This window comes from Pseudoalteromonas sp. S1727, assembly GCF_005886375.1.
Lineage (GTDB): Bacteria > Pseudomonadota > Gammaproteobacteria > Enterobacterales > Alteromonadaceae > Pseudoalteromonas > Pseudoalteromonas haloplanktis.
The window spans coordinates 1-57,671 of sequence record NZ_PNDT01000031.1 but is presented as its reverse complement, the minus strand read 5'-3'; the positions used below and the strand labels follow the sequence as shown (position 1 = coordinate 57,671).

General features: G+C 41.5%; 56 protein-coding genes and 1 tRNA gene (1 of these 57 running past the window's edge). 36 read left to right on the top strand and 21 right to left on the bottom strand.

Translation table 11 applies throughout. From position 1 onward, the window contains the following. Together CWB85_RS09570 and CWB85_RS09565 are read left to right on the top strand one after the other, a co-directional pair. Positions 1-217, top strand: the end of a protein-coding gene (locus CWB85_RS09570) for a helix-turn-helix transcriptional regulator (protein WP_138554733.1). The gene continues 476 nt to the left of window position 1, outside the view; 217 of the gene's 693 nt are visible here — the last part of the coding sequence; its start codon lies beyond the left edge, outside the window; its stop codon occupies positions 215-217. Positions 218-345: 128 nt separating this feature from the next. Further along, positions 346-750 (top strand): CBS domain-containing protein, encoded by a 405-nt coding sequence (locus tag CWB85_RS09565; protein ID WP_016710005.1) that lies wholly within the window; start codon positions 346-348, stop codon positions 748-750. Between the two features lie 34 nt (positions 751-784). On the opposite strand, the gene add is transcribed toward CWB85_RS09565, so the two are convergent. The 8 genes from add to cyaY form a co-directional block, all read right to left on the bottom strand. Continuing rightward, entirely contained in the window at positions 785-1,786 is a 1,002-nt protein-coding gene (gene add / locus CWB85_RS09560) for an adenosine deaminase (protein ID WP_029216243.1), read from the bottom strand. A 133-nt stretch (positions 1,787-1,919) separates the two neighbouring features. Further along, the gene (locus CWB85_RS09555; protein WP_138554732.1) at positions 1,920-4,616 is read right to left on the bottom strand and encodes a CHASE domain-containing protein; all 2,697 of its coding nucleotides are present in this window, start codon (positions 4,614-4,616) and stop codon (positions 1,920-1,922) included. A gap of 38 nt (positions 4,617-4,654) precedes the next feature. Continuing rightward, positions 4,655-5,764, bottom strand: coding sequence for a heme biosynthesis HemY N-terminal domain-containing protein (locus tag CWB85_RS09550; protein ID WP_138554731.1), 1,110 nt, complete (start codon positions 5,762-5,764; stop codon positions 4,655-4,657). Continuing rightward, positions 5,761-7,617 carry a uroporphyrinogen-III C-methyltransferase gene (locus CWB85_RS09545; RefSeq protein WP_138554730.1) on the bottom strand — a complete coding sequence of 619 codons (1,857 nt, stop codon included), beginning with the start codon at positions 7,615-7,617 and terminating at the stop codon, positions 5,761-5,763. The genes CWB85_RS09550 and CWB85_RS09545 overlap by 4 nt, the downstream gene beginning before the upstream one ends. Beyond that, complete coding sequence (hemC, locus tag CWB85_RS09540) at positions 7,618-8,568, bottom strand: hydroxymethylbilane synthase (protein WP_016710000.1); 951 nt, start codon at positions 8,566-8,568, stop codon at positions 7,618-7,620. A 51-nt stretch (positions 8,569-8,619) separates the two neighbouring features. Continuing rightward, on the bottom strand, positions 8,620-9,489 hold the full coding sequence (locus tag CWB85_RS09535; protein ID WP_138554729.1) for a DUF2914 domain-containing protein: 870 nt from the start codon (positions 9,487-9,489) through the stop codon (positions 8,620-8,622). A 24-nt stretch (positions 9,490-9,513) separates the two neighbouring features. Next, positions 9,514-10,170: an alpha/beta hydrolase gene (locus tag CWB85_RS09530; RefSeq protein ID WP_029216242.1), complete on the bottom strand. Its 657-nt coding sequence runs from the start codon at positions 10,168-10,170 to the stop codon at positions 9,514-9,516. After that, entirely contained in the window at positions 10,167-10,490 is a 324-nt protein-coding gene (gene cyaY / locus CWB85_RS09525) for an iron donor protein CyaY (RefSeq protein WP_138554728.1), read from the bottom strand. Before cyaY ends, CWB85_RS09530 begins: the two co-directional genes overlap by 4 nt. Positions 10,491-10,638: 148 nt before the next feature. On the opposite strand from cyaY, the gene lptM reads away from it, so the two are divergent. The 8 genes from lptM to CWB85_RS09485 all read left to right on the top strand — a co-directional run bounded on the left by lptM (position 10,639) and on the right by CWB85_RS09485 (position 16,790). Next, entirely contained in the window at positions 10,639-10,833 is a 195-nt protein-coding gene (gene lptM / locus CWB85_RS09520; RefSeq protein ID WP_016709996.1) for an LPS translocon maturation chaperone LptM, read from the top strand. Beyond that, positions 10,833-12,086 carry a diaminopimelate decarboxylase gene (gene lysA, locus CWB85_RS09515; RefSeq protein WP_138554727.1) on the top strand — a complete coding sequence of 418 codons (1,254 nt, stop codon included), beginning with the start codon at positions 10,833-10,835 and terminating at the stop codon, positions 12,084-12,086. Before lptM ends, lysA begins: the two co-directional genes overlap by 1 nt. A gap of 62 nt (positions 12,087-12,148) precedes the next feature. Next, positions 12,149-12,979, top strand: coding sequence for a diaminopimelate epimerase (gene dapF / locus CWB85_RS09510; RefSeq protein WP_138554726.1), 831 nt, complete (start codon positions 12,149-12,151; stop codon positions 12,977-12,979). Continuing rightward, entirely contained in the window at positions 12,976-13,599 is a 624-nt protein-coding gene (locus CWB85_RS09505) for a DUF484 family protein (RefSeq protein WP_138554725.1), read from the top strand. The genes dapF and CWB85_RS09505 overlap by 4 nt, the downstream gene beginning before the upstream one ends. Further along, the gene (locus CWB85_RS09500; protein ID WP_016709992.1) at positions 13,596-14,561 is read left to right on the top strand and encodes a tyrosine recombinase XerC; all 966 of its coding nucleotides are present in this window, start codon (positions 13,596-13,598) and stop codon (positions 14,559-14,561) included. The genes CWB85_RS09505 and CWB85_RS09500 overlap by 4 nt, the downstream gene beginning before the upstream one ends. Positions 14,562-14,573: 12 nt before the next feature. Continuing rightward, complete coding sequence (locus CWB85_RS09495) at positions 14,574-15,281, top strand: HAD-IA family hydrolase (protein WP_138554724.1); 708 nt, start codon at positions 14,574-14,576, stop codon at positions 15,279-15,281. Between the two features lie 12 nt (positions 15,282-15,293). Then, entirely contained in the window at positions 15,294-16,412 is a 1,119-nt protein-coding gene (locus CWB85_RS09490; protein ID WP_016709990.1) for a TIGR02281 family clan AA aspartic protease, read from the top strand. A gap of 18 nt (positions 16,413-16,430) precedes the next feature. Next, entirely contained in the window at positions 16,431-16,790 is a 360-nt protein-coding gene (locus CWB85_RS09485; protein ID WP_016709989.1) for a HopJ type III effector protein, read from the top strand. On the opposite strand, the gene CWB85_RS09480 is transcribed toward CWB85_RS09485, so the two are convergent. Continuing rightward, on the bottom strand, positions 16,787-17,194 hold the full coding sequence (locus CWB85_RS09480) for a GNAT family N-acetyltransferase (RefSeq protein WP_138554723.1): 408 nt from the start codon (positions 17,192-17,194) through the stop codon (positions 16,787-16,789). The two genes, CWB85_RS09485 and CWB85_RS09480, sit on opposite strands and share 4 nt — an antisense overlap. Positions 17,195-17,278: 84 nt before the next feature. Between CWB85_RS09480 and CWB85_RS09475 the strand changes: the two genes are divergently transcribed. The 4 genes from CWB85_RS09475 to CWB85_RS09460 all read left to right on the top strand — a co-directional run bounded on the left by CWB85_RS09475 (position 17,279) and on the right by CWB85_RS09460 (position 20,888). After that, a complete protein-coding gene (locus CWB85_RS09475; protein ID WP_138554722.1) occupies positions 17,279-17,971 on the top strand; it encodes a pseudouridine synthase in 693 nt (230 codons plus the stop codon). Positions 17,972-18,051: 80 nt separating this feature from the next. Further along, a complete protein-coding gene (locus CWB85_RS09470; protein WP_016709986.1) occupies positions 18,052-18,426 on the top strand; it encodes a BlaI/MecI/CopY family transcriptional regulator in 375 nt (124 codons plus the stop codon). A gap of 9 nt (positions 18,427-18,435) precedes the next feature. Then, complete coding sequence (locus CWB85_RS09465) at positions 18,436-19,647, top strand: M56 family metallopeptidase (protein WP_138554721.1); 1,212 nt, start codon at positions 18,436-18,438, stop codon at positions 19,645-19,647. A 359-nt stretch (positions 19,648-20,006) separates the two neighbouring features. Beyond that, entirely contained in the window at positions 20,007-20,888 is an 882-nt protein-coding gene (locus CWB85_RS09460) for a DMT family transporter (protein WP_138554720.1), read from the top strand. Between the two features lie 43 nt (positions 20,889-20,931). Here CWB85_RS09460 and CWB85_RS09455 read toward each other — a convergent pair whose 3' ends face one another. Then, on the bottom strand, positions 20,932-21,249 hold the full coding sequence (locus CWB85_RS09455; RefSeq protein WP_016709982.1) for a DMT family transporter: 318 nt from the start codon (positions 21,247-21,249) through the stop codon (positions 20,932-20,934). Beyond that, a complete protein-coding gene (locus tag CWB85_RS09450) occupies positions 21,249-22,781 on the bottom strand; it encodes a bifunctional GNAT family N-acetyltransferase/carbon-nitrogen hydrolase family protein (protein WP_138554719.1) in 1,533 nt (510 codons plus the stop codon). The genes CWB85_RS09455 and CWB85_RS09450 overlap by 1 nt, the downstream gene beginning before the upstream one ends. A 294-nt stretch (positions 22,782-23,075) precedes the next feature. Here CWB85_RS09450 and CWB85_RS09445 point away from each other — a divergent pair, with 294 nt between their 5' ends. Continuing rightward, positions 23,076-24,167: a GGDEF domain-containing protein gene (locus CWB85_RS09445; protein ID WP_016709980.1), complete on the top strand. Its 1,092-nt coding sequence runs from the start codon at positions 23,076-23,078 to the stop codon at positions 24,165-24,167. On the opposite strand, the gene CWB85_RS09440 is transcribed toward CWB85_RS09445, so the two are convergent. Then, positions 24,153-26,447 (bottom strand): penicillin acylase family protein, encoded by a 2,295-nt coding sequence (locus CWB85_RS09440; protein WP_138554718.1) that lies wholly within the window; start codon positions 26,445-26,447, stop codon positions 24,153-24,155. The genes CWB85_RS09445 and CWB85_RS09440 overlap by 15 nt on opposite strands. A gap of 259 nt (positions 26,448-26,706) precedes the next feature. Between CWB85_RS09440 and CWB85_RS09435 the strand changes: the two genes are divergently transcribed. The 6 genes from CWB85_RS09435 to folX all read left to right on the top strand — a co-directional run bounded on the left by CWB85_RS09435 (position 26,707) and on the right by folX (position 33,484). Next, positions 26,707-30,069 (top strand): ATP-binding protein, encoded by a 3,363-nt coding sequence (locus CWB85_RS09435; protein ID WP_138554717.1) that lies wholly within the window; start codon positions 26,707-26,709, stop codon positions 30,067-30,069. 37 nt (positions 30,070-30,106) lie between these two features. Then, positions 30,107-30,730: a YceH family protein gene (locus CWB85_RS09430; RefSeq protein ID WP_138554716.1), complete on the top strand. Its 624-nt coding sequence runs from the start codon at positions 30,107-30,109 to the stop codon at positions 30,728-30,730. Positions 30,731-30,785: 55 nt separating this feature from the next. Then, positions 30,786-31,616, top strand: a complete 831-nt coding sequence (gene nadE, locus CWB85_RS09425; protein WP_138554715.1) for an NAD(+) synthase — start codon at positions 30,786-30,788, stop codon at positions 31,614-31,616. 207 nt (positions 31,617-31,823) lie between these two features. Next, positions 31,824-32,543: a dihydromonapterin reductase gene (folM, locus tag CWB85_RS09420; RefSeq protein ID WP_016709975.1), complete on the top strand. Its 720-nt coding sequence runs from the start codon at positions 31,824-31,826 to the stop codon at positions 32,541-32,543. A 22-nt stretch (positions 32,544-32,565) separates the two neighbouring features. Beyond that, positions 32,566-33,120 carry a GTP cyclohydrolase I FolE gene (folE, locus tag CWB85_RS09415; RefSeq protein ID WP_016709974.1) on the top strand — a complete coding sequence of 185 codons (555 nt, stop codon included), beginning with the start codon at positions 32,566-32,568 and terminating at the stop codon, positions 33,118-33,120. 4 nt (positions 33,121-33,124) lie between these two features. Next, positions 33,125-33,484 (top strand): dihydroneopterin triphosphate 2'-epimerase, encoded by a 360-nt coding sequence (gene folX, locus CWB85_RS09410; protein WP_016709973.1) that lies wholly within the window; start codon positions 33,125-33,127, stop codon positions 33,482-33,484. On the opposite strand, the gene CWB85_RS09405 is transcribed toward folX, so the two are convergent. Both CWB85_RS09405 and CWB85_RS09400 read right to left on the bottom strand, forming a co-directional pair. Next, a complete protein-coding gene (locus CWB85_RS09405) occupies positions 33,481-33,915 on the bottom strand; it encodes a YqaA family protein (RefSeq protein ID WP_016709972.1) in 435 nt (144 codons plus the stop codon). The two genes, folX and CWB85_RS09405, sit on opposite strands and share 4 nt — an antisense overlap. A gap of 65 nt (positions 33,916-33,980) precedes the next feature. Beyond that, the gene (locus tag CWB85_RS09400; RefSeq protein WP_016709971.1) at positions 33,981-34,352 is read right to left on the bottom strand and encodes a DUF4870 domain-containing protein; all 372 of its coding nucleotides are present in this window, start codon (positions 34,350-34,352) and stop codon (positions 33,981-33,983) included. Positions 34,353-34,570: 218 nt separating this feature from the next. On the opposite strand from CWB85_RS09400, the gene CWB85_RS09395 reads away from it, so the two are divergent. The 4 genes from CWB85_RS09395 to CWB85_RS09380 are packed head-to-tail and all read left to right on the top strand — an operon-like array spanning position 34,571 to position 38,263. Next, entirely contained in the window at positions 34,571-35,272 is a 702-nt protein-coding gene (locus CWB85_RS09395) for a spondin domain-containing protein (RefSeq protein ID WP_138554714.1), read from the top strand. A gap of 10 nt (positions 35,273-35,282) precedes the next feature. Further along, entirely contained in the window at positions 35,283-35,993 is a 711-nt protein-coding gene (locus CWB85_RS09390; RefSeq protein WP_016709969.1) for a spondin domain-containing protein, read from the top strand. A gap of 50 nt (positions 35,994-36,043) precedes the next feature. After that, on the top strand, positions 36,044-36,772 hold the full coding sequence (locus tag CWB85_RS09385) for a response regulator transcription factor (protein ID WP_138554713.1): 729 nt from the start codon (positions 36,044-36,046) through the stop codon (positions 36,770-36,772). A 9-nt stretch (positions 36,773-36,781) separates the two neighbouring features. Beyond that, a complete protein-coding gene (locus tag CWB85_RS09380) occupies positions 36,782-38,263 on the top strand; it encodes a sensor histidine kinase (protein WP_138554712.1) in 1,482 nt (493 codons plus the stop codon). Positions 38,264-38,302: 39 nt separating this feature from the next. Here the strand turns inward: CWB85_RS09380 and CWB85_RS09375 are convergent, their stop codons facing one another. Further along, positions 38,303-40,486 (bottom strand): S9 family peptidase, encoded by a 2,184-nt coding sequence (locus CWB85_RS09375; RefSeq protein ID WP_138554711.1) that lies wholly within the window; start codon positions 40,484-40,486, stop codon positions 38,303-38,305. Between the two features lie 143 nt (positions 40,487-40,629). Then, positions 40,630-45,024: a S8 family serine peptidase gene (locus CWB85_RS09370; protein ID WP_138554710.1), complete on the bottom strand. Its 4,395-nt coding sequence runs from the start codon at positions 45,022-45,024 to the stop codon at positions 40,630-40,632. Between the two features lie 247 nt (positions 45,025-45,271). Between CWB85_RS09370 and CWB85_RS09365 the strand changes: the two genes are divergently transcribed. Together CWB85_RS09365 and CWB85_RS09360 are read left to right on the top strand one after the other, a co-directional pair. Continuing rightward, positions 45,272-45,742 (top strand): DUF2721 domain-containing protein, encoded by a 471-nt coding sequence (locus tag CWB85_RS09365; protein ID WP_016709964.1) that lies wholly within the window; start codon positions 45,272-45,274, stop codon positions 45,740-45,742. 121 nt (positions 45,743-45,863) lie between these two features. Next, a complete protein-coding gene (locus tag CWB85_RS09360; RefSeq protein WP_016709963.1) occupies positions 45,864-46,316 on the top strand; it encodes a c-type cytochrome in 453 nt (150 codons plus the stop codon). A 69-nt stretch (positions 46,317-46,385) separates the two neighbouring features. Here CWB85_RS09360 and CWB85_RS09355 read toward each other — a convergent pair whose 3' ends face one another. Continuing rightward, positions 46,386-47,042 carry a cytochrome b/b6 domain-containing protein gene (locus tag CWB85_RS09355; RefSeq protein ID WP_138554737.1) on the bottom strand — a complete coding sequence of 219 codons (657 nt, stop codon included), beginning with the start codon at positions 47,040-47,042 and terminating at the stop codon, positions 46,386-46,388. Between the two features lie 197 nt (positions 47,043-47,239). On the opposite strand from CWB85_RS09355, the gene CWB85_RS09350 reads away from it, so the two are divergent. The 3 genes from CWB85_RS09350 (at position 47,240) to CWB85_RS09340 (ending at position 49,164) form a co-directional block, all read left to right on the top strand. Next, entirely contained in the window at positions 47,240-48,091 is an 852-nt protein-coding gene (locus CWB85_RS09350) for an AraC family transcriptional regulator (RefSeq protein WP_138554709.1), read from the top strand. 114 nt (positions 48,092-48,205) lie between these two features. Continuing rightward, on the top strand, positions 48,206-48,868 hold the full coding sequence (locus tag CWB85_RS09345) for an AzlC family ABC transporter permease (protein WP_050901604.1): 663 nt from the start codon (positions 48,206-48,208) through the stop codon (positions 48,866-48,868). After that, positions 48,865-49,164, top strand: coding sequence for an AzlD domain-containing protein (locus CWB85_RS09340; protein WP_016709959.1), 300 nt, complete (start codon positions 48,865-48,867; stop codon positions 49,162-49,164). The genes CWB85_RS09345 and CWB85_RS09340 overlap by 4 nt, the downstream gene beginning before the upstream one ends. A 35-nt stretch (positions 49,165-49,199) precedes the next feature. On the opposite strand, the gene CWB85_RS09335 is transcribed toward CWB85_RS09340, so the two are convergent. Continuing rightward, positions 49,200-50,354, bottom strand: a complete 1,155-nt coding sequence (locus CWB85_RS09335; protein ID WP_138554708.1) for an iron-containing alcohol dehydrogenase — start codon at positions 50,352-50,354, stop codon at positions 49,200-49,202. Between the two features lie 167 nt (positions 50,355-50,521). On the opposite strand from CWB85_RS09335, the gene CWB85_RS09330 reads away from it, so the two are divergent. Together CWB85_RS09330 and CWB85_RS09325 are read left to right on the top strand one after the other, a co-directional pair. Beyond that, on the top strand, positions 50,522-51,391 hold the full coding sequence (locus tag CWB85_RS09330; protein ID WP_138554707.1) for a LysR family transcriptional regulator: 870 nt from the start codon (positions 50,522-50,524) through the stop codon (positions 51,389-51,391). Between the two features lie 67 nt (positions 51,392-51,458). Further along, the gene (locus CWB85_RS09325) at positions 51,459-51,950 is read left to right on the top strand and encodes a glutathione peroxidase (protein WP_138554706.1); all 492 of its coding nucleotides are present in this window, start codon (positions 51,459-51,461) and stop codon (positions 51,948-51,950) included. Between the two features lie 49 nt (positions 51,951-51,999). Here the strand turns inward: CWB85_RS09325 and CWB85_RS09320 are convergent, their stop codons facing one another. Further along, positions 52,000-52,188 (bottom strand): PA3496 family putative envelope integrity protein, encoded by a 189-nt coding sequence (locus CWB85_RS09320; RefSeq protein WP_029216238.1) that lies wholly within the window; start codon positions 52,186-52,188, stop codon positions 52,000-52,002. A gap of 408 nt (positions 52,189-52,596) precedes the next feature. Here CWB85_RS09320 and CWB85_RS09315 point away from each other — a divergent pair, with 408 nt between their 5' ends. Further along, positions 52,597-53,394: a YggN family protein gene (locus CWB85_RS09315; RefSeq protein ID WP_138554705.1), complete on the top strand. Its 798-nt coding sequence runs from the start codon at positions 52,597-52,599 to the stop codon at positions 53,392-53,394. Positions 53,395-53,463: 69 nt separating this feature from the next. Here the strand turns inward: CWB85_RS09315 and CWB85_RS09310 are convergent, their stop codons facing one another. Further along, a complete protein-coding gene (locus CWB85_RS09310) occupies positions 53,464-54,906 on the bottom strand; it encodes an aminotransferase-like domain-containing protein (protein ID WP_016709953.1) in 1,443 nt (480 codons plus the stop codon). A 128-nt stretch (positions 54,907-55,034) separates the two neighbouring features. Between CWB85_RS09310 and CWB85_RS09305 the strand changes: the two genes are divergently transcribed. Continuing rightward, a complete protein-coding gene (locus tag CWB85_RS09305; protein WP_016709952.1) occupies positions 55,035-55,964 on the top strand; it encodes a DMT family transporter in 930 nt (309 codons plus the stop codon). 59 nt (positions 55,965-56,023) lie between these two features. Here CWB85_RS09305 and CWB85_RS09300 read toward each other — a convergent pair whose 3' ends face one another. Next, positions 56,024-56,893, bottom strand: a complete 870-nt coding sequence (locus CWB85_RS09300) for a diacylglycerol/lipid kinase family protein (protein WP_244390041.1) — start codon at positions 56,891-56,893, stop codon at positions 56,024-56,026. Between the two features lie 323 nt (positions 56,894-57,216). Here CWB85_RS09300 and CWB85_RS22485 point away from each other — a divergent pair, with 323 nt between their 5' ends. Together CWB85_RS22485 and CWB85_RS09295 are read left to right on the top strand one after the other, a co-directional pair. Then, positions 57,217-57,357 carry a hypothetical protein gene (locus CWB85_RS22485; RefSeq protein ID WP_016709951.1) on the top strand — a complete coding sequence of 47 codons (141 nt, stop codon included), beginning with the start codon at positions 57,217-57,219 and terminating at the stop codon, positions 57,355-57,357. A 211-nt stretch (positions 57,358-57,568) separates the two neighbouring features. After that, positions 57,569-57,659: transfer RNA gene (locus CWB85_RS09295), tRNA-Ser, on the top strand. The last annotated feature ends 12 nt before the right edge of the window (positions 57,660-57,671 follow it).

Genomic DNA, 57,671 nt, shown 5'->3' with positions numbered 1-57,671 from the left:
GCAGTCCACTCACCGTATTGCAGAGCCTTTAGGGCTTGTGTACTGGGGAGCAAAATGGACGCTGATTGCTTATTGCCAATTACGTACTGACTATCGTGAATTTCGTTTAGATCGTATCCAAGCTATAACGCCTGTTTGCAAAGTATTTGTTACCCACCCACAAAAAAATTTAGCTCATTACATTGAGTTAGTAAAAGCTAAATATCAAACAAGTTAGTATGAATAGAATGCAATTAAATTGAGTAATGATTGTTTCTACCTATCAATATAATCAACATAAACAATTTCCCAAAAAGCGGATCCTTAACCATACTTTGTACAAGTCATTAATTGGGAGAGACCCAAATGTTAAATACAAAAGTAAAAGATTTCATGCAACGTAAGTTGCCACACATCACACCAGAGACTGAAATGACCACCGCCATTGCGGAACTGCAAAAATTTAAATTACTCGGTGCACCGGTGTTTGATGACAATAAATGTTTAGTAGGATTTATCTCTGAGCAAGAACTACTTAGGCCATTAATGCAAAGTAGTTATTTTTGTGACGGCGTGGTTAAGGTTGCGCAACTAATGCAGACAGAGGTTGTCACCGTCAACGCCGACACCAACATCATAGAGCTTGCGGAGCAAATGAAAACAGGGAAGCCAAAAAACTACCCTGTTGTTGAAGGCACTAAAGTAATTGGGATGATTGGTCGTAGTGATATTCTCAAAGCAATGTTTGATAACTATCTGAGCTGCCAATAAAAATATTAGGCGTATAAAAAACGCCTACCCCTTATTAGCGTGCGGCAGCAGCGTGTATTAGTTGCTGTTTTTCTGTATCACTTAAATAAGCTATTGCCAGCGCATTTGCTTGAGCTTTTTCTATATCGGCTTGAGTTAACCCCGCAGCGGGTGCTGCAATCGCGTATTCATGCTCAATTTCGATGCCTTCAACTGCGGGATCATCGGTATTAATACAAGCCAAAATACCATGATCTAAAAAGCGCTTCAGAGGATGTACGTCTAAGCTTGCTACCGTACTGGTTTGTACATTACTGGTTAAGCACGACTCAATACCAATACGCTGATCTCGCAGGTAATCCATCAACTTGGCATCTTCAATCGCTTTTACACCATGACCAATACGCTCAGCACCAAGCTGATTAATCGCTTGCCAAATACTGGCAGCGCCTAATGCTTCTCCAGCATGAATTGTTGCAGCCAAGTAGGCATCGCGTACCTGTTTAAAATGATCAACAAACAGCTCGCCCGGAAAACCAATTTCATCACCCGCTAAATCAACCGCGACTAAGTCATTTTTAAACGCTAGCAAGGCATCAAGCTCTTGTTGGCAAATTTTAGTTCCGTAAGTGCGCGACATAATACCAATTAAATTCGCTTTCACGCTGTTGTTTTGAGTGGCACTTTTAATACCATCAACAACGGCTTCAACCACACCTTGTGGATGCAAACCACAGCTCTGCGCCATGTAATACGGGCTAAAACGTAGCTCAACATAATCTAAGCCTTGCGCTTGAGCATCTTCGATATTTTCTATGGCGATACGCCGACATGCATCATAGTCACCAAGTACTGCAACACCCCAATCAAGCTTTTGTAAGAAAGCCATTAGGTTCGGTTCAGGATCAATAACTTGTACATGTGGAATAAGTGCTTCAACATTGTCAGCTGGCAGTTTGATATTGAACTGGCGACCTAAATCAAGAATTGTTTGTGCACGGACATTACCATCTAAATGGCGATGTATATCTAGCAAGGGGAGTTTTTTATTGATCATAATGAGCACTCAGTTCAGTTAATTTGCGCGGATGATACGCACTTAAATCGGTAATTCAAGTTTAGATGATTTTATTCATATTATTGAGGTCATTTGTCAGCCCATTACAATAAAAGGTTAAATCACAGTGACTTTATTGCTGTGAAACATCTTTATGCAAATAGTGCCACACTGTTTTAAAGAGTTTCTCAGCATCGATTGGTTTTGTTAAGTAACCATCCATACCGACCGCGAGTGCTTTTTTAACATCGTCGTCATGAGCATTGGCAGACAAAGCAATAATCGGCAGCTCATGCATAAATAACTCATAGCGGATCACTTTAGTGGCTTGCAAACCATCCATATTCGGCATTTGAATATCCATCAGTACTAAATCATAACGTGCTGCAGACACTTTTTCGATGGCTTCAAATCCATCATTGGCAACATCTGCAACACAGCCTTTGGTTTTTAAAATAGCGGTAGCAACATGTTGATTCAGCGGGTTATCTTCAACTAATAAAATTTTAAAATTAGCAAGCGATAAAGTGCTGGTATCAATATCATTAAACTGCGGCTCTAATTGCTCTGCCCTAGCCAGCGGTGAGATGCGTGGCAGGGTGAAGGTAAACGTTGAACCCACTCCTTCCTTACTGACGAGGCTAATTGCTCCCCCCATTAACTCAACTAACTTTTTACAAATGCTTAATCCTAATCCAGTACCACCAAACTGCCGAGAGGTAGAACTATCCGCTTGGGCAAAAGGTTGAAATAGTTGTTGTTGAGCTGTTTCGCTAATACCAATACCCGTGTCACTGACGCTAAAGTATACGCTGTCTTGCTGTTGCCACACCTTTAACGTGATAGCGCCAGTAGCAGTAAATTTAATCGCATTATTTAATAAGTTAAGCAACACTTGTTTTAAGCGAATTGGGTCACTATCAAGCTGAAGCTCTACATTATTTTCTAAATCGACAATAAGTTGCAGTGACTTCATATCAACTTCAAACTGCACTAAGTTAACGAGCTCATCAATCAGCTTATTCAGCGCAATGGGCTCTTGCATTAAGTCGAGTTTACCTGCTTCCATTTTAGAAAAATCGAGTACGTCATTTAATACTCGCAACAAGACGCTAAGCGCACCATCTGCTTGCTCAATAAAACCTCGTGCTTGCTGCCAATCTTGCTGTTGTAATGCCAGATAATGCAGCCCCTTAATACCATTTATTGGGGTGCGGACTTCGTGACTCATATTAGCCAAAAACTGACTTTTGGTCTGACTTGCTTTATCGGCTTTTTGTTTTTCTTGACGCAAAATTCGTGTTTGTTGAGCAACCTGCTCACGGATCTGAATATTAGTCCCCGTTACCGAGATCAAAAATGTAATCAACAACCACACAAATAACATCCCTAATATTTGCGCAAGCCAATACAATAACCACGACATTTGTGCCTTTGGCTCAAAGATCTGTACTTGCCAAACTCGCTTGCCTATCGTTAGTTGGTATTCACTCAACAGCTCTATATCAGTGCGCGAAGTGCGATAAATTAATTGTCGTGCATCAGCCTCAGTTACATCATAGAAATGACTGCTAATTTGACTATGATGGTTAAATTGTAATGCCTCAGCCAAACGTGCCAAGCTAACAACAGCTACCACAAATCCCCTAAAATCACCTTGGGTTTGTAAATCGCCAAACACCGGAAAGAAAAACAACACTCCGCTATCATCGTTCTTTGTTTGTATTAGCTTAACGGGTTCACTAATGACTAATTCATTCAATTCCTTGGACATCATTAATGCGCTACGGCGCTGACTATTTGACGCTAAATCAAAACCTATCACCTCTTCATTCCCCGCTATAGGGTTTACGTACAGTATAGGGTAATAGCCTTCACGTTTGGTAACACCCTGCCAATACTGCTGTGGCTTTTCTTTTATATAATAGTTATGCATGCCTTGCTGGCGCACTTTGTCTTGATGGTGCTCAACATCCGCTAACAAGATATTTGGCACCCAATCAAACGCGAGTACTTCAGGGCTATAATTCAGTTGTTTTGAAGTAAAACGCTCAAACTCACCGTAACTAACCTCATCACTACTGGCAAAAAAGGTCGACAGTAGTGTTAAATGGCTGGTTATTTCATCTAATTTATGGCTTATCTCCAATTTTATTTCGGCAATTTTCGCTTCTTGCTTTTGAATCTCTTTATCTCTTTTCACACTTGCCGCGGCATAAAAACTGATACTGATCACAATATAGATCAATAACGAAGGCAAAATGACTTGTAAACGGTGACGCATTTGCGCGTAATTGAAAGCAGCTAATATAAGTGGCGTAAAAATCAAGACACCAATACTGTCGCCGATCCACCATGCTATAAAATTATCAAATGCATCATGCATGGGAATAACATGATTAAAGACTAATAAGCTTGTGCCGATCGATGCTGAAATTACACAGCAAATAGGTCCTGCAACGATCAAGCTTTGTATACTGTGTTTTAAAGAGGAGAGATCGAGGGGGGCTTTTATGATTTTGACTATCAGATAACAACCAACCCAAGCCTGCAACACCGCCCCTAACGAGACAATTAAAGCTTGTAGAAAAACCTGCCAATGGAGAATATCAACAACTTGATCAAGATGGAGCAAGTTAGTCAATAAAGCGCCGAGTAAAATGCCGAAGGTGGCGCGTTTTCCGCACAATAAAAAACTAGCAAGCGCGATCCCTGATGGTGGCCACGAGGCCACTGCATAGCCATCTATTGCCAACAGTGAATTGCTAAAGAAGCCAGTTAAAAAATAAGCAAAAGCAATGCTAAACGTCAGAGTAAATATATTTTTCAATGCTCTGGCGCTCCTATGCCGGTATGGATCCGCGGTCTCTACGAATAAAGATCGAGTGCTTTTTGTGGCTGCGCACTTTTACTATAACTAAGCTGTGCTTGAGCGAAATATGCCTTGCTATTTTCTCGGGTTAAGGCCTTATCAAATACCCGCGCGGCGAGGTCATACTCCCCATGCGCATTCGCAAGACAAGCAAGCGCAAGTAGCAAGTCTTGATTATCAGAGTCTTTCTTTAACGTATCTTGCAAACTTGCTTGTAATTTTAGCGCGTCTCCCGGTGCGGAGACTTTCAAAATCTGTGCAAGCTCGGCATGTTGCTCTGGTTTTTTCAGCATTTTTATCAGGCTTAACTCTATTTCATTTAAGCATCCGGCACTGGCCATTGCCGCTAAATAACAGTTCTGCGCTTTTGCTTTTACCGGCTTGGGTAACTGCTGGTATTTATCGGTTAATTGCGACTGTGGCTGCGCCATAAAATAGCTGGTTAATAACACTGTCCATTGGCTCTGTGTTAATGCTTTTTTAGCTAATAAACGCGGCATAAATTGCTCAAGTGCCGTCCATTTTTGCTGCTGCACAAGTACCTCAGCATAGAGTTTCAGTTCCAAGGCAGTGGCTTTCTTAGCCTCAGCCAACACCTTTAGCTCTCCCGCTACGGTGCTGCAATCACCACTGGCAAGCCAAAGTTTCGCGGCCTTCAATTGATTTGCTGGTGATATTTGATCAAGTAAACCAATTGCTTTACTCGGGTCATTATGCTGTAAAGCCGCTTTGGCTAGTAACGCATAGCGCACATCTTGCCAATTATCAGCCACGCTGTTGTTAGCCAGTGCAAGTTCAAGCTGTTCGCTATCGCCATTAATTAAGCTCCATACACCTTGCTCAATCGCAGCTTGCTTACGCTCTTCACTACGGGCAAAAAAACGATGACGAGTGTTGCTATACATAGACCAAATATAACGGATCAACTTATAAGTTAAATACAGCCCGAGCGCGATAACCAAAATGGTCGCACAAAAAGCGACAATAGACCCTTCAATAGTTGTTTGATTAAACGAAATTAATACATAACCCACTTCACCTATTAGCATCGGCGATAAAGCAAGCAGTAGCGCAACGGCTAAAATAACCAATATTAAGCGGATCATTGTGCCCACTCCTTGACCTGCTCAGTACTTTTCAAAGTGATAGCTGGACTAAAGTTTAACTGCTCTTTGCTCAACTCCTGCAACGTTTTAAGCGTACTTTTAGTGAGAGCGTCATCATGTTTAAAGTAATCTTTTACTAATACTTCGGCTTGACTCAACGCGGTAAAATAAACACTGGCTTGTTTAGTCAACAGTGCATCTTGCGCTTGCGATAAATATAAGCTTAAGCGCTGTTGGATAAGATGGCGCTCTTGCTCGGTTAATAAAGGTTCAATAGCAATATCTTCACGTTGGCGAATTTTAATAAAGTTATCTTTAAATTGCTGCCATGAATTCGCTAAGTTTTGCTGCCAATCACTGATATTCTCACTTAACGCATGTTGATCTTCTTGTTCCACTTCTTGTGGTAATGCCACCGCGTTAAAAACAAGCTTATCAACTTGCCCAAGCACGCCGTGCAGCGTTAAATAAATGGCTTCTACTGCCACCGGTTCAACAGTACTTAGCGCTTGCAAGTCTTGATGTATTGCCTGGCGAATAGCGCCTGTGCCGGGGTGTTCAGCAAGTAGCGCATCTAAGCGAGATAATACAGCCGTTGCACCTTGATAATCTTTTTCAGCCCACAATTTAAACTCAGCCATACGTTGCAAGCTGGTAACTTCTTGGGGGTTGAGGCTATAAGCTTGTTGCTCTGCACGCTGTAACGCACTTTCTAGTTGCTGCTGTGTTTGTGTTTTGCTTGCAGCTAAAGCTGCCGTCACTTTTTGCTCACTGTTAAACAAGGCTTGCTGCAAGGTTTGCTGGGCGACTTTTACGGCTTGTAGCTCTTTACCAAGCAGTTGGTTGTCAGCAGATAGTTGATTGATCACTTGATTAGCTTGCTGCTGCGTATTTAATTTTTGATAAAACTGATACCCCACCCCAGCTGCCACTATTAACGAGATCAGCAGTGCTAAGCTGCCAGTTTTACTTACTTTTTGTTTGTTAGTTGGGGGCGTTTCTTGTTTCATAGCAAAGTCTTTTTTTGTTGCCGAAGGAGAGTCTGTAACCTTAGTATTCACTTTGGTTGTACTGCTTTGTGCTGCTTTAGTGTCAGCTATTGGCTTTGTATCTTCACTCATAAGGGTACCTTCGCTGATACAAGTAAACATAGCGCTATCACTTGCACCTGCGGCAATGTGTATATTTGCCGAGTCAATCTGCTGCGCCGCAAGGTGTTCGCTAATGCGAGCACTGGCAACATAAAACTGACAGTGTCTTAACCATTCTAGTTGTTGCACGCTCAGCTGGCGAAAAATCGCGTCAACGGCCGCATTACTTGTAATGACTATACCTTTAACATCAATGCTTTGCCAGTGGTCTAGCCAGTCAGCTGAATTTCCCTCAGTAGGGCTACGTTGATAAACAACTAAATTATTTAAAAATGCTCCACGCTGTTTGAGCGTTTTTGCAATAGTAGGTCGGCCATCTTTGCCTTTCACTAAAACAATATTTTGCCCATCAATCTGCTGTAATGACTTCAGCGCTAATAATCCTTCAGAATCATGCTGCTTAGGCACCGCGGCGCGCACGCCAAATGCCTGCCAAATGGCTTCAGCAGTTTGTTCGCCTACAGCATAAAACTGTGCTTTGGTATTAATATCGGGTTTTAGAGCCAGTAGTGCATTGACGGCATCTTGAGAGATAAAAATAACTTTATCTGCATTCAGTAGAGGCGTTAGCTGGGTGTTGTTTGGTGTGAAATAATCGATCTTCAAAACTGGAAACAAGGTCGCCTGATAACCCTTCTGCGACAGTTGCTGCGCAAGGTCGGTGCCTTTTCCATGTGGGCGAGTTATCAGGATCTGTGCCATTTATGCGTCTCTATATACGTCTGCTAAAATTTTATCTGCACCTAATGCAAGTAATTGCTCGGCCAGTTGTATACCTAGTTGTTCTGCATCGCTGGCATTACCACTGATCTCAGCACGCAAAATTTCGCTGCCATCAATCGCGCCCACTAAGCCACGTAAATGCACTTGCTCGCCATCAACTAATGCATACGCACCAATTGGCACTTGGCAACCGCCTTCTAAACGGCGATTCATGGCACGCTCTGCATTTACACGAATACGCGTTTCATTGTGCTCTAGCGGTGCAAGTAATGCTTTGGTTACTTCATCATCAATACGACACTCAATACCTACCGCACCTTGACCATTAGCTGGTAGCGATTGCTCCGGCTCAATAAAGGCTTTAATGCGATCATGCATTTCTAAACGAATTAAACCTGCAGCCGCTAAAATAATCGCATCATATTGGCCATCATCAAGCTTGGCTAAACGCGTGTTCACGTTACCACGTAAATCACGAATTTCTAAATCAGGGCGCAATGCACGTATTTGGCACTGACGACGTAGACTGGATGTACCAACAATAGCACCTTGCGGTAACTGTGCAATATTATCAAAGCTATTCGATACAAACGCATCCCGTGGATCTTCGCGCTCACAAATAGTATGCAGCGCTAACCCTTGTGGAAAATCCACCGGTACATCTTTCATTGAATGCACAGCGATATCAGCACGGCCATCTAACATAGCTTGCTCAAGCTCTTTAACAAATAAGCCTTTACCGCCAATTTTTGCAAGCGGAGTATCGAGAATGATATCCCCTTGGGTCGACATAGGCACTAACTCAACCGTAAGATCAGCATGAAAATGCTCAAGTTGTGCTTTTACAAATTCCGCCTGCCACAGTGCTAAGGCACTTTTACGAGTCGCAATACGGATTAGTTGAGATTTTTTTGTCGCTTTTCCAATCATAAATAGAGTCCAATTAATTTTCTTTGCTGAGTCTCAAAGTACGCTAAACGCTTACTCAGCCAAAATGCGAAATTCTTTTTGTGCCAACAAATGGCCATGTTCATCAACAACATCAACGCGCCAATTACCAACTTGTTCAGGTAAAATCGTTTTATTAGAGAAAGTACGATAACGAGGCGAAGTAACATCGAGCTCAATGCTGGCTAGCACTTCATCTTCGTAGCGCCAAACATGCTTAACTTTTTGCCCTTGCAGGTTTTTGAGTTCACTAAAAAATGCCATCGTCTCTGTAAATTCATTAAAACGCACATCTGCTTTAAATACGTTAACCGGCTCACGGTCTACGACTTCACGCGTCAATACAGCTCGACTTACTTTGTCGGTATCAATTCGCGCACCAAGCGCAACGCTGGCCACATGTGCCGAAGGTGCAAAGCTATCAGTTTGTTGAACGGTTACCTCTTGTCCAACCAATTCCTCATTCGTATCAGGAATAACAGTGGTGCTAGCAGGTAACTCCTCGCGGACTTCTTGTTCCTGAACAGTAATTTGCGCTTCAGGCTCACTGGCTGATGCTGCAAGGTCATCAATATCAGGGTTTTCAATAACGGCTGCAATAACTGGTATTGCTGAGGCTGAATCAAGTTCAGTATCACTTTCCTCAATACGTGGGTCAGCTAGCTGCGGGTCATCAGTTACACTGTCAGTTACCACCTCCGCCACTGAGCTATCAATAGGCTGTTGATCATTTTGCTCGGCGTTTACCGAGCCCAATAGGCTATATGCAACAATAACTAACGCAAATACCACCAATAACATGACAGCCACAATGCGCTGCCAATGCCATTGATAGGTGACTTCTGGGGCAGTAGGTGCTGCTGCACGACTCATATTTGCGGTGATCACTATTTTTTGTTTCATTTTAGCCTCGGCTACTCAACACTATTAACTTAAGCGGGCAATTAACCAGTGGCGGATAGCCAATAGCTCTTCCCCACAGACCTGATGGCCCATAGGATAGTCTTGCCAACTTACCTCCATGTTATGCGCTACCAATACATCAAACGCATGACGGCCAGCCTCATAAGGTACGACTGGATCTTGGCTACCATGAGCCATAAATACATTTAAACCTGTTTGTTTTGCTTCAGCTGTTAATTTCTCAGGCACGCACATGTATGTCGACAACGCCATCACACCAGCCAGCTTTTGCTTTAAGCGCGGTGCTAAATGTAATGAAATAACGCCACCTTGAGAAAAACCAGCTAATATTATTTTATTTGCTGGAATGCCTTTCTCGAGTTCTTGATTGATCAATAACTCAACTTTAGCCGCTGATTCACACACCCCAGCTTCATCCGCACGTTTATCTAAATCCATTGATTTAATATCATACCAAGATCGCATAGCCATACCACCATTTATGGTGACCGGCTGTACTGGTGCATGGGGAAATACAAACCGCAAACCAAGCTCATCAGGTAACGCAAGTTGTGATGCAACAGGCAAAAAACCATCGCCTGAGTCGCCCAAGCCATGCAACCAAATAATCGTTGCTTTATGCTCACCCTTTGCCGGGTACTCTACAAACGCTAAACTCATAAGGCTGATTGCCACTCAACTGTTTGACCGGCCTGACGCGTGGTCGCCTCATTCATAAACTGCCAAAACTCAGCGCCCGAACGGTTATCAATCCACTGATCACCACGTAATTCAAAGTGATGACCATTAAACTTAGTTGCAACCCACACTTGATGTAAAGGCGCTTGCTTATTAATGACAATTTTACTGCGATCGGCAAAAATAATTTCCAAAATACCTTCGCCAGATTCATAGTCTAAGTCGGCTTCACAGTCATCCACTTGCTCTTCAATGGTAAACATAAGTGCTTCGGCTAATTGATGGTATTCATGATCAGTCATAATTGTTTCCTTTTACGGGCATTTAGCCAGGTATTCGGTACGAATTGCGTGCAACTAGTGTAACAGGAATAAATTCATCCGCGAATAGCTGCATTTTTTAGATATTCTGTTAATCTGCGATTATAAAGCCAGCAACACGATTAATCTAATGAAAGAGATGCATCTTAAACAATTAACACGACTTTCCTCACTCAGTGTACTTCTTATCGCTTTAGCTGGTTGCGGACAAAGTGGTCCACTGTATTTACCTGAAGAAAATGCAGAGCCGAATCAACCAGAACAAGTAGCGCCTGCCGCTACTAAAACACCGTCATCAACTACTGAATCGAAACAGGACCAATAATGGACTTTTTTGACTATAAAAATAATCAGCTACATGCTGAAGACATCGCTGTCAATGAGCTTGCAGCGCAATACGGCACACCTTGCTATATTTATTCACGCAAAACATTTGAACGTCATTATCTTGCTTTTGCTGAAGCGGCCACCAATCATAAAAACTTAGTGTGCTATGCTGTAAAAGCGAATTCAAACATTGCCGTGTTAAACGTGCTTGCGCGTTTAGGTTCAGGGTTTGATATTGTTTCTAAAGGTGAACTTGCGCGTGTTATTGAAGCAGGTGGTGATGCCAGTAAAGTAGTTTTTTCAGGGGTCGCAAAAACAGCTGACGAAATTGCCTATGCGCTAAAACTAGGCATTAAATGCTTCAATGTAGAGTCAGTGTCTGAATTAGATCGCATATCACACGTTGCTAGCGAGCTTAATTTAGTGGCGCCGATTTCGATTCGTGTAAACCCTGATATTGACGCTAAAACCCACCCTTACATTTCAACAGGCTTAAAAGAAAATAAATTCGGTATAGATATTCTAACGGCTGTAAGCGTTTATCAATATGCAGCATCATTACCTGGTTTAAAAATTACCGGCGTTGACTGCCATATAGGCTCTCAACTTACTGAAATAAAACCATTCCTAGAAGCCCTCGATAAAGTGCTGGCACTGATTGATGAGTTAAAAGCAAATGGCATTGAACTGAGCCACTTAGATATTGGCGGTGGCTTAGGCGTACCTTATAACGGTGAAACCCCGCCACACCCGAGCGAATACGTGGCACATATCACCGAGCGTTTAAGTGACTACCAACACCTAGAGCTTATTTTTGAGCCTGGCCGTGCAATTGCTGCTAATGCCGGTATTTTAGTTACTAAAGTTGAGTTTATTAAACAAAACCAAGATAAGTTTTTTGCGATCGTTGATGCCGGTATGAACGATATGCTGCGCCCTGCATTATATCAAGCATGGCAAAACATTGTGCCAGTAACCCCACGCAATGACGACACCCCCACCCACAATTTTGATATTGTTGGCCCTGTGTGTGAAACCGGTGACTTTTTAGGTAAAGATCGCATGTTGGCATTGCAACAAGGTGATTTACTAGCACAGCGCAGTGCGGGTGCATACGGCTTTACTATGAGTTCAAATTATAATTCTCGCCCTCGTGTGGCTGAGATTATGGTTGATGGTGAGCAGAGTCATTTGATCCGCGCACGTGAAACAATTGAAAGCTTATGGCAAGGTGAGAAAATTTTACCATAAACTTTTTGTAACACGGCTGCTCTGTGGCATGATTAGCGCAGAGCAACCCGAATTAGAGCGCTATGTTAGTTAATTTTTCCAAAATGCACGGCCTAGGCAACGATTTTGTTGTAATTGATAACATTACACAAAACGTTTTCCTGTCACGAGATCAAATAAGAAAACTGGCAGATCGCCATTTCGGCATCGGCTTTGACCAATTACTTATGGTAGAAGCGCCTTATTCTCCTGATCTTGATTTCCATTATCGTATTTTCAATGCCGATGGTAACGAAGTCGAACAATGTGGCAATGGCGCTCGCTGCTTTGCTCGTTTTGTACGAATGAAAGGCCTTACCAACAAGCATAAGGTTACCGTATCGACCAAATCAGGTAACTTGACTTTATATATTGAAAAAGATGGTCAAGTAACAGTCAATATGGGTCATCCTAATTTCGAGCCAAGTAAAATACCGCTCAAAGCGACTAAGCGTGAACTCACTTATATTATCCGCGCTGAAGAACACACCGTATTTAGCGGTGCTGTATCAATGGGTAACCCACATTGCGTACTGGAGGTGGATGACATAGATACCGCCGACGTAAACACCCTAGGGCCATTACTTGAAAATCACGAACGTTTTCCGCAGCGAGTTAACGTTGGCTTTATGCAGGTGATCAACCCAGAGCACATTAAACTGCGAGTTTGGGAGCGCGGCGTTAGTGAAACTCTGGCTTGCGGTACCGGTGCTTGTGCCGCGATGGTGATTGGCCAAATTCAAAGTAAACTCTCTACCACAGTGCAGGTCGATTTACCTGGCGGTAGTTTGCAAATTCGCTGGCAAGGTGAAGGTCACCCGGTAAGAATGACAGGCCCTGCTGAACATGTATTTGATGGACAAGTTGCTTTATGAGTCAAATAACACCTGAACAAGTTGCTGATTTTTTACGTGAAAACCCATGCTTTTTACAGCAAAACAGTGACCTTTTAGCGCAATTAGAGCTTCAGCAACATGCGCAAGGTGCAACCTCATTGGTGCATATTCAACAACGCCAATTACGTGAGCATAATACGATGCTAAAAAGTAAAATAGCCTCCTTGATTGCGCATGCCAAAGAAAACGAGCTCATTTATAGCTTATTTAGTGAATGTCATCGTCAGCTTTGGACTAACTACGATTTTAAAACCTTAGCTATTAACTTACGTAATATTATTTGTACTAACCCTGCTATTAGTGAATGCCACTTACTAAAGTATGAAAGTAAGTTTGATGAGCTAATTGCCCATCGTTTACAACCAGGCGGCATTTATCTAGGTCGCGTAAATCAGCAAGAGCGAGACTTACTGTTTAAAATTGATATCCAATCAAGTGCACTGTATTTAATTGGCAACAGTCAGCACCCTATCGCTATTTTGGCATTTGGTAGCGCAGATCCGAATCATTTCGAGCCAGCAAAAGACAGCTTATTTGTGCTTGAGTTTGTGCGCTCATTGCAACTCAGATTGCTGGAGTTAGAACAGGAACTTGCATGAGCGAGCAGCTCCCACCTGATATAGCAGAGCTTTGCGAGCAACTAAGCGATGCATGGCGCACACCTATTCAACAATTTAGCGACTACCTTAAGTTTGAAAAACAATACTCACCACACACGATAACGCAATACACCAGCCAGCTTGGTTTTGCAGCCTTATACTTCAGTAAACTCTGCGATGATTGGTCAAATGTGCAAGGTGAACATATACGTCGTTACAGTATGCAGCTCAGAGGCAAACAATTAAGCGGACGCACAATTAGCTTAAAACTCAGCTGTATTCGCAGCTTATATAAGTTTTTAAAAACAAAGAATACCAATCAACAACACCATTACCATAATCCAGCACAGGCAATCAAAGGCCCTAAATTTGCCAAGCCACTGCCAAAAAATCTCGATGTTGATCAAATGACGCGGTTACTTGATATTCAAGACGATGACCCACTAGCAATACGTGACCAGGCGATGATGGAATTAATGTATTCTTCTGGCTTAAGGATAAGCGAGTTAGTCGGCGCCAACTTACAGGATATTAACCGCAGTTCAGCTGAAATTTTAGTCCGCGGTAAAGGCAATAAAGAACGCCTCTTACCGGTTGGTGGTAAGGCGTTAGAATCACTAAATAAGTGGTTAAAGCTTCGGCCGCAATTTGCTCACCCTGATGAAGTTGCGATATTTGTTAGTAGTAAAAAATGTCGTATATCCGCGCGTCACGTGCGGCTCAGAATGCAAGAGTGGGGTATAAAACAAGGCATTAGTAGCCAGGTACATCCGCATAAATTGCGCCATTCATTTGCTTCACATATATTAGAATCATCAGGCGACTTACGAGCTGTACAAGAGTTATTAGGTCATAGCAGTTTATCAGCAACCCAAGTGTACACTCATTTAGACTTTCAGCATTTAGCCAAAGTGTACGACAACACTCACCCTCGCGCTAAAAAGCGCTCAAATACCGACTAGCCAGGAGCTGATATGATCCGCTTTAATCGTGCCATAAGCCATTTTTCTGTACTCAGTTTTGATTTAGATGACACACTATACAACAATCACCCCATCATCAAAGCGGCTGTGCAAGCACAAATAGATTACCTCAATGCGCTTCCCAACTGGCAAGCGCAAGGCAAAAACTACTGGCAACAATGCCGAGAACAAGCGGTAATTGACAACCCTGAACTCATCGACAACGTAACTCAATGGCGTAAAAGCACATTACGAGTGGCACTTGCCAAGCTCGGCTACCAAGGAGTAGAGCTGGAACAGCACGCTAATAACGCATACCAAGCATTTGCCGATGCACGCAGCCAAATTACGGTTAGTGATGAAGTGCTTGAGCTCCTCGCTAAACTTACAAAGCACTATCGTTTAATTGCTATAACCAATGGCAATGTTGAAGTAGAGCGATTTAACTTAAACGGTGTATTTGAGCTGGTGCTGCAAGCGGGCATTCACGGTAAAGCAAAACCGCATGCCACTATGTTCGAACAAGCATGTAATCATTTAAACGTAGCACCACAACAAATTTTACATATCGGCGATAGTTTAGATACTGACGTACACGGCGCGCATAATGCAGGCTGCCAATCTATATGGCTCAATAACCAAGCCGCAAACTATGCATATAAAGGCTTAGCCGACATTGAAATTAAAGATATTCAAGCGCTAAAGTACTTTTTAAAGTAACGGGAGTTTAAAATGAAAAGGACGTTTTCCACATACTTACTCATCACGGCGTTAACCGCCTCCGTTGCGTTGAATGGCTATTTATTATGGCCAACAGAAGTCGTTAGGCCCAGTAAAGAGGCTGTTACACAATCTAAAACACAGCAACCGCCCTCAGAGTTATTTAGCCCTTATTACCAACAAGCTATACGGCAGTTTGACCAGCAACAGTTTAGCGCTGCCGTTGCCAGTTATCAGCAATTACACACAGCCCAACCATTACAAGCTGAGCAGCTATATTTTCAATGGCGTAATAGCGTAGAGGATTGGCTGAACGATGGGCAATTGACGACCGTTGAGCGTTTTTTACAGGCCTTTTTAACCAGCGAACCTTACAATGTCAGTATGTTACAACTTGATGCCGAGCGCTTAGTAAAAAGCCAACAACCCAATCAAGCCATTGTGGCATTGTTAGCTTTACAATCACTTGCCAATGAAAGTCAGTTAGCAGCCATAAATATGCGCTTAACCCAGCTTACTATTGCCCAACTACAGGCACTCAATGAACGTAGGGCATGGCAAACAATTACTGAACAAACACTGGCGTGGCTTGATTATGATAATGAAAACCCTCGTTATTTATTTGCCCTTGCGCATGCTTATTATCAGCTCAATGACTTACCCAGTGCACAGTCAAGTTTAGACCGCCTACCTCTGGAACACCCATTGCAAAGTCAAGCAGCTGCATTACAAGAGCAAATTAACCATGCCATTAACGGCCTAGATAAAGTCCCTTTAGAAAAACGAGGAGCGCATTACCTTATTGATATCATTATTAATAACGATGTAAATACGCAACTGATGATAGATACTGGAGCAAGCTTTACGGTACTACCAAAGCAACTGTTAGAGTCGCTCTACCCACAACCAAAATATATCAACGAGATGACCGTAAATACAGCTAATGGCCAAGTAAAGGCTGCTCACTATCAAGTTGAGTCGATTAAAATTGGCCAACAAATTTTACACAACTTTGACATTTTGGTGATCAACAATCATAGTGGCTATGGCCTATTAGGAATGAATTTTTTACAACATTTTAAATTTAATATTAATCAGCTAGATAATCAGCTTGAACTAGAAAAACAATAACTTAATTTAAGGATAAACATGACACTCAACGATTTTTTAAGCCGCTTAGCTGAACAACCGCAACAGCTTGAGTTTAGCGATTGCATGGCAGTGATTGATGCAAATTATCGCTTTACGCCAAGCGCATTTAATAACCACGGTTTAAAAAGTGCTGCTGGTGAAAACAACGGCTCGTGCAAAATTTTTGCTTTTGCTAAGCTCAACCAATTAAGCAAACAAAATACCTTAGATTGCTTTGGCGCATTTTACCGCGAGGATGTATTAGGAAATCCTGATGGTCACGATCATATGAACATTCGTACCTTTATGCTCGCACCCGAAGCCACGCCATTTTTAGGACTGACTTTTGAGCAACAACCGTTGTTAGAAATAGCCTAAAGCTCTTTTTCCATAAAGTAGCGCGTGCCTGAAAGCGGATAATTATTTAATTGGTATTTCACCACATAGCCGTTTTTTTCATAAAACGGCTTAGCCTGAAAATCTAACGTATCTAACTGAGCCCATTTAGCGCCAAGTTGTTGCCCATGCTCCTCAATTGTATGTAATAGCTGAGTCGCCAAACCATGACCACGCGCAGTCTCAGCACACCACAACCAGCTTATCATTAACCAATTACCAAATACCTGAGCAGTGATCCCTGCCACTAGCTGCTGATTTTCATCGACAAACTTAAACCCTAAAGGAATTCTCTGCGTATCAAAGTGCGCTTGATTATAAGCCTGCATGGCGGATCTTAATTCCTCTTGCAAACACTGTGAGTCATCTCGCTGTAGTGAGTACATTCATAACCCCTTCAAAAAATAATAACCCATCATTAGCTTGTGGCTTGTTATACTCGCAGCATTATTAACTGTCCAGCTTATGCTATGATTGAAAAAACTCGCCTTGCTAAATACCTTGCCCATGCGGGTATTTGCTCTCGTAAACAAGCATCTCGATTAATTGATCAAGGCATTGTAACTGTGAACGCCCACCCCGCGAATCATATTGATCATGTAGATGACAGCGACGATATACGTGTTAATGGCGAGCGCATTCAAGGTGCGGCCCCACTGGTTTACTTTGCCTACCACAAACCCGTTGGTATTGACTGTAAACTTAATCAAACCGACTCCAGCAGCTTGATTCATCACCTGCCACAAACAACCCGAGTGTATCCAATTGGCAGGCTAGATAAAGACTCTCGAGGTTTACTAATACTGACCAATGATGGCGAATTTTGTAATCAGCTGATCCATCCTGATTTTCACCAGCCAAAGCGTTATTTAGTGACTGTAGATAAGCCACTTGATGATAATTTTTGCCAAACAATGGCAAACGGTGTGCCCGTAGACAAGCACATTACTTTACCTTGCACAGTTGAAAAAATAACAGAGCACCAGTTTAGTATTATTTTAAAACAAGGGCTTAACCGTCAAATACGAAAAATGGCGCACTACTGTGGCTATAAGGTTACCGATCTTTACCGTGAACAAATTGCTCATCTCGAATTAACGCCACTCAACCTAGCAGAAAATAGCTACCAGCAAATAAACAAGTCTGACATTCTAAAAAATTAATTAATTTTTGCACAAACTAGTTGCAAAAAATGATTACAGGTGTAATCTCAGCTTAAAGATTACACTTGTAGGCGACATTCATGATTGAATTATCGAAAGCAGAATTTGAAGTGCTCGATGCACTTTGGCTAAATTACCCAGCAACAGCAAGCCAGATCATCGACCGTTTAAGCGATGAAAAACAGTGGCACGAAAAAACCATTAAAACCTTACTTGGACGACTGGTAAAAAAAGGCGCTCTCAGCTTTGAAAAAGAGGGCCGCCAATATATTTATACGCCCTGTATGGAACGCGCTGAATACACACTCAAGGAAAGCCAAAACTTTATAGAGCGATTTTTTAGCGGCCGTATTGCACCTTTGGTAAGTGGTTTTGCTAAATCAGAACAACTTTCGCAACAAGACATCAATGAACTTAAGAAAGTCATTGATGAGTGGGAAAAGCAGCAAAAGTAAGGATTCAACATGCTAGAAATAACCTTTAATTGGCTTATTGAGCAACAACTCTTATTCAGCATACTGATAGTTAGTCTACTCGTGTTAGAGCGCTACGCATTAAAATGGCTCAATGCAAATTTTGTCTATAAATTGTGGCTATTAATCCCCATTGCACTACTGCTGGCAAATTTGCCAGCACACTTAAAACCATTACAAAGTGCCGCTATTAGCACTATGTTGATCACCCCAAATAAAGCGTTGGGTGCTAATTTTAGTATTAGTTGGGCGCTACTCTACGGCGTGATATTCAGCCTATTAGCTGTGATCACCGCATTGACGCATCAGCGTTTTATCAAACAGTTGCAATTAACGCCTCTAAACGATAAATCGTTTGCTAGGGATAACCCAACTATTCAGTTACTACAAAGTGATGTAGTGAGTACGCCGATGGTGATTGGGTTATTACGTACACAGTTAGTGTTACCAACAGGCTATCTGCAAAAAACCGATAGCGTCTCATTAAAGCTCATCATTGAGCATGAAAAAGTACATATAAAACGTGCCGATAACTTATTAAATATGTTGTTACTAATAACAACATTGGTGTTTTGGTTTAACCCACTTGCTTGGCTTGGTTACCTGAGTTTCAGGCGCCTACAAGAGCTTTCATGTGACGAAACAGTACTCGCTAATAAAAACACCCAACAACGGATTTTATACAGCAAGGCCCTCATTAATTGTGCAGCAAGTAGTCGCGCAGGCTTGATGGCTTATTCACACTATGGAGATAAAAACACTATGTTACAACGACTCAATCAAATCAAAAATAACGGCAACAGCTCACTGGTTGCCAAGGCTGCTCTGCTCATTTTTGCTGCGGGAATGTTAAGCAGCTTTGCAATTGCTAAACAACCAGAGGCAAAAGCCCAGAAGCAGTCAATTTCACCGATCATGCGCATTGAACCTCTTTATCCAAAGCAAGCAGCTGAGCAAGGGATCAGTGGTTCTGTGGTATTAAAGTACGACATTGACCCTGCTGGAAACACCGCAAATATCTCAGTGGTAAACGCAAAACCAGAGGGCGTATTTAATAGGGAAGCAAAAAGAGCATTAAAGCAGTGGCAATATAAGCCTTCGAACTTTGGCTTTAAAGATGTACTGGTACAACTGGATTTTGCCATAGATAAGCATTACAAATCAGATGATCTCATCGAAAAGGTAACAGTTGCGGCTAAATAAGTCACAAACCGCAAAGACCCTAAAGCAAGCGCCTTGTTTAAGCCGCTTGCTTTAGCGTTTTCAGAACTAATCTATAAACACACAGCAAGTAGCGCACAAATTAATAATAGTCATTATTACTCCTCACCAACTTAGCACAGCGAAGCGCGTAGTGTAAAAACGAGTAATAAAAAAGCCGCCGTTGCTTACTAAACAATGGCGGCTAACAATAACATCACCTTTACTATAGCTCAGTGCAAACATTATGAAACTGTGACATATTGTCGCAGCTGAGTTATTTTCATTTTAGCTATTTTTAGTTCGCTTTAGAGCCCTGGCACTGATAACGTATTGGTTCCTCTTACTTGCCATTTTTTATTATGATCTGGATATTCTTAACTATTTTAGCTGCTTTTATGCAGTCGTGGCGCAACGCTTTGCAAAGTCAGCTAAGTGCACATGTTAGTGTTGCGGGAGTCACTTTAGCGCGTTTTATACTAGCAAGCCCGCTAGCGTTGGTTTACTTACTGGCATTATATAGCTACCAAGATGCTCCTTTACCCTCCTTTAACCTCCATTTTATTGGTTATATTATCGGCGCAGCTATTGTGCAAATTATTGCCACTGGGCTAATGGTGAAGTTATTTAAAATGAATAACTTTGCAGTGGGTGCAGGCCTTGCAAAAAGCGAAGCTCTGGTCGCCGCTATTTTAGGGGTACTGTTTTTTGGTGCGACCTTATCTTTACTTGGTTGGTTAGGCGTATTTCTTGGCTCCATTGCAGTATTACTATTGAGTGGCATTACTAATGTTAAGCACTTTAGCTTGAAAACAGCCTTGTTAGGTTTAGCCTGCGGCACTGCATTTGCTCTATCTTCATCGTGGATCAGAGAAGCAAGTTTGAGCTCTGGGCTTGCATTTCCTTATTCAGCAGCCTGGGTTTTACTGCTTATTATTAGCTTACAAACCATAATGCTGGGTGGTTACATTGCAGTGAAAGAACGTCCGACATTTCGCGCTATGTGGATACATAAAAAAACCACCAGTGCAGTTAGTTTTTTCAGTTGTATTGGCTCCATAGGCTGGTTTAGTGCGATGAGCTTACAACATGTCGCCTATGTTAAAACCTTAGGGCAAGTGGAAGTGTTTTTTACCATCTTGATTTCCGTATTATGGCTCAAACAGCCTTTAAAACGTCAAGACAGCGCAGGACTGCTATTAATTGCCATAGCTGCAGTTTTAGTGATGTTTCCCTCAGCATAAAAAGCGGCCCCCATAGGGCCGCACCGAATTTTTAAATGTACTGTTAATGACTAATTTTCAACGTGATCACGCCACTGATGATCATTAACACACCAGCAATACGGCCAAATGTGGCCGCGTCATTATAAAACAATATCCCTACTAAGAATGTCCCTGCGGCACCAATACCAGTCCAAACCGCATAGGAGGTCCCCATAGAAATATCCCGTTGAGCCAGCCATAACATAAAACCACTCGCGACCATAAATGCCACCGCAATAGCAATTCCTAGCCATCGGTTTTCTCCCTCTTGCGACATTTTTAATCCCACTGGCCAGCCGATTTCAAGCAAACCGGCGATAATTAAATAAATCCACGCCATTAATTAACACTCTTTTTCAATATTACGTCATATAAATCTTCGCGACGGTCTTTTAAGTTTCGTACAGTTCCTTCGCTATGTAGAATTTTTAATTTATCCATATCTAAATCACTAAATAACAACATTTCAGTATTCGGCGTTGCTTCGTTTAGTACGGCATCATGCGGGAACGAAAAATCTGATGGCGTTAGCACAGCTGATTGCGAATATTGCACATCCAGGCTTTCCACTTCAGGTAAGTTACCCACAGAACCGGCAATAACCACATAACACTCGTTTTCAATAGCACGTGCTTGTGCACAATGGCGTACGCGTAGGTAACTATTTTTAGTGTCAGTCCAAAATGGTACAAATAAAATATCGAGCCCTTGCTTGGCTAAAATTCGCGACAACTCAGGAAACTCAACGTCATAGCAAATTTGAATGCCGACTCGTCCTGCGTCAGTATCAAATACAGCGATTTTATCGCCGCCTTGAATCACCCAATCATTTTGCTCATGTGGCGTGATATGAATCTTGCGTTGTTCGTCAATTTTACCGCTGCGATGGCATAAATAGCTGACATTATAAATTTTATCTTCTTCAGCCAATGGCATAGAGCCAGTAATAATATTGGCATTGTATTCAACCGCCATACGCGACATTGCATCACGAAAAGTTTCTGTGTATTCCGCTAAATTGCGGATCGCTTCAGTCTGACTTTTCTGCTCTGTTAACCCCATTAAAGGCGCATTAAAGAACTCTGGAAACAAAATAAAGTCACTTTTATAGTCAGAAACAGTATCAACAAAATATTCCACTTGTTTTAGCAGCTCATCAACCGAATCTACGCAGCGCATTTGCCACTGCACAGCCCCGACCCGTACTATTGATTTAGTAGATTCAAGCACTGTATCCGTGGGTTCAAACATAATGTTATTCCACTCTAATAAAGTGGCATAACCTACCGACTCCTGATCTTCAGGCAAATATTTTTTTAGTAATCGCTTAACTTGGAAATCATTTGATAATTGAAAACTTAAAATCGGATCATATAACTCCTTATGATCAACTTTCTCAATATATTGTGTCGGTGTCATGTCATTGCTGTGATTGTAATAACGCGGGATCCGCCCACCAGCTAGAATAGCGCGTAAGTTGTATTGACGGCATAATTCTTTACGCGCATCGTACAGTCGTCGCCCTAAACGCATACCACGATGAGTTGGCGAAATAACCACATCTAAACCGTACAAAGCATCACCATCAGGATCGCTGAATACCCGATCATGACCATCAACTATATCTTCATAAGTATGTGGATTTGAAAATCGTGCATAATCCACTTGGACGCTCAAAGCGATCCCCACTAATACACCATCATCCACCATGCCCAACTGGCCTTCTGGAAACTGGTCAATTAATCTAAAAATGGTATGGCTAGGCCATGCACCGCCTAAACCTGGGTAGGCTTGATCCATCAAGGTTTTTATTTGTGGGTACTGCTCTTTGGTTAAATTACAAATCTCAAGATGGGTTTTTTCTGCCGACATACACAACTCCTTTAGGCGTAGGACATTAAATTCGATAAACAAACCAACATATACGTTATTAGCTCTGAACACATGCTTAGCAAGCATATTCAGCACTGATTATTTATTTTAAGATAGCACCAACAGCAGTGTTGAAGTAAGTAAAGTAAGCATTTATTTTTGTTTTAATTTAAGTTGTGCGTACGGCATTATTATTTCAGCCGCACAAACCTCAAAAGGAGCCGCACAGAAATTTTTTACTCTAAGTAAACTCACCTATACTCTGTATTTACGCATCTAAGATCAGGAGTTGTTTTGCCAGCACTAATGCAAATTAAACATCAAAATCTCGACGATGTTGAAACCATTAAATTTCAAATAATCCAAAGGGTGGCCTATTTTGCTCTTGCTATCCACGTGGCATTGATCTTTATTTTTTATCATCTCGGCGCATCTATGCTAGCACTGGCAAATATTTTTAGTGTTTTTGCTTGGGCAAGTGGTATCAACTTAATCAATAAAGGCCGACACTCCCTCGCATTGAAGGTTTTTTCAATAGAAGTGCTATTACACTCTATATTAGTCTGCGCAACGTTAGGATTAGAATTGGGCTTCCAATTCTACTTATGGACGATTTCATGCTTACTACTTGTCGATTATCAGCTCAAACTCAAACATGCTTTTATCTACAGCCTGATGCTTATATTCACTTTTGCAGCGCTATATTTGTTTTTCAGTGATGTAGTTTATAGCTATGCATACAAGGATTTTTTACTCTATATCAATATGCTCAATATAGTCATTGCTGGCCTACCAATGGTTTATGCTATTGGCTTGATCCGAGAGATCAGCATTTCACAACGCATCGCACTAACGGATATGGCCGCTAAAGACCACTTAACTAAACTATATAACCGCCGTTTTGCAAAAAAACTTATTTTAGCCGCGCAGCAAAAAAGTGTGTTTACTAACACTAACCTTTGTTTAGTTATGGCTGACATTGATTTTTTTAAACACTTTAACGATACCTATGGCCATGACAAAGGCGACGCGATCTTAGTCAGAGTTGCGAATGTAATAAACCAACATATCGCTGAACAAGACATTGCTGTTCGTTGGGGTGGAGAAGAGTTTTTAATCGTACTTACTAATACCAATGAGCAAAATGCTTTTACTCGAATAGAAAGAATGCGAGACAACATTGCAGCCCTTAACTGTGCCGAACAAGGGGGTAACTTGAATATAACGATGAGCTTTGGTTTGATCCAGTGGCAGTCTAACGCAAGTCTTGAGGAAATGCTGCAACAAGCCGATGCAGCACTTTATAAGAGTAAAGAAAATGGCCGAAATCAAACAACCATTGCCACTACTGAAACAGACTACACCGCTGAATTAAAAAGTATTTAAAGGCGCTATAATAATTTCATGTGTTAATGCCTGTGGTAATAACGGCGTTGCTTTGGCGGCGATATAGTCATCAAACCCGGTGCGATAAAACGGCGATAATGGATGCCCTGATTGGCCCCCGGGAATAGCCATTATGGCGTTTTCTAGATGCCCTGGCTGGGCAATAAACCGCTGTGATGCGCCAAAGCTACGTCCTTGTACTGCAGGCATATAACTATCACCAAACCCTGGCGCTGTTGGCATATTGAGTAATTTGCTCAATTGCGGTATTTGCTGTGCAAATGGATGCTCAATCACAAGTTCATTTACTTTACCCCACTGCCAACTTTGCATGTTCGCACCAAACTCTGTTGTTAATTTACTTACAACTTGGCTAAATGCTCCCCTTAATTGCGCATTCCAGTCAGCAAACTGTGGATTTAACCAACTGTCAGGTTGTTGTTCGATTAGTTGCCATATTGCAGGTTCTAGATCCCGCTTCACATACTTTAATGACCCGCCTTGTGTTTGCAAGGTTGCTTGCATCGCGGAAAATACACTATTAATAATCTCATCACGGTAGCGTCTTACCAAGGTATAACCTATTGAAGTCGCGCACGCGCACCCTTGCCAATTTTCGAGTTCTTTGATGTATTGCTGATTAACCACACTATTTTTATTAAGCTGTTTGAGTAGTAAGCTATGCCACGGCTGTAAAAAGCGCGCCTGATTATCATGTTGTAACTGGTTAAAGTCAGCTTCATTAAACTGCTGTTTTTCATATAATCGGTCACGAATTTGCGTAGCGCGTGCACCTAATGCATAACCCCCATTGCCAAAACGTAAATCATCCTGAGCCGACACAACCCGTGAATTACCCGTCCACAAACGGCCATCAGTCGGGTTTTTTAGCGCCGGCCTTTGTTGTTCATTATGTTGCCAGCGCGCTGAATAGTCGCTAGCAGAGACCGCCAGCGCAGTTGGATTAGTACGCCCAGGGAGTGCCCCCATATTTTTCCATGCTGCATTACCTTGACTATCTACTACCATTAAATTTTGTACTGGGATCCCCACGTCACTGGCAATAAGTAGCGCATCATCGACTGTCGTCGCGTGTTCTAACTGCAATAAATCCATATCCACAGCGTATGGCTGATGACCCACCCAACTCAATGCGTAAGGGTTACCATTGATTTCTCGTACCGGACCAAATTCACTGAGGGTGAGTGGGTATTGTTCACTCGTGCCATCTGGTAGAGCTATTTGCTCAACTTCTTGCCACGTTTTAGTGCTATCGGTTAAGGCTACCCAATCGGCAGTATCGAGATAGCCATTGGTAAATCCCCAAGCAATGTCATTATTGGTACCTACCACAATTGCTGGTGCTCCCGGTAAAGATACCCCTGTAACTTGGCGCGTTTTACCTTGCTTAGTTGTAAAATTAAGTTGCGCGCGATACCAAATAACAGGCACCGCCATAGATAAATGCATATCATCCGACAACATCCCCGCTCCAGTACTTGTTAACTGCCCTGTTACTGCCCAGTTATTACTGCCACGTTCTTGGTTTGCATCTATATTTAATACTGCCTGTAAGGCTTGTTTAGGAAACTCAGGGATCCCTAATGTGTAAGGGGGGAGCTTACTGCCATCTAATGCTGCTTGATATTGACTCGGTTGAGTTAAAAAGCTGACCATATCAGAGCCATAAATATCGGCAATTTGGATCAACGCTTGGTCACGCTCAAAAGTTGCGGTTTGTAAATCTAGATACATGCTGTAAATCACTAACAAACTATCTTCACTGCGCCAAGGCTGTTGCTCTGCACCTGTTAGTAAATACTCAAAGCTAGTAAAACCGATCTGCGCTAAGCCCTCATTAACACCTGCAGCGTAGCTTGTTAATAATGCCTGATCAGCCTCTGGTAATTGCTTAACAATTGCTGCACTGCGCTTTCGTAATTGATGAAAACGCATTTTTTTATCTAAATCTAATGCCGCTTTACCAAATAACTCACTCAATTCACCCGCAGCATTACGACGCAATAAATCCATTTGAAAGAATCGATCTTGGCCATGCGCAAAACCTAAGCCATAAGCAGCATCATTTCGGCTTTCAGCAAAAATAACAGCTTGTCCAAGTTGGTCTCGCGAAATTTTCACCTCATGATTAACATTATGGCTGCGGCCCTTGCCATCCAAGGCGGGTAAACTGATTGCCAACACCCCGTAAACAACAGCTGTTACTGCTAACCCTAAAATAACCACTGCCAACACCAACCATTTGACTATTTTAAACATGGATTAATCCTTTTCACTTTGAATTCTGTCTATCATAAACATAGTTTTATGAAAAATAATGTTCTTCATTGGTTTCTCAGCAAATTAATTACTGCAAACCGCAAAACCAGCCCAGTGATAATTGAATTAACAGTTAATCTGCCAGCTAACATATCGTAATTTAAATAAAAAATATGTCCCCCTATTTATCAGAAGCATTTCTATTTCTACGATAAATTGACTATAGTTGAACTGCCAATTCTTAAATGCATAAAGCGTAATGTCATTGCCAAAAACACAAGATGATAAAAAGGTATACAAATTCAAACTGACATTTTGGTGTTCGCTCGCGTTTATTTTCTTGATTAGCCTAGTGCTGGATCAAGTCAGCTATGAGCGCGCCAAACAATCTCACCGGCTGTTGATTCTATCTGAAGTCAGTAGCTATCGTACGCAACTTGAATCTACTTTAGTGTCAAATATTCAATTAGTACGAGGTTTAGCGGTCGCTGTTGCCGCAGAACCTAATTTAGAACAACAGCGTTTTGCACAAATCGCTGCACCATTATTCGACACTTCATCTGAATTACGTAATATCGGCGGTGCACCTGATATGGTGATCCGCATGACCTACCCGCTTGCGGGCAATGAAAAGGCAATTGGCCTAAACTTTTTAGAAAACCAAGAGCAACGTGCCGATGCTATTCGCGCACGTGATAATAATGAAATAGTGATGGCAGGTCCTCTCACATTGGTTCAAGGTGGCGAGGCCTTAATTGCTAGAGTTCCTGTTTACCTACCCCCAGATAAACACTTTTGGGGATTACTCTCTGTAGTACTCGATATTGAGAAAATGTACACCAAAGCAGGTATCTATGAATTAGAAGAACACTACGATGTGGCTATCCAAGGGCGCAATGGCTTAGGTAGCAAAGGAGAGTTTTTTCATGGCGACTCTGAAATTTTAACACACAACCCGCTTGCGTTTACGCTCACTTTCCAAGGTGGGGAATGGCTGTTATTTGTTTCTCCAAAAGCTGGCTGGGCACCTCCAGGCTCATCTGTCTGGCCGCTAAGGTTAGCAATTTTTACAATTTGCGGGTTGCTTTGCTTAGCGTTTTTAGTGTTCTTAAAAATGCTCAACCGGCAATTACAAAATGAAAAAATGTTAGTCACTATGAGTAGCCTTGCCAAAATTGGCGCATGGTCATTCAATCTCGAAACCCAACAAGTGTATTGGTCTGATATGACCAAAGAAATTTTCAAATACCCGCTAGACGAACAACCTGATTGGCCAACCAACCTTAATTACTTTAAAGCTGGTGAAAGCCGCGATACCGTGCAAAGACTTATTGAGCGTGCTATAAAATACGGTGAAAGCTACGAAGTCGAACTCGAAGTCATAAATTCTCTTAATCAATCTGTGTGGGTATTAGTGCATGGTGAAGCTGAAATTCGTAACGGCCGCTGCGTCAGAATTTTTGGTTCGCTGCAAGATATACATACCCGTAAATGTATTGAACTAGAAAGCAATAAAACAGCGCTGCACAATGAAGCTCTTGCCTCTCTTACCGTTAACAGCGCAGTGTTGACAGGGAATTTAAAGCAATCTAAAGATATCATCACACGATCAGTATGCGATGCCCTCAATGTTGAACGAGCCAGTATTTGGCTATTCAATGAAAGTAAAGATCAGTTACTCTTATTTGCCTATCACGGCAAGCACGCGTCTGAACACACAATACTGCAAACATGGCAACAAAGTGAGCTACCAAGTTTTTTTGCCGCCATAAATAATCAAGCAGTACTCAGCGCCGCCAATGCACTTAGCAACGAACTTACCACGCCACTAACTGAGCATTATTTAGCACCTTTAAATATCCAATCTATGCTAAGTGCTTCGATTCCAGCAGGAAGCGGGGCCATTGGTATTGTGTGTGCAGAGCAATGCCAACTCCCACGTGCATGGTCCCGTAACGAAGAAAGTTTTCTAATCGCTGTGGCTGCCTTAATTGGCAGCTTATACTCAAGTGAACAACGTATAGAAACAGAGCAACAATTAGTAACAGCGAAAGAAGCAGCTGAACAAGCAGTGACCGCTAAAGGGGAGTTTTTAGCGAGCATGAGTCATGAAATTCGCACACCCATGAACGGGGTACTCGGGATGCTGAATATTGTGCAGCAGACCCAGTTAGACGCACAACAAGCTCACCATATCGAGTTAGCACAATCATCAGCACAGTCTCTGCTTAACATTATTAACGATATTTTGGACTTTTCTAAAATTGAAGCTGGTAAATTAGATATTGAAGAAATTGCCTTTAACTTACCTAAATTACTAGGTGAAATCGTCGAATCCTTTGCTCTGAAAGTAGAGCAGCATAATACCAAACTGATTCTAGACGCCACTAAAATTGATGTAAATGAAGTTATTAGCGATCCAAATAGGCTACGACAAATTCTTAATAACTTGCTCGGCAACGCTGTTAAATTTACTCACGATGGAGAAATCATCGTTATTGCAGATTTAAATAACACCACAGATGGGACTTTCTTAAATTGTTCAATAATTGATACTGGTATTGGTATAAAAGCCGACAAGCAAGCTGCTTTGTTTGACTCATTTACTCAAGCAGACACCTCAACGACTCGCCAATATGGCGGCACAGGTTTGGGACTGGCGATAGTAAAGCAACTTTGTAATTTAATGAATGGTGAAGTGAACGTTACCAGTGTATACGGTGAAGGGAGCACTTTTACTTTCTCCATAAAAGTACAACCATTGCTCAGTAGAGAACAAGACTTACCAAGCCATTTAATCAAAAATAAGCGGATTTTAATTGTAGATAGCTGCCCTTTAAATGGCGCAATAGCTCATAAACAATTGCAAGTATGGGGTGCGTATGCAGATATCGTTAGCCACTACCCAAGCATTACAAAGCACCTAACATCAAGCGAAGTAACGATTGATGCTGTATTACTTGATTATAGCTTTATTAGACAAGCCGATGCTGAAGTAATAAAGCTGCTCCAAGGCTACCTAGACGAGCACCAAGTAAAACTAATACTCATGGCTCCAATGAGTTTCTCAAAAGAACATACCAACTTACCTGTTAATGTTAATTGCATGATATTTAAGCCACTAACTCCTTCTGACTTATTTGACTCACTGGCTAATGACAAGTTTATTGAGCAGCAGCAAAATAACCCCCTACCACATACCAACATTGCAGTTAACAGCGTAGACTCTGCAAATCAAGAGAAAATTCTGCTCGTCGAAGACAACAAGGTCAATCAGGTTGTTGCCAGTGCCTTGCTTAAACAGGCTGGCGTTAATTTCGATATCGCCGAAAATGGTTTAGAAGCGATAGAAAAGCTAAAAAATAATATGGCACAGCCTTACAAGTTATTGTTAATGGATTGCCAAATGCCTGAAATGGACGGTTACCAAGCAACTCGTGCGATCCGTAATGGCGATGCCGGAGAACATTATAAAAACGTAACTATCATTGCCTTAACTGCAAATGCAATGCAAGGCGATAGAGACAAATGCTTGAATGCTGGGATGAGTGATTATTTAACCAAACCGCTCGATTTTGAAGCGCTTCAGCCAAAGTTACAACAATGGCTTGATACACAATAAAAGTGTAAGCTTAGGCATAACAAAAGAAGGATTTATTATGCAACTCACAGCTATTGAACAACGTGTGATCGGCTGTTTACTTGAAAAACAAAGCACGACCCCTGAACATTACCCGTTGTCACTCAACGCACTAACGAATGCCTGTAATCAAAAGTCAAACCGTGAGCCAGTATTAACTCTCAGTGAAACACAAGTTCAACAAGCATTAGACACCTTGCTTGCTCAACGCTTAGTGACACAGGATGAAGGGTTTTCTGGCCGTGTAACCAAGTTTGCACATCGTTTTTGCAACACCGAGTTTGGTAATTTACAATTGACTGAGCAACAACGCGCGATTATTTGTTTGCTCCTCCTACGCGGGCCACAAACTCCAGGTGAGTTAAGAACCCGTAGTAATCGTCTTGCTGAGTTTAACAACGTCGCAGAGGTAGAAACTGCACTGAACGAGCTAATCAACGCAGAACATGTCGTTAAACATCCGCGAGAGCCCGGCAAACGTGAAAGTCGTTACAGTCATTTATTTGCAGATCCTGAAAGTACTGTCGTTGCGCAAGCAGTGGAGTTACCCGACATCAAAGCTGATGAGCTGAATGAATTACTTGCTGAAATTGATGACCTCAAAGCCGAGTTACAAAAAATAAAACAGCATTTAGGGCTTTAAATTAAACCCTTTGAATTAGACTATAACCACAATAATGAACTGTTAGGAGCCCAGCATGCGCGCTGAGATAATGGCTGAAATGAAAGTCCAGCCAACTATAGACGTTGACCAAGAAATTACACGCCGTGTTAACTTTATAAAAAACCGCCTTGTGGCAGCACATTCACGCTCTTTAGTGCTGGGGATCAGTGGTGGCGTGGATTCATCTACCTGCGGGCGTTTATGCCAACTTGCCGTGAACGAATTAAATACTGAACAACAAACTGAAAAATATCAATTTATAGCTGTTCGCTTACCTTACGGTATTCAAGCTGATGAAGCCGAAGCGCAATTAGCCGTTGATTTTATTCAACCAAGTAAACGGATGACGGTAAACATCAAGCCTGCAGCTGATGGCATGCATGAACAAGCTTTAGCAGCTGTCGTAGGTAGCGGTGAAAGCCTACCTGAGCAAGCGCAAATTGATTTTATTAAAGGTAATGTAAAAGCTCGCCAACGTATGGTGGCACAATATGAAATTGCTGGCTTGTGCCAAGGACTTGTCGTTGGTACTGATCACAGCGCCGAAAACATTACTGGTTTTTACACTAAATTTGGTGACGGAGCCTGTGACTTAGCCCCTTTATTTGGTTTGTCAAAACGCCAAGTACGCGCATTAGCAAAACAACTTGGTGCACCAGACTTACTAGTGAATAAGGCACCAACTGCCGATTTAGAATGCGACCGCCCAGGCCTTACTGACGAAGAAGCCCTAGGTTTAAGCTATGAACAAATTGATGACTTTTTAGAAGGTAAATCGGTGAGTGATGAAGTCAGCGAAAAACTAATTGCTATATATCTGCGCACTCAACATAAACGTCAAGCCATCCCAACAATTTACGATTAATTGCCTACTAACTAAACTGAGCGTGTGCCTGCAAATATAAAAAGCTGCGCTCGGTTTATTTGTATGATCGATCTCTTATCGTCAACCGTAATGTACAACTTAATAATGCAGTAATGAGTTTGCTACGCTAATGGGTGAAACATTACTGTAATTTAGTTTATAGTTAGCTTATTAATACTTAGCGTTAAATAGAGAACATCGCATTATATGACATCGCCCATTTTAATCACTGGCGCAGGCCAGCGTATTGGTCTAGCACTTGCTAAGCATTTTATTGCCGCTGGGCAAACGATCATAGTGACCTACCGCACTCGTCATAAAGCCATTGACGAATTAGCGCAACAAGGCGCTATTTGTATCGCTGCAGACTTTAGTGACGATAATGCTATTGTAGAGTTTATTGCGATATTAAAAAGCCATACTAGCAGTCTTAAAGCGATTATTCACAACGCCTCTAGCTGGGATTGTGAAGCGAATAATCCTGATAGCGCGGCGCTTTTTGATAATATGATGCGCATCCATGCCAAAACCCCTTACTTGATCAACCTTGCTAGCAGTGAGTTATTACAACGTTATTACGAACAACATGCTGCGCCAGCCGACATTATTCATTTAACCGATTATGTGGTCGATACTGGTAGCCCTAAACACTTAGCATACGCTGCAAGTAAAGCTGCTCTTGATAACTTAACCAAGTCGTTTGCAGCTAAGTATGCACCACAAATCAAAGTTAATGCAATTGCACCATCACTCATTATTTTTAATGAAGATGACGATGACGCATACCGTGCTAAAACGTTAAAAAAATCTTTAATGGGCATCGAACCCGGTTGCCGTGAAATCATTAATAGTGTCGATTTATTACTAAATAGCCATTACATAACGGGGCGTTCATTGCCCGTAGATGGCGGCAGACACTTAAAATAACGAATTTAAAATTGAGAAATTTATGCATAACGAATTAAAAAATAGTTACCAAGAGATCATCGCTGCCGTAGGTGAAGACCCTCAGCGCGAAGGTCTTCTAGACACGCCAAAGCGTGCCGCCAAAGCCATGGAGTATTTAACCAAAGGCTATCGTCAAACACTTGACGAAATTACCAACAACGCAGTATTTACTTCTGATGCAGACGACATGGTATTGGTGCAAGATATTGAGCTTTACTCGATGTGCGAACACCATTTACTGCCATTTGTTGGTCGTTGTCATATTGCTTATATCCCTAACGGCAAGGTACTTGGTTTATCTAAATTTGCTCGTATTGTTGATATGTACGCGCGCCGCTTTCAAATTCAAGAACAACTCACTCACCAAATAGCTAAAGCGGTAGAAGAAGTAACCGGTGCTAAAGGCGTGGGCGTTATTATTGAAGCAAAACATATGTGTATGATGATGCGTGGTGTTGAAAAGCAAAATTCCAGTATGCGTACATCCGTCATGTTAGGTAACTTTAGAGCAGACCCAAAAACCCGTAATGAATTTTTGCAGCTTGTAAAAGGTTAACCTTATGGGTAATGCAATTATAAATGTCACCAATTTACGGCTGCGTACTTTTATCGGTTTTAATCCAGAAGAGCGTGAGAAAAAACAGGATGTAGTGATTAATTTAGAAATTCACTACCCTGCAGATCAAGCCTGCGAGACTGATCAAGTAGAGCAAGCATTAAATTATAAAGTGATCACTAAAGAAGTTATTGCGCTGGTAGAACAAGGGCACTTTTTACTGCTTGAAAAGCTCGTCGCCGAAATACTCGAAGTGTGTCATCGTCATTCTAGCGTCAACTACGCTAAAGTACGAGTTGATAAGCCTCATGCCTTACGTTTTGCCGACTCAGTATCACTGACACTTGATTGGGCGAAAAGTTAAATCAGTTTATCCACACCTAAGGCAAAGGCGAGCACCACTAAATATCGTGCCCCTTTGCCAAGGGTAACAATCCATAAAAAAGTCCACCAGCGAACCTTAAAAATTCCACCAACGACGGTCAGCGGATCACCAATGATCGGCACCCATGCCAAAAATAAGCTATACACCCCATATTTTTCAAAACGTTGCTGAGCTTTATCAATATTCTGTTGCGAAACAGGAAACCATTTGCGATCTTTAAACCGTAGCACTTGAGTACCGAGCCAATAATTAACACAGCTCCCCAGCACATTGCCTACTGTAGCACTAAGCCACAACAGCCAAATTGTGTACTCACCTTTTGTAACCATCGCTGTCAGTACAATTTCAGATGAGCTAGGCAGCAAAGTAGCGGCAACAAACGCAGTAAGAAATAATGTTAAATAAGCCATTTAAGCCTTTTCAAGCATATAAAAAACCCAGCAAAAGCTGGGTTTTTGTTAAAATCTAGTATGGCTTATTTTATCAAATTTAAACTAAATGGGTAGCTAAACGGTTTGCCATCATTGGTTTTAATGGCACCGATAACCACCATAATAAACGAGAAAATAGCCACTATGGGTAATAAAATGACGCCAATAACTGCAAACATCAGAATAAAACACAGTATATAAGCAATTAACATCGTGATTTGAAAATTAAGCGACTTACGCCCATGCTCTGCCACTAGTGGCATTTCTTCTTTTTTAATTAACCACACGACCAGCGGACCGAGTATAGCGCCTAACGGGACAACAAACCCGGCTAACGCACTTAAATGACAAAGCATTGCCCACATACGTTCATCTTTACTCGCTACAACTGGTTCAACCTGTTGATTTTCTTCCATTATCATCTCCTTGTTTTTTGTTAATAGTGACTGCTTTAAGGCATAATGTCTAGGCTGATTTATGATCAATATGCTAAAAAATGCCCTCCTTAATTTTGCTTGATAAACATCAAGTAAGTTGATTGGTACTGTTGTGATAAAAAAGTGATAAGTTCGTGAGGTTTTCTTGATGTCGCTCTTTGATACTCATTGTGAATCATCAATAATAGGAACGAATCATGAAAATCTCTACTCTCACTATTGCTACTCTAACTGCGTTTGCAAGTTACGCAACGTCAGCCGCTGAACTAGAAATACAACTGACCAACCTCACCCAAGGAATTCACTTCACCCCCATTTTAGTAACGGCCCATAATGGTGAAGAGCATTTGTTTGAACTTGCAATGCCTGCCTCCACAGCGCTGCAAACAATGGCTGAAGGTGGCAATCTGGAGCCATTAATAGCACAAGCTACCGCGTCTAGTAGTGATATAGCAGCAAACCCAGCTAATGGTCTATTACTACCTACAGCATCAACCATGACCACACTGATGACCAGTGAAGGCAATGAATATCTCTCATTAACCGCCATGCTACTGCCAACGAATGATGGCTTTGTTGGCCTAGATAGCTGGAAAATCCCTACAGAGGCAGGTACTTACACTATCTACTTAAATGGTTATGATGCGGGCACAGAAGCAAATGACGAGCTTATTGTTGCCGATTCTGGCGCACCAGGTACACCAGGGATCCCTGCGGCGCCGGGTGGCGATGCAGGAACTGGTGGTGCCGGTGTAAGCAGCACTCAAACAAATACCAATGTGCATATTCACCCTGGAAATTTAGGCGACGATGACTTAACAGCAGGCACAAGTGATTTAAGCAATACAGTGCATAGATGGTTAAACCCTGTTGCGAAACTCACCGTCACGGTAAAATAGGAGCGTAGTTATGTCACGTTTTAGTAAAAGCCTTATCATTCTCGCGCTAGGTGCCAGCTTGGCTGCATGTAGCGATTCAGATGACAATACCCCCACAGTGGTAACTCCCCCTGCTCCTGAACCAATCAGTTTTCAGTTTACCGTGCAGGTTAGCAACTTAACGGCCGGACAACCTTTATCGCCTATCGCATTGATTGCACATCATGAGGGTAACTTATGGCAAATAGGTCAAAGCGCCTCTTTAGCCTTGGAGCTGATGGCCGAAGGCGGTGATAACTCTGAGTTACTCACTTTTACATCGGCGATTGCCAGCAGCTCCGGGGAGGCACCACTGGGGCCGGGTGCACAAACGACCCTAACTATCACCACCGATGCCATTGAAGTATTAAAATTATCGTTAGCAACTATGATGGTGAATACAAATGATGGTTTTACCGGTCTTAACTCTATTGATGTGTCCTCACTGGCTGTTGATGAAACATTAACACACTTTACTTTCGCGTATGACGCAGGCACTGAAGCTAATACTGAAGCTGCAGGCTCAATACCTGGTCCTGCTGATGGCGGTGAAGGGTTTAATGAAACGCGTGATGATATCAACTATGTTGCTATGCACCCAGGTGTTGTAAGCCAACAAGACGGGCTGTCTGGCTCCATCTTATATAGTGAACATAAGTTTGATAACCCACTCGCTAAAGTTGTTATCACACGGACACAGTAAATTTTATTGGCTTTAGGGCACATGGATGCGCCCTCCCATAAGGTGACCGTATGCAACACGAAAAAGTACTAATCGTCGAAGACGATAAAGCAATTGGGCAACTCATAATAACGCAACTTGAACCGCTAAATTTACATATAGATCATGTTGAAAGTGCAGAACTCGCGCTGAAAAAAATAACAAAACACAGTTATGGTTTGATTTTACTCGATATTAATTTGCCACACATGGATGGCTTGAGTTTGTGCCGAAAAATAAAAGAGCATTACCCAACAATTGCCGTAATTTTAGTTACTTCATTAAACTCTGACATGGATAAAGTGATAGGCCTAGAAATGGGCGCTGATGACTACATTTGCAAACCTTTTTTTTCTCGTGAATTACAGGCGCGAATAAAGACTCAGCTACGTCATCGCGCACAGCTATTAGCAGCAAACCTCAAAGAAACCGAAACACCAACAACAGAGCACGCTATTCAACTGGGCTCGTTACAGATCGAATTTACTAGCCATCAAGTTTATTTAGCAAATAAGGCACTTAATTTAACCGCTACCGAATTTGATTTATTAGCCTATTTTGCCCGCCATCCAAATCATGTCTTTAGCCGTCAACAGTTGTTAGATAGAGTCTGGGGTTATCAGCATAGTGGTTACGAGCATACCGTAAACTCACATATTAACCGGCTCCGTGCAAAACTTGAACTAGATCACCAAGCGCCGTTTATCGAAACCGTGTGGGGCGTAGGCTATAAACTAAACCCCTCCCAACTAAACAATTGACGGCCAATTATGAATTTATCTTTATATCAAAAATTAGCATCATCGTTAGTCATTATCTTTTGCTTTATTTGTGCCTTAGTATATGGCTGGAGCAAACAGCTTGAGCGTACCTCTAAGCATCATGGCGAACAAAATTTACACCTACAGCTTGCTGAACATCTAGTCCAAGATAACCCACTCCTCCAACAAGGCATTTACGACTATCAAGCTCTAGAAAATTTATTCCATACGTTGATGTTGTTAGGTCCTGCATTTGAATTTTATTTTGTGGATCCGCAAGGTGCGATCCTCACCTATTCAGCCGAACCAGGTAAAGTAAAGCGTGACCGCATTAACCTCACTCCACTAAAGCGCTTAATTCTAGATAGAACATTAACCCCTTTATACGGTGATGATCCACGCGATCCTAGTAGGCAAAAAATCTTTTCAGTTGCACCCGTTTACAACCAAGACGTACTACAAGGTTACTTATATGTGATCATCGGTGGGGAAGCTTACGACACTACACTTAACACTATTAAAGCCAATGATAACGTGTGGATTGCCGGACTGTGGCTTGCTGGCGCTTTGTTATTCTTACTCATCGCACTTTTAATTCTATTCCGCTTTTTTACTGCACCAATAAAAAAGCTCGCGACTGAGGTAAGCATGATAGAAGCAGCTAATTACAGCTTAGTCGATAATCAATTATCAAGTTACTCAAATAAAAATAATGAAGTGGATAGCCTTGGTAGAAGCATTCAAGCCATGCTTACTCGCATTGATGAGCAATTTAAAGCATTAGCACAAAGTGATAAACAACGCCGAGAGTTGCTCACTCACCTATCACATGATTTACGAACACCATTAGCATCTGTGCAAGGTTTTTTAGAAGTTTTAAGCCAGCCTCACCGTCAATTAAGTGAGCAAGAACGTCAGCATTACCTTAGTGTTTCAAGCGATAATTGTCAGCAACTAAAGCTATTGATAGAGCAAATATTTGAGCTGGCAAACTTAGAAAATGGCCAAATGAGAGTGCATACCGAAACCTTCAATTTAGGTGAGCTTATTTATGATTGTGTTGCTAAGTTTTGTGTCGCAGCCGATAACAAAGGAGTGACGTTACGTGTTGAACCCGTGATCTGTGACTTTACTGTGGTTGCCGATATCGCCAAACTGGAGCGAGTAATAAGCAACTTAATTGATAATGCAATTCGACATACGCCCAAAGGTGGTAAAATTATTGTTCAAGTACAACAGGCCGACGCAGAGCAACTCTATGTAGATATTAGTGATACTGGGGTGGGCATCCAACAAGATGAATTAATCGCGATATTTGAACCCCACTATCAAGCAAGTAACTCCAACACTGTAGGTCATCAGCAAGGCGGACTCGGTTTGGCTATTTGCAAAGGTTTACTGCAACTGATGAACAGCGAAATTAAGGTGCGTAGTGAGCTCGGTAAAGGCAGCCAATTTAGCTTTAACTTACCACAAAAAACGAAGGCGTGAGCTAGTCACGCCTTCGCTGTAATGTACTCACATCTAGCGCTATTTTTTAATTCCCGCTAAATCTAAAATGAAGGCATAGTTAAGTGCGGTATCTTCAAGGCTTTTAAAACGCCCTGATGCACCGCCGTGACCTGCTTCCATGTCAATTTTAAACACTAACTTATTATCATCTGTTTTAAATTCGCGTAGTTTCGCAACCCACTTGGCCGGTTCAAAGTACTGCACTTGCGAGTCATGCAAACCCGTGGTCACTAACATATTTGGGTACGCTTGTTTGCTCACTTGATCATACGGTGAGTACGACAACATATAGTCATAATATACTTTGTCATTTGGGTTACCCCACTCGCCATATTCATTGGTCGTCAGCGGTAAACTAGCATCTAACATAGTGGTTACTACATCCACAAAAGGTACTGCCGCAACCATCCCTTTATAAAGCTCTGGAGCTTGATTTGCCACCGCGCCCATTAATAAGCCACCGGCACTGCCACCCATAGCAAATATGTTATCGGATGCACCATACTGCTGGGCAACTAAGGCCTTGGTCACATCAACAAAATCATTAAAAGTATTCTTCTTATGAAGTAATTTACCATCTTCATACCAAGGACGACCCAGCATTTGCGAGCCACGAATATGGGCAATTGCAAATACAAAGCCGCGATCAAGCAAGCTTAAACGGCCACTTGAAAAACTCGGATCCATCGTTGCACCGTATGAGCCATACGCATATTGTAATAATGGGTTACTGCCATCTTGTTTAAATTTGTCTTTACGGTAAACCAGACTCACTGGCACTTTTACACCATCTCGGGCCGTTATAAATAAGCGCTCCGATGCATAGTTTTCAGCATTAAAATCACCAACAACTTTTTGCTGTTTGAGTAAGGTTTTTTCAGCGCTATCTAAATCAATGTCGTATGAGGTACCTGGGGTAGTCATACTGGTGTAGTACACACGTAAGCTGTCGCTATCTAACTCGTTATTACCATAAGCGTGGATCATATAACTGCTGTCGTTAAAGCTCAGTTGCTGCTCATCACCTGACGTTAGGTTACGGATAGTGACACGAGATTGCCCCATTTCACGCTCTTTATACACTAAGTGATTAGCGAATAAATCAATGCCTTCCAGTTTAATATCATCACGAGCGGGGATCAGCGTTTGCCAATTCGCTGTATCATGTGCTTTATCTTTATGCACTGTCATTAACTGAAAGTTCACTGCATTTAGGTTCGTCACGATATAATAAATATCACCAAGCTTGGCAATGTCATATTCCAGGTTTTCTTCACGCTCAATTAAACGTTTTGGCAGTGCCTTGGTATCGTTCGCATCAATAACAGATACGCCTGACGCATTGGTGCTAGCATGCCAAATATAAATTTCTTGCTTGTCTTTACTCTTACCAAGACCGGTGTAATAACTCGTGTTCGTCTCTTCGTAGACGAGCTCATCTTGCGCTTGTGGCGTGCCTAATGTATGGCGATATACCTGATAACCTAACAGCGTTTGTAAGTCTTTTTTAATGTAATAAAAGGTTTTATTATCATTAGCCCAAACGATATCACCATCAGTGCCCTCAAGCTTATCTGTTAGTAATTTACCTGTACTGAGATCTTTAACCCAAATGGTGTAAATGCGACGACTAACAGTATCCTCTCCATAAGCAAGTAAATTACCATTTGGACTGACAGATAAACCTGTCACTGCATAATAATCATGCTCTTTAGCCAACTCATTTACATCTAATATAATCTGCTGCTCAGTGCCTTTAGCATCACGGCTGCGCACATACGTTGGGTATTCATTGTCCCCACGAGTTTGTGATGAATAGTAATAATCACCACTTTTGGTTGGTACTGAATCATCATCTTTTTGAATACGCCCTTTTAGCTCTTCAAACAAGGTCGCTTGTAGCGTTTCAGTGTGCTTTAACATCGCATCAGTGTAGGTATTTTCTGCATTAAGGTGCGCTATTACCGCAGGATCTTTGCGTTCATCATCACGCATCCAGTAGTAGTTATCGATCCGCGTATCTTCATGTATGGTCATTTCATGGGGCACTTTTTTTGCAACAGGAGCAGTCACTTGAGTTTGCTCGGTTACACTTTGAGTTTCACTCATTGTTGATTGTATTTTTTGTTCCGGCGCTTTATCGCATGCCGATAAAATAGCGACAGATAGCGCTGCAAGTGCAAAAGAATGGAGAGTTTTCATAGTATTCCCTAAATAAAGTTATTATTTTTCCATAGTTATAATATATCTAGTTTCTTAGCCGTTACCTATAGGCGTTTGTAAAGGGATGTAAAAAGGGAGCCGAAGCTCCCTTTACTAACTATCACTATTTTCTAGTTATACTATTATTTTTGTTTACGACGACGCATAAACGCAAATGGCGCAACTAGTAATGATAACCAAGCTAGTGAACCACTATCACCATCATTGTCATCATCATCATTGCTCACAATGTTTTTCACACGGATTTCAACAGCGACAGCTTCCGAGCTATTTCCTGCTGTATCTACTGCAATAACACTGAAAGTAAAGTTACGCTCATATTCATAATCAATACTACCTGCAACAACTATTTCACCTGCAGCATTGACTGTTACCAAGTCTGTACCAGATACTAAAAACTTAGTAACTGGGCTAACATCGGCATCTGGATCACTGAAGTTAAGCGTACCAATCACTGTACCAAGCGCGGCATTTTCATCAACACTAAAACGCTGATTTTCAGCAATCACTGGCGTGTTTTCCAAGGCATCTTCAGTTACTGTAATAATCACTTCAACAGCTGTAGATTGATTACCAGCACTATCTGTTGCGCTAACCATTAATTTGATTTCTGGTGTTGCATCAAAATCAATTTCACCAGTAACCGTGATTTGACCAAGCTCATCAATGGTAATACCGTCATGACCTTCCACAGTGTAACTTTCAATTGGCGTTACTTCTGTATCAGGGTCAATAGCGCGCAATTGACCAATGACAGTGCCTGCTTCTGCATTCTCTTGCACTTTGAAGGTTTGGCCAGCTTCAATCACTGGTGTCACTTCGGCGCCTTCATCGGCAACATTCAGCACGTTAATTGTCACAGATTCAGATACTGACTGATTACCGTCTTCATCAATCGCTACAACCATTAATACCACTGTACTTTGCTCTTCAAAATTAAGTGGTTGTGCAACGGTTAGCATACCAGTGTTATCAATAGTGATTGCATCACTGCCCGTTACAGTAAACATAGTGATTGAACTGTTATCTGGATCGCTGAATGCCAGTTGCGCAAATGCAGTCGCAACAGGCGTATTTTCTGCTACAGAAAATACTTGCCCAGGATTAACAATTGGAGTGACTTCATTCGCTTCATCTGCAACATTAGTGATGTTGATAGTGACTAAAGCAGGCTCTGAAGTATTACCTAAAGTATCAATTGCTACGATAACCAACTCTGCCGTTTGTTGACCTGATTCAAAATCAAGAAGTGAGCTGTTCGATACAAGAATTTGCCCTGTCTTATCAACACTAAAACCTTGATGAGTTTGAGACTGTACGTAAAACTCAGAAATCTCTAAATCTCTATCTGATTCAACAACCTGTAAAGTGCCTACTCGATGACCATTTTCAGCATCTTCAGCGACATCAAATGATGCATTTGCAAGCTTAGGCGCTTGTGTCTCTGGTAGTGCTAAATCTTCAGCTGTCACAAGCTTCACTACATCTTGTAAAGATACAGATGTAAAAGCGAAAGGTGTTGTCGCATTAACGATTGCTTTTTCACCTGGAGCGAGTTGATACACTTCAGTATCGCTGCCATCCAGCGAAGTGAGGCTCACTGGTGCTGAAGTACTAAAAGTAGTCGCACCAACTAGGCTATCTGTTTCAAAATACACACCGCTGGAGTAAGACGCATAACCTACAGAGGCTTTAATATTTAACGGATCACCTAAATTGTCTTGAGTTAGCCCTAGTCTCTCACTACATGCAGAGAAGGTAATGGTATCTTCGCCAGCTGATTGATATAACGGCATTAAATAGCGAAGCGTTTCAACACCAGCTTCATCAATAGTGCCAATAACAGTGCGTGAGCGTCCTGGAGTAGGCGTCGTACGACCGCGATCATTATAATTTTGTAATAAGTAATCGTAAGCACCATCATTATTGATGTCGATATCCAAACGATAACCCGCTTGGAATACATGCGTGATTTCATCACGTAATTGAATCGATGCTGTGACCAATACGCCTGATTCACACCCTTCTAATGCAATGGCATTAAATGTTGTAGCTAGAATATTAAATGGCGCTTCTGGTGCTGATTTTTCAGTGCCAATGGCCACAATGTTTTCTGTCATTGTTGAAACGGTGGTAGCACCAGTATTTTCAACAACAAGCTGCATTTCATTACCCACAACCTCTGGAGCAAGACTTAATTCAGATGCAGCTTTTGGTAATGCATGATAAACAACATGCAGCGCGTAGTCTGATTCACTGTCATCCACATCATCAAACACCAAGGCACCGTCAAATTCAACCAATGTCAAAGCTGCACTACGTGCTGCAACGGCTTCACCATCAATTGGGTTCTCAAGTTTCCACGCAGGTAATTTACTAGGATCAACACTTAGCGTTACATCAAACTCTGTCGTCTGACCTGCAGGTATTGTCACACTAGCTGGAATATCCCAGCTAATTGCACCTGTCTCTTCATCATTTTGATAGCGTGCTTCAGTACGAAGCTTATAAGTTTTTGCTGCTGTCGAGAAGTTTTTCACTGTCACTGTTTTAGTGAAACCCGTAACCTCTTTCAAGTTCTCTAAGCCAAACGATAATGCTGCTTGCTTAGTATTAAACTCAGTATTATCCACCCATGCCGCTACCGGTAAGTTAACCGCTTTTTCAACATTAACTAAACCCGCACCAATCATACTAATCGGTGCAAGTTCAGAATCTGGATTGGTGCTTAGTGGCTTATTAGTCACATTGAGATCTGCGGTATTCATTAGCGTCGCTTTAATTTCAAAAGCATTGCGATCTGGATGCGCTTCGCGTACTAAGGCTACAGCGCCCGCAGTAATAGGACCAGAGAAAGACGTTCCTGATGCCGGAGCTAATTGATCTTGCGTGCCCGTTGCAGCCACCATAATACTCGTACCTGGAGCGGTAATTTCCGGCTTTAACAAACCATCCATTGATGGTCCACGTGAAGAGAATGTTGCCACTGCACCTGATGTCACTTTGCGTTCAACTACAACGTTATAAGCCACCTTATTTGCAGCTTCAAGTTCAGCTTTCATCGCTGTACCGGTCGCAAAAGTGATCCCAATATTTGGGATGGTAACCGCTGCGTCAAATCCGCCCATTGATGCAGGCGTGCCATCATCGACATTATTTGCAATAAATACAAACGACGCACCGCGCTGCTGCGCATGCAACACTTTTGCAGTGAAGTTACACGCGCCACGATCTATAAGCACGGCTTTACCGGAAAAGTCAGTCTCTGGTGAGAATTCGACACAGCCATTTTGATTTTCTGCAGGATAGACAAGTTCAGCATCTGTATCTGTCATTGCAAACGCAGTTTGTGGACCAAAACCAGAAGGCTGAAAAACAACTTCTTCACCTAGTACTGTACCTGATGCAACACCTACATCTAACGTTGGATGTGTCATCGCCCCCACTGATAATGCGTTTGGTGTCGTACTTGGGCCACCCACTCGAAAAGGATTATCACCGTCATTACCTGCTGAGATAACAACATTAACTCCTAAATCAACGGCTTTTTGAATTAAGTATTGAGCACCACCATCTATGTAAGTCCCCCCAAATTCACCGCCTAAAGACATGTTAATAACATCAACACGATCAGAGATATCACCATCACCATTAGGATCCATTGCCGCTTCTAATGCAGATGCTTGTGCCGCACTTGGACAACCACCACCACACACTGAATACACATATAATTCAACCTCAGGAGCAATACCGGTAACAGAGTGGGAAACTGACGTACCGTGACTTGTTGGCTCATCAACATCAGGTATTACAACTTCAGGATCGTGTTCAATAGGATCTGCGTCATCACGGATATAATCATAACCCCCGTGTACGATGCCTTGTGGCCAAGCCACGGATGTTGGATCTGCTTGCGCTGCGTCATACGCTTCAACAGTACCTGCACCACCAAAAATTTTGTGCGTATAGTCAATACCAGTATCAAGTACAGCCACTGTTTGACCTTTACCGGTGACAGTGCCATTAGCAACCAGCGGTGAGGCTTTTAAATAGTCGGCCGATGCAGCTACATGTAACTCATAATCATACATAGGTAGAACTTTGGCAACGCGATGGTCATTAGCAATTTTTTCTAATGCAGCTGGACTTGCTTGCACAATCAATGTTGGCGCAAGTACTTTAGTTTGACCAATAATTTTTGTAGCAAAATCTAAGCTACTTAATTCAAGAGTCACTTCACTTTGCACTTGTTCAATTTGTGCAATTGTTGCGCGACTATCACCAGCCTGATAAGTGCCTTGCGCCATAAGATCTGCTGCTGTTGTCGCCCGTAATACAATCATATGAGCAGAAGGTTGTTGTTCTTTTACATCTGCCTGCTCGATTTTAGTAATCTCTGAGCTATAATTTTTTAAGTTGACAGAAGTTGCTAATGAGCTTGCACTCGCAAATGAAGTAATTAAAACACTGGTGACAGCAGTTGCAACTGCTGTTCTTTTTATTAAATTATTAGACATAGTTTCCCCTGGGATATGTTATATATTATTGTACTTACTTAGTGATCCTAAAATAGTGCCGAACTAATATAGGGCTTCACAACCAAAAATAACAACAACTCGATTACATATTAATTACAAAGTCGAGCGGAAACTCTAAAAAAAAGCTATAAACCATTGTAAAAAAACATTAAATTTAAAAACCATAAAATGTAAACCATTGTAAATAAACGTAACCAATACGCACCTTTAACCTAAAAGAGAAACAATGAACTCTGATGTAATAAATATATTAACAATGGCAAAAGTGATCCAAACTGCCGTTGCGCCGGTTTTTTTAATCACTGGTATTGCTGCTACGCTTGGGGTCTTATCCAATCGTTTAGCGCGCATCACTGATCGAGCCAGACAGCTTGAGCGAAAATTAAAAGTCAGCACGGATGAAGAATTTAATTCGTCCCTGACCACTGAACTTCGAGCATTGTTAAAACGCTCTCGCTGTATTCATATTGCTTTTAGTTTAAGTGTATTAAGTGCAGTGCTTGTGTGTGCTGTGGTTATGCTGCTGTTTTTATCGCATATTCAATCTGTGAATTTAGGGGTTACTATTGGCATTTGCTTCGTAGGCGCGATGGCATTGCTTATTTGTGCCTTTATGTCGCTACTTGGAGAAGTATTCTTAGCAACTCGCAGTATGCGCCGCGGGATGATCTTTGCCGATATTGATATCAATGACTAAAGATTTGAGTGATTAAATTCAATAGCAGTTCAGTTTAACCGCAATAAACTTGAATAATCGACCCTGCTGAGATACAACAGCAGCTATTCAAGCAATGAATTACTAACAAGGGGCAAAAGGAATGAAGTTAAAGCAAATATTTTTAGGTGCGGCACTTTCTACACTCGCGCTAAGCGCGACAGCAAACTCAGCATTTGAAAAACCATCGGATGCAATTGAATATCGCCAAGCTGCGTTTTCAATGATCCGTGTACAAATTGGTGATATGGGCGACATGTTAAAAGGCAAAGTGCCTTTTGATGCAGAGCGCTTTAAACACCGTGCAAATAACGCTGCCGCATTATCAAAAATGCCATGGGAAGCATTTGTAGCAGATTCAGATAAAGGTGAAACATCAGCGCTCCCTGCTATTTGGAGTGATAACGAAACCTTTATGAAAAAAGCAACTGCTTTCCAGCAATACGCTGATGAGCTTGCTGTTGCAGCACAAACGGGCGATAAAAAAATAATCGCCAAAGCATTTGGCCCATGGGCTAAAGGCTGTAAAGACTGCCACTCTTCATTTAAAGATTAATCTCTAGCAGATTTTTACACTAAAACGGCGCTTAACTAGCGCCGTTTTTGATATGCTTTTACTTTTACTTTAACTAAACAAGTAACTGAGAGGCTCTGCGCCCCACGTCATCATTAAACCTGCCAATAACAGCACAAAAATAACAACCGCCAGCCATGGCGACTTAGTTAACTTTGCATCGCTATTAGTAACACTTTGCTCTGCATATCCCGAAACCATCGCTTTTACTAACTTTTTACCTTTGATACGGTAAATAATAATCGCGGCTACGTGCAAAATAATCGCGTAGAATAATAGATCAAAGTTTTTATGATGCACCCAGCCTGCCCACTCAATCACTTGGCTTGAAACATATTGGACCAACGGGCCATCAGTTAAAATATCGTCAGTGGTCATCAAACCACTAACCAGTTGCGTTAGCAATAAAGCAAAAAATGCTAACACCATATAACTGCCCGCAGCACCGTGCCCAGGTTTATTATCTGTTTGCTTAAATGATTTTAGTGCAGCAATAGGTGAATGAAGTAGAGCGCTCAATTTAGCCGTTTGGCTACCAACTACTCCCCAAATAAGCCGAGTTAACAGCAAGGCTAATGTGAAATACCCAGCGACAAAGTGCAATTCCATCATGCCTTCTTCAGCACTAAAATAGAGTGTTGCGATAGCAATCACTAATAACCAATGAAAACTGCGGATAAACCCGTCCCATACTTTAATTTTCTGCAAAACTTGCTGATCCATCGAAATTATTCCCCTTAAATGCGTCTCTTACGTAATAATGCCACAGACAACTTTATACTCCTATTGAACTCGTCGAACCGCGGTTTATTATGCGGCCAACAACGAGCAATTTTTTACAAGCTTTGTATATCAGTTTAGATATACTCAATCTTAATTAATGTAAAATAACAAAAGTGGTGCGAATGAAAGATGAACAATCAACTTTTTTTTACCATGAAAAATTAGGAGGGTTAGAGGCTTTACAGGCAAGCTTTACGCGTCAAAATTTTTCTCGTCATAGTCATGAAGGCTATACCATTGGCTTGATTGATTGTGGGGCGCAAAAATTTTATCGTAGCGGCAGTAACCATATAGCACCGAAAAATAGCATTATTTTAGTCAATGCAGATCAAATTCATAACGGCCAAACAGCCACTGAATCGGGTTGGGCGTATCGTGCCATGTACCCTCGCCCAGAGCAATTTTCTGCACTCTCTCAAGAGCTAAACGGTATTCGCTGTGGCGCGCCGTATTTTGATAGCGCAGTTTATAACAATCAAGCTTTAACCCGTCAGTTAAACCAATTATTAAACGGCTTAACCAGCAATGGTAATAACCAACTGCACACAGAAAGCTTATTTTATAGTGTGATGACTCAGTTAATGCTGTCGTTTAAACAAGACTGTCGACAATTAAAACAACTAAAAGCCAAAGCAAATCTTGCACATGCGCAACAATACCTTGATGCTTTTTGTTGTGAAGAAATTAGCCTAGAGCGACTAGCTGCACTTAGCCATATGAGTCCATTTCATTTTATTCGCCAATATAAAAAACAATATGGTTTAACCCCTCACGCGTATCAAATACAACGCCGTATTCTGCAGGCAAAAACATTATTAAAACATGGTTTAAACGTTAGCCAAACGGCAAGCGAATGTGGCTTTCATGATCAAAGCCACTTACATCATCACTTTAAATCTCGGCTTGGCGTAACACCGGGTCAGTATCGTAATCTCTTTAGTCCTAACAAAAGTGCACCTGCAAACATCAACTAACGTTATTATTACAATCTAAAACCAGTTCAACATTAACAAGCAGCAAGACTAAATCAGCTTAAAGTAATAAAGGGGAAAACAGTGAGAAAGGCGTTATTAAAAGGGTTCTTAGATATGCTACCGCTGTGTTTAGCGGTGATCCCGTGGGGGATATTATGTGGCTCTTTGGCAATCCAGAATGGCTTTACTGCTGTTGAAACCCAAGCGATGTCATTACTGGTATTCGCAGGCTCGGCGCAGCTCGTTGCCATTGAACTAATAGCAGGCAACACACCATTACTGACCATTTTATTTACCACTTTAATTATTAGCTCACGGCATTTCTTATATGGCTTAGCCGTGCGCCATAAAGTAATCGATCAACCCATGCGCTGGCGCCTACCTGTAAGCTTTGTACTGACCGACGAGTTATTTGCATTTTCACATCATCGTAAAGCGTACCGCACAAAAACACGGTTAGTGTATGCATTAAGTGCTGGATTTAGCTTTTACATTGCATGGAACCTATGGACCTTTATAGGCATTATTGCTGGTAGCTTACTACCTGATCTAACTAATTTAGGGTTAGACTTTGCTATAGCGGCAACCTTTATCGCACTAGTGATCCCAGGGATTAAAAACCTTGCCACATTAGCAACAGTGATCACCGCAGGCGTGGTGGCAACACTACTTAAAAGCCACGGATTCGAATTATGGTTGGTAGTCGCAGCATTAACAGCAATGACTGTAGGCTATGCTATCAGCCGTGTGAATACTCAAGCGGAGCATAACCTATGATGACCACTATTTTACTCATGGCCTGCATTACCTTTTTTACTCGCTACTTATTTTTGCACCGCGCTTTGCCTTTTAAAGTCGGCCCGAAAATGCAGCAGTTTTTAAGTTTTAGCGCCCCAGCTGTGTTAACCGCTATTTGGGTGCCAATTGTATTTGTAACAGATGATGGGATAAATTTAGATTGGCAAAACCCTTATCTTAGCGCAGCAATCGCAGCCATTATTGTCGCATATAAAACACACAATATTTATTACACGACCTTGGTTGGTATGGGTTTGTTTTTAATATTAAATTAGCGCATTAGTAGCGTGCTAATGCGCTATTAGCAGTATTAAACGCTAGCGAGTAAAATAGCGCGACTTTTATCTAAAGTGACTTGCTCGCGCTCACCCAATGCCGTCATCCCGTGGCGCTCAAGTTGCTCAATAATTTTGTCAGCCACTTCTTCACCCAATTCATAATCACTTAAACGTGTTGGCATATTAACACTGTGGAAAAACGCTTCAGTAGCAGCAATTGCTTGCTCAATAGCTGCATCTTCATCAGTGATATCCAACCCTAAAACACGCTCTGCATATTGCAAAATTTTACCGCGCTTAGCCTCTTTTTGCTCAGCCATCATGCGTGGTAAAACAATGGCTAATGTTTGAGCATGATCAAGGCCGTAAACCGCCGTCATTTCATGTCCTAACATATGTGTAGACCAATCTTGCGGTACACCCGCACCAATTAAGCCATTTAACGCCATAGTGGCTGACCACATAATATTTGCACGTACTTGGTAATTATCTGGCTCACTGAATGCTTTAGGACCTTCTTCTATTAAGGTCATTAAAATGCCTTCGGCGAAACGATCTTGTAGTTTAGCGCCTACGTCATAAGTTAAGTACTGCTCCATAGTATGTACAAACGCATCTACAATACCATTAGCAACTTGGCGCTTTGGTAATGAGTAGGTCACTGCAGGGTCAAGCACAGCAAATTTCGGTTGCACTGAAGGGCTTGAAAATGGCAGTTTATCGTGGCTATCAAGATTAGAAACCACACTGAAAGAGTTTGATTCAGACCCCGTGGCAGGTAAGGTTAATACCACACCCAATGCAATGGCTGATTTAACTTCACCACCTTTGGCTAAAATATCCCACGGCTCACCATCGTAGTTTGCCGCAGCGGCAATAAACTTACTACCATCAATAACCGACCCCCCACCCACGGCAAGAATAAAATCTACATGCTTTTCTTTTACCAAAGCCACAGCCTTCATACATGTTTGATAGCTTGGATTTGGTTCAATACCCGAAAATTCAAACCAAGTATGTTCACTCAAGGCATCTGCGACTTGATCATAAATACCATTACTTTTAATACTGCCGCCGCCATACGTAACCAATACTGTCGCGTTGGCAGGGATCTCACTTTTAATTGCTGCGATTTGCTGTTCACCAAAATGAATTTTGGTGGGGTTTGCAAAGCTAAAATTTAACATGCTTGCTCCATTGCTTAGAGTGCTCATTCGTATGAGCTAAAATTTGCTGACCATGTAATTGTAGGGGTTAAATCATTTATTAAAAGACTAAGATCAGAGAATCACTTTTGCACAGCTGCAACAATAGATGCTATAAACTACTATTACTTAAATTTTGAGAACTAAAAATGTGGCAAGGCCTTGATGAATTTTTACATGTAGTTGAACATGGCAGCTTTACTCAAGCGGCAAAAGCTATGGAAGTATCTACATCCCATATTAGCCGCCAAGTACAGCAGCTTGAAAACCGCCTAGGTTCACTACTGTTTCAACGCACTACGCGAAAAATAAGCCTCACGGATGCTGGCCGTGAATATGCCGTTAAACTCAAAGCCATTAAACAAGAATTAATTGACGCTAATAATCAATTACAAGGTGAGCAACGCAAACCTAAAGGGCTAATTCGAATTTCTGGTGCGGGTGAATTCGTTGCCTGCCATGTTGCACCGAAAATAGTTGAGTTTGTAAAACGCTACCCTGAGGTGGAAGTGGATATGGACTTTAACAATCGCAATGTCGATTTAGTTGAAGAAGGCTTTGATCTCGCTATTCGCTTTGGTCGTATGCAAGACTCAAACTTAATAGCACGACCACTTAGCCCACGCATAATGACTTTGGTTGCCAGCCCTGAATACTTAGCACACTACACATCACCCACCACACCATTACAACTAATAGATCATAATTGCTTAGTTGCTATGGGTAAGCGTTGGCGATTTAGTTTTGCTGGTGAAATAAAAGAAGTAAAAATAAATGGTAATTGGCGTAGTAATCACCCAAGAGCATTACTCAGCGCGACTTTAGCTGGCTTAGGTATTGCTCACTTAGCCAGTGATATTGTTCAGCCCTATGTGCAACAAGGTCAGCTGGTAACTTTACTTGATGAATATCAAGTGACCGATAATGCATCTTGGCTGGTGTACCCTCGCAAGGATTTAATGCCCTACCGTGTTCGATTACTAATTGAATACTTATTAACTAGTTTTTCTAATGACTAAAATTTAAACTTTAAGTCTGTCGCTACACAGGATAAACTTTAACAAACAAAAATAAAAAACCTCCAATATGAACGACTTTTATCAGCTTAGCGCCACCAGCCTGCAAGGGCAATCTATTGAGTTTAATGACTTTAAAAACAAAGTTGTGCTTGTGGTTAACACCGCTAGTCAATGTGGCTTCACCCCACAATATGCTGGCTTACAAGCGCTGCATGAAAAATATCATCAGCAAGGCTTAGTCATTATTGGCTTTCCATGTAATCAGTTTGGCAAGCAAGAACCAGGCAGTGCCACAGATATTGAGCAAGGGTGCTTAATTAATTACGGTGTAGACTTTGTGATGATGAGCAAGGTAGATGTCAACGGTGAACACGCTCATCCGGTGTTTAGGCACTTAAAATCGGCTTTGCCTGGGTTTTTAACACGTAAAATAAAGTGGAATTTTACTAAGTTTTTAATAGGCCGAAATGGCGAGGCAATTAAACGCTTTGCACCATTTACTAAGCCGCAGCAAATCGAAGGTGCTATTATTAAAGCCCTTAAAAGCAGTAATACGTAAACACTAAAAGCAATAAAGAGGCAATCTGCCTCTTTATCTAAATTATCACTTAGTCGTTTAAGTACTCATCCAAGTCATCTTCGCCCAAGTTTTTACGCAAGCGTTTTTGCTCAAGGTAGTCTTCCAACTTTTTCTTAACCTTTTGCTTATTCTTGTCGTGTTGATTACGCCCGACCATTTCGTACTCGTCTTCAACAAAATCGTCATCTAGCGCATCGTAACTAAATGTCTTACCCACAACCCACTCCATAAAGTGTTTGAGACCAATTAAGGATTTTTTATCACTGTCATTGGTGAAATTAAAAATGTTCAGCACAATTTCATACGTCGAAAGTGCACCAAAATAAAGCCACAACCCAATCTTAAAATGGTGTCATGTCAATATTGTGAATAAATAGCGCTAAATTTTAATTCTGGAAAGTGAGAGTTTTTTATCGAAACGATAAACACATTTTATTAATACAACAAAGTTAGTCAAAATGACTAAAAAGTAGTTTTATTATTATCTACTCATACGATTAAAAATATAAAAAAAACAACTAATACATTGTTTTATAATGTTAAAAATTATTGGCATCAAACTTGATAAGTTTTAAATACGAAAAATACGCACTCGTTAAAATCAACAAATTTGCAGGATATTAAAATGAAAAAATTACTATTAATCGGCTCTTTTTTTATTGCCACAGGGGCAGTAGCGCATACTGATAATGAGACTAATATTTCTTTCAGTGGCGATTCTTGCGACGTCGAATTTAAAAATGACGTGCGTATAAAGCCAAATGAGCTAGAAATCTTTACCGCAGACAACAACACGATGAGTTTTGCCGAGCAAGGCGATCTAAAAATAAATGGCCAAACAGTGGCACTTAACAATCAACAACGCCAAGCAATTACGACGTATTCAAATAGCCTACGCAGCCAATTACCTGAAGTCGCAAACATTGCCCTTGATGGTGTTAAAATTGCTGGTGTTGCCATTGAAGAAGTGGCTAATGCATTTAATATTGATAGCCTGGATAGCATTAATGAGCTAATGGCTGATATTAAAGTGGAAGTTGAGAATACCTTTTATCAACAAGGTACATTTGTGATGGGACAGCAGAGTTTTCAGCAGTTTGGTGAAAACTTTGAAAGCCAGTTTGATGAGCAAATAGAAACAGCTGTGCAATCAGCCATGATGCAATCAATGGGCAGTATTTTAATGGCGGTAGGTTCAGAACTAATGGGCTCCGGCGGGGACATGCAAGCCTTTGAACAACGTATGGAGAACATGGGCGCAGAAATCGAAGCCAAGGTTGAGCAACAAGCGAATCAATTAGAAAAACGCGCTGACGCACTGTGTGGTAACTTTTCTACCATTGCAGAGCAAGAGCAACAACTGGTGAAACTAGTACCAGAATTAAAAGATTATCAACTGTTCAGCTATAAAAAAAATAACTAAGCAGAGTCTTTAGTTAACGACAAAAATTTGATATCCCTTTAGCAGCACTCTTTTTAAGGTGCTGCTTTTTTATTTTTTCGCTAAATGAATAAGTTCACCCAGTGTTTTTATGGCTTGCTCAAGTTTTTCAGTCCACGGCAAACCATAACTTAACCTAATGCAATTACGGTATTTATTGGTGGCAGAAAAAATGTAGCCTGGAGTAATACTAATGCCATTTTCAAGCGCAAGCTGAAACAGTTTAACGCTATCATAACCGCTACCTAGCTCAACCCAAATCACACAACCACCTTGCGGATCGCTGATCCGCGCAGTACTCGGAAACGCTTGTTGTAAACACCAGATCATCCGCTCTTTGTTATTTCGTAAACGCTGTTTCAGTAGCTTAAGATTACGCTCGTATTCACCGCTTTGCACAAACTCATATAACGTCCACTGATTGATCAACGAAGTCGAACAACTCAATGCACGTTTATAGCGCCGAGCTTGGGCAGCAAACTTACCAGCAATCAACCAACCAACGCGATAGCTCGGTGCTGCCGTTTTTGAAAACGATGCACAAGTGAGCACCAAGCCTTTGGTTGAATAGGTTTGCGCAGGTGTGCCACGTTGTGCAGTAAAGTGTAAGTCACCGTAAACATCATCTTCAATCAATACCACATTATGAGACTCTAATAATGCGACCAGATCTTTACGCTTATTATCTGGCATAAAGCTGCCAACAGGATTATTAATCGAGGTAGAGAAAACACACGCTTTAATATCATGATCCTGTAAAGCCTGACTCAGATCATCAAGCCAGATCCCATCATCAGGGCATAATGGGATCTCAAGTGCTTTCAACCCTAAACTTTCGATCAGTTCAATAATGCCGAAATAGCAAGGCGACTCAATGGCGATCACATCACCCGCTTTAGTCACACATTTAAGAGCGATTGCTAACGCCTCTTGCGCACCATTAGTGATCACCAACTCTTGCGGGTCAACACCAATCCCAAAATCTAAATAACGATGGATCAGTTGCTTTTTCAGCGGGGCAAAACCATCAATTGCGCCATAATTAATGGCTCGGCTACCAGCAATAGACATAACTCGGCGCATTGTCCGGCTAAGCATTTTATCGGTGGGTGCCGCCGCCACCGGATTAGCAATGCCAAATGGCACCACATCTGCTTGATGGATAGCATCATAAACTTGCTCTATCAACACTTGCATATTCACTGCAACTGGCTCACGACTGAGTTTGACTCGCTTAGGCCGTGCTAATGGCGTAGTCGATGACTTTAAAAAGTAGCCTGATTTTTCACGTGCTTCTACCAGACCTTGTGCTTCAAGTGATTGATAAGCCAGTTTAACCGTCGGAATACTTACTTTAAGTTTATCGGCCATTTTACGCAGTGAAGGTAGCTTTTCACCGGGCAGTAAAGTTCCCTTCTCTGATAATTCACGGATCAACTGCATAACTTGCAAGTATAAAAAGTCATGATTACTTTTACTGACAACTAACGACATCTGAAACCTCTTAAAACAGTCCTATCAACAGTCAAAATCTGTATAGGTTGCATTTCTAGTTTTCTGTATATGTTAAGTATACAGAGGCGTATTAAAATAAACACTTAATCGACATACTAGGATCGGCCATGAAAAGCATCGCGCTTTATATTATCACTGTTTTGATTTGGGGCTCGACGTGGCTTGCAATCGAATTTCAACTTGGCGACATAGCCGTAGAAGTATCACTATTTTATCGTTTTAGTTTAGCGGCCATATTAATGTGGGTTTGGGTAAGTGTTAAAAAGTTACCAATGAATTATAGCCGTCGCGACCATGGCTTTTTCATATTATTGGCACTGTGTAATTTTGGTCTAAACTACTTAGTACTGTACTGGGCGCAAAATTATTTAACGTCTGCCATGGCGTCAATCGCATTTTCAATGTTATTACTTATGAATATCGTAAATACTCGCTTATTCTTTGGTAAGCCGATTGCAAAACGAATTTACAGCGGTGCATTAATTGGTGTTGTTGGCATCGTCAGCTTGTTTTGGCCACAATTACAGCAGTTCGACTTAAGTAATGGGGCGTTGGTCGGTTTACTACTTGCTTTAGCCGGTACGTTTGTGGCCTCATTAGGTAATATGGTGAGTGTTCGTAACTCTCAACAGCAAATTGGCGTTATGCAAGGCAATGCTTGGGGCATGCTCTACAGTGCGATTGGGTTGTTATGTTATGTATTTATAACCGATGCTAGTTTGAGCTTCTCTGCACCTGCGAGTTACTGGTATTCATTAGTTTATTTAGCTGTACTTGGCACCGTAATAGCTTTTGCTTGTTACTTTGCACTATTGAAAAACATCGGCCCAGAGCGCGCCAGTTATGTCATTGTGCTGTTTCCGTTAGTTGCAGTGATTTTAAGCACACTGTTTGAAGGTTTTATTTGGCAGGCCAATACGTTTATAGGCTTTAGCTTGGTATTAGTAGGTAACGCCATTGTACTGACCCCCACAAAAAGAATTAAAGCATTTTTTGCAACGCGTTCATTGCTGCAAAAAAGCTCCATCCCCAGTTAGAATGCGTATATACGCAACTAACGCCAAAGCGCCTACTTGTTAGGCGCTTTTTTACAACCTTAAACTTGTGTAACGCTGCTCTTGGGTATGCAAAAGCGTAGTGCTTGTGGATGAATTGTTACTTTAGCTGGCGAGACACCGGCCAGCTCACCATCTGCCTCTATTGGTAAATCAGGGGTTTGGATATATGCTGTGGTTAATCGCTGATAATTAAGCCCTGACATAGCGTGGTGATTACGTAGCAATAAACGGATAAAACTATATAAATTACCAACTAAACCCCGTGCAGGCATACCGTAGCACTCTAAATAACCATTATTTAATTCTGCTTTAGGCGCTATCCGCAGCCCCCCTCCAAAATAATGGTGGTTAGCAAATACAGTAATCAAATTATGATACTTAACTGGTTGCCCAGCCAAGCGCCCTGCTAGCCATTTAGCCTGATAGCCCAATAAATGTTTAAAACCAGCAAAACTATAACCTAATGCAGATAATGCTGGTTTGCTTTGCAATGCCTGTACTACATGGGCATCAAAACCAATCCCTGCAATATTAATAAAGTAACGACTATTTATTTGTCCAATATCTATTTTTTCTGAGAAATCACTAAAAATAGCAGTACGCCAAGCTGAGATTGTACAACCAAAGCCACGGGCAAAATCATTACCCGTTCCTTGCGGTAATAATGCCAATGTACAGTTTAATCCCATTAATGCATTTACAGCCAAATGCAGGCTACCGTCACCACCGAGCACAACAACGCGCTTTTGTGATTGAGCCAACATCGTTATTTTTTTGCAGTCATCTGTAAAATCCCCTGTTGTGTAAACAAGAGTGTAACTAATTTGCCGTTTTTGGCATTGCTTTAGCAACCAAGCACAATTTTTTTTATGTTTTTTTTGCGTACTTGGTTTAATAATTATGAGCATCTGGATACCAGCCATTTTAAAAACATGACAACAGACCTTTTCAAAAAATAAATTAATCTGAATATTTAATCACTTTTTGTATCTTGTAATGCATAAAAAGTGACATTAAAAACTTAAAGCGACTATATTTAAAGAGTTAATACATTTTAACTATTCATAGCCATGCAAAAAAATTGGAAAAACCAAACTTAACCGCAAGTTAATAAAAGCAATTCACATTAGTTATTTTTATCCGACCACCCTAGTTTTTATCGTTTTATTTTTGTGCAATTTAGAGTCAAAATAGCCGTGTTGTCAAAACAGACATAACCCGGAGCAAAGTAATGAACCCAGTAAATACATTAAACGAAAATGCAGCTACTCATGTTGCCGTAAAACCAACCAATCGCAAAGCGAAAATGCTTGCTAAACTTAACCGTTTCGGCAAAAAGCTCGCTCTTGGCGGCGCAGTTCAATACAAGTAATCACCCAACCATGATTACTTTAGCGGTGCAGCAAACACCCAACCACTAAATGAAACCACTTATTTAGCTCCCTCGTTTGCTGCAACCTCTTCTTTAAGCTCCTTAAAAATCCCTTTTTCATAAAAAAAACCACTTTTTAGAACAAAAAAACAGCAAACGATCTTTTTCCTATTTACACACCCCAATCACCTGCGTATTATTCTTTCCCAACGGAGAGATGGCAGAGTGGTCGAATGCACCGGTCTTGAAAACCGGCAGGGGTTTATAGCCCCTCTAGGGTTCAAATCCCTATCTCTCCACCATTATTACGTTAT

Bases quoted from the DNA above. Each gene is read 5' to 3' on its own strand.
- CWB85_RS09450 (WP_138554719.1), bottom strand. From the start codon at position 22,781: ATGTCGGCAGAAAAAACCCATCTTGAGATTTGTAATTTAACCAAAGAG.
- CWB85_RS09390 (WP_016709969.1), top strand. From the start codon at position 35,283: ATGTCACGTTTTAGTAAAAGCCTTATCATTCTCGCGCTAGGTGCCAGC.
- hemC (WP_016710000.1), bottom strand. From the start codon at position 8,568: ATGATTGGAAAAGCGACAAAAAAATCTCAACTAATCCGTATTGCGACT.
- CWB85_RS09395 (WP_138554714.1), top strand. From the start codon at position 34,571: ATGAAAATCTCTACTCTCACTATTGCTACTCTAACTGCGTTTGCAAGT.
- lysA (WP_138554727.1), top strand. From the start codon at position 10,833: ATGGACTTTTTTGACTATAAAAATAATCAGCTACATGCTGAAGACATC.
- CWB85_RS09500 (WP_016709992.1), top strand. From the start codon at position 13,596: ATGAGCGAGCAGCTCCCACCTGATATAGCAGAGCTTTGCGAGCAACTA.
- CWB85_RS09380 (WP_138554712.1), top strand. From the start codon at position 36,782: ATGAATTTATCTTTATATCAAAAATTAGCATCATCGTTAGTCATTATC.
- CWB85_RS09325 (WP_138554706.1), top strand. From the start codon at position 51,459: ATGAACGACTTTTATCAGCTTAGCGCCACCAGCCTGCAAGGGCAATCT.
- CWB85_RS09435 (WP_138554717.1), top strand. From the start codon at position 26,707: ATGTCATTGCCAAAAACACAAGATGATAAAAAGGTATACAAATTCAAA.
- CWB85_RS09370 (WP_138554710.1), bottom strand. From the start codon at position 45,024: ATGTCTAATAATTTAATAAAAAGAACAGCAGTTGCAACTGCTGTCACC.
- folE (WP_016709974.1), top strand. From the start codon at position 32,566: ATGCATAACGAATTAAAAAATAGTTACCAAGAGATCATCGCTGCCGTA.
- lptM (WP_016709996.1), top strand. From the start codon at position 10,639: ATGAAAGAGATGCATCTTAAACAATTAACACGACTTTCCTCACTCAGT.
- CWB85_RS09550 (WP_138554731.1), bottom strand. From the start codon at position 5,764: ATGATCCGCTTAATATTGGTTATTTTAGCCGTTGCGCTACTGCTTGCT.
- CWB85_RS09545 (WP_138554730.1), bottom strand. From the start codon at position 7,617: ATGGCACAGATCCTGATAACTCGCCCACATGGAAAAGGCACCGACCTT.
- CWB85_RS09460 (WP_138554720.1), top strand. From the start codon at position 20,007: ATGATCTGGATATTCTTAACTATTTTAGCTGCTTTTATGCAGTCGTGG.
- add (WP_029216243.1), bottom strand. From the start codon at position 1,786: ATGATCAATAAAAAACTCCCCTTGCTAGATATACATCGCCATTTAGAT.
- CWB85_RS09360 (WP_016709963.1), top strand. From the start codon at position 45,864: ATGAAGTTAAAGCAAATATTTTTAGGTGCGGCACTTTCTACACTCGCG.
- folX (WP_016709973.1), top strand. From the start codon at position 33,125: ATGGGTAATGCAATTATAAATGTCACCAATTTACGGCTGCGTACTTTT.
- CWB85_RS09365 (WP_016709964.1), top strand. From the start codon at position 45,272: ATGAACTCTGATGTAATAAATATATTAACAATGGCAAAAGTGATCCAA.
- CWB85_RS09565 (WP_016710005.1), top strand. From the start codon at position 346: ATGTTAAATACAAAAGTAAAAGATTTCATGCAACGTAAGTTGCCACAC.
- CWB85_RS09405 (WP_016709972.1), bottom strand. From the start codon at position 33,915: ATGGCTTATTTAACATTATTTCTTACTGCGTTTGTTGCCGCTACTTTG.
- CWB85_RS09490 (WP_016709990.1), top strand. From the start codon at position 15,294: ATGAAAAGGACGTTTTCCACATACTTACTCATCACGGCGTTAACCGCC.
- CWB85_RS09375 (WP_138554711.1), bottom strand. From the start codon at position 40,486: ATGAAAACTCTCCATTCTTTTGCACTTGCAGCGCTATCTGTCGCTATT.
- CWB85_RS09495 (WP_138554724.1), top strand. From the start codon at position 14,574: ATGATCCGCTTTAATCGTGCCATAAGCCATTTTTCTGTACTCAGTTTT.
- CWB85_RS09335 (WP_138554708.1), bottom strand. From the start codon at position 50,354: ATGTTAAATTTTAGCTTTGCAAACCCCACCAAAATTCATTTTGGTGAA.
- CWB85_RS09535 (WP_138554729.1), bottom strand. From the start codon at position 9,489: ATGAAACAAAAAATAGTGATCACCGCAAATATGAGTCGTGCAGCAGCA.
- CWB85_RS09465 (WP_138554721.1), top strand. From the start codon at position 18,436: ATGCTAGAAATAACCTTTAATTGGCTTATTGAGCAACAACTCTTATTC.
- nadE (WP_138554715.1), top strand. From the start codon at position 30,786: ATGCGCGCTGAGATAATGGCTGAAATGAAAGTCCAGCCAACTATAGAC.
- CWB85_RS09385 (WP_138554713.1), top strand. From the start codon at position 36,044: ATGCAACACGAAAAAGTACTAATCGTCGAAGACGATAAAGCAATTGGG.
- CWB85_RS09310 (WP_016709953.1), bottom strand. From the start codon at position 54,906: ATGTCGTTAGTTGTCAGTAAAAGTAATCATGACTTTTTATACTTGCAA.
- cyaY (WP_138554728.1), bottom strand. From the start codon at position 10,490: ATGACTGATCATGAATACCATCAATTAGCCGAAGCACTTATGTTTACC.
- CWB85_RS22485 (WP_016709951.1), top strand. From the start codon at position 57,217: ATGAACCCAGTAAATACATTAAACGAAAATGCAGCTACTCATGTTGCC.
- dapF (WP_138554726.1), top strand. From the start codon at position 12,149: ATGTTAGTTAATTTTTCCAAAATGCACGGCCTAGGCAACGATTTTGTT.
- CWB85_RS09345 (WP_050901604.1), top strand. From the start codon at position 48,206: ATGCTACCGCTGTGTTTAGCGGTGATCCCGTGGGGGATATTATGTGGC.
- CWB85_RS09475 (WP_138554722.1), top strand. From the start codon at position 17,279: ATGATTGAAAAAACTCGCCTTGCTAAATACCTTGCCCATGCGGGTATT.
- CWB85_RS09400 (WP_016709971.1), bottom strand. From the start codon at position 34,352: ATGGAAGAAAATCAACAGGTTGAACCAGTTGTAGCGAGTAAAGATGAA.
- CWB85_RS09315 (WP_138554705.1), top strand. From the start codon at position 52,597: ATGAAAAAATTACTATTAATCGGCTCTTTTTTTATTGCCACAGGGGCA.
- CWB85_RS09305 (WP_016709952.1), top strand. From the start codon at position 55,035: ATGAAAAGCATCGCGCTTTATATTATCACTGTTTTGATTTGGGGCTCG.
- CWB85_RS09470 (WP_016709986.1), top strand. From the start codon at position 18,052: ATGATTGAATTATCGAAAGCAGAATTTGAAGTGCTCGATGCACTTTGG.
- CWB85_RS09350 (WP_138554709.1), top strand. From the start codon at position 47,240: ATGAAAGATGAACAATCAACTTTTTTTTACCATGAAAAATTAGGAGGG.
- CWB85_RS09340 (WP_016709959.1), top strand. From the start codon at position 48,865: ATGATGACCACTATTTTACTCATGGCCTGCATTACCTTTTTTACTCGC.
- CWB85_RS09440 (WP_138554718.1), bottom strand. From the start codon at position 26,447: ATGTTTAAAATAGTCAAATGGTTGGTGTTGGCAGTGGTTATTTTAGGG.
- folM (WP_016709975.1), top strand. From the start codon at position 31,824: ATGACATCGCCCATTTTAATCACTGGCGCAGGCCAGCGTATTGGTCTA.
- CWB85_RS09300 (WP_244390041.1), bottom strand. From the start codon at position 56,893: ATGCTCATAATTATTAAACCAAGTACGCAAAAAAAACATAAAAAAAAT.
- CWB85_RS09330 (WP_138554707.1), top strand. From the start codon at position 50,522: ATGTGGCAAGGCCTTGATGAATTTTTACATGTAGTTGAACATGGCAGC.
- CWB85_RS09485 (WP_016709989.1), top strand. From the start codon at position 16,431: ATGACACTCAACGATTTTTTAAGCCGCTTAGCTGAACAACCGCAACAG.
- CWB85_RS09505 (WP_138554725.1), top strand. From the start codon at position 12,976: ATGAGTCAAATAACACCTGAACAAGTTGCTGATTTTTTACGTGAAAAC.
- CWB85_RS09430 (WP_138554716.1), top strand. From the start codon at position 30,107: ATGCAACTCACAGCTATTGAACAACGTGTGATCGGCTGTTTACTTGAA.
- CWB85_RS09530 (WP_029216242.1), bottom strand. From the start codon at position 10,170: ATGAGTTTAGCGTTTGTAGAGTACCCGGCAAAGGGTGAGCATAAAGCA.
- CWB85_RS09480 (WP_138554723.1), bottom strand. From the start codon at position 17,194: ATGTACTCACTACAGCGAGATGACTCACAGTGTTTGCAAGAGGAATTA.
- CWB85_RS09455 (WP_016709982.1), bottom strand. From the start codon at position 21,249: ATGGCGTGGATTTATTTAATTATCGCCGGTTTGCTTGAAATCGGCTGG.